53 protein-coding genes and 2 pseudogenes (1 of these 55 running past the window's edge) are annotated in these 56,078 nt (G+C 74.1%); 37 read left to right on the forward strand and 18 right to left on the reverse strand.

The window, feature by feature from the left end:
* The 5 genes and pseudogenes from ACWD4U_RS09600 to ACWD4U_RS09620 all read left to right on the forward strand — a co-directional run.
* Positions 1-195 (forward strand): annotated as a pseudogene (locus tag ACWD4U_RS09600) (amino acid permease); the annotation flags it as partial.
* A 92-nt stretch (positions 196-287) separates the two neighbouring features.
* Positions 288-1,382, forward strand: coding sequence for an ROK family protein (locus ACWD4U_RS09605; protein ID WP_363450694.1), 1,095 nt, complete (start codon positions 288-290; stop codon positions 1,380-1,382).
* Between the two features lie 8 nt (positions 1,383-1,390).
* Complete coding sequence (locus tag ACWD4U_RS09610) at positions 1,391-2,071, forward strand: hypothetical protein (protein ID WP_363450692.1); 681 nt, start codon at positions 1,391-1,393, stop codon at positions 2,069-2,071.
* A 707-nt stretch (positions 2,072-2,778) separates the two neighbouring features.
* Entirely contained in the window at positions 2,779-4,302 is a 1,524-nt protein-coding gene (locus ACWD4U_RS09615) for an arabinofuranosidase catalytic domain-containing protein (protein WP_363450690.1), read from the forward strand.
* 129 nt (positions 4,303-4,431) lie between these two features.
* Entirely contained in the window at positions 4,432-6,837 is a 2,406-nt protein-coding gene (locus tag ACWD4U_RS09620) for a ricin-type beta-trefoil lectin domain protein (RefSeq protein WP_363450688.1), read from the forward strand.
* A 104-nt stretch (positions 6,838-6,941) separates the two neighbouring features.
* On the opposite strand, the gene ACWD4U_RS09625 is transcribed toward ACWD4U_RS09620, so the two are convergent.
* Positions 6,942-8,294 carry a ricin-type beta-trefoil lectin domain protein gene (locus tag ACWD4U_RS09625; RefSeq protein WP_363450686.1) on the reverse strand — a complete coding sequence of 451 codons (1,353 nt, stop codon included), beginning with the start codon at positions 8,292-8,294 and terminating at the stop codon, positions 6,942-6,944.
* A gap of 710 nt (positions 8,295-9,004) precedes the next feature.
* Here ACWD4U_RS09625 and ACWD4U_RS09630 point away from each other — a divergent pair.
* From ACWD4U_RS09630 to ACWD4U_RS09660, 7 genes are all read left to right on the forward strand, one after another.
* Positions 9,005-9,364 (forward strand): hypothetical protein, encoded by a 360-nt coding sequence (locus tag ACWD4U_RS09630; RefSeq protein WP_363450684.1) that lies wholly within the window; start codon positions 9,005-9,007, stop codon positions 9,362-9,364.
* A gap of 264 nt (positions 9,365-9,628) precedes the next feature.
* A complete protein-coding gene (locus tag ACWD4U_RS09635; RefSeq protein WP_363450682.1) occupies positions 9,629-11,389 on the forward strand; it encodes a hypothetical protein in 1,761 nt (586 codons plus the stop codon).
* A gap of 183 nt (positions 11,390-11,572) precedes the next feature.
* Entirely contained in the window at positions 11,573-14,386 is a 2,814-nt protein-coding gene (locus tag ACWD4U_RS09640) for an AfsR/SARP family transcriptional regulator (protein WP_363450680.1), read from the forward strand.
* A 118-nt stretch (positions 14,387-14,504) separates the two neighbouring features.
* Positions 14,505-16,196: a hydrogenase maturation protein gene (locus tag ACWD4U_RS09645; protein ID WP_363450677.1), complete on the forward strand. Its 1,692-nt coding sequence runs from the start codon at positions 14,505-14,507 to the stop codon at positions 16,194-16,196.
* Between the two features lie 135 nt (positions 16,197-16,331).
* Positions 16,332-17,321, forward strand: coding sequence for a terpene synthase family protein (locus tag ACWD4U_RS09650; RefSeq protein WP_363450675.1), 990 nt, complete (start codon positions 16,332-16,334; stop codon positions 17,319-17,321).
* The gene (locus tag ACWD4U_RS09655; RefSeq protein WP_363450673.1) at positions 17,318-18,679 is read left to right on the forward strand and encodes a cytochrome P450; all 1,362 of its coding nucleotides are present in this window, start codon (positions 17,318-17,320) and stop codon (positions 18,677-18,679) included. Before ACWD4U_RS09650 ends, ACWD4U_RS09655 begins: the two co-directional genes overlap by 4 nt.
* Positions 18,680-18,812: 133 nt before the next feature.
* The gene (locus tag ACWD4U_RS09660) at positions 18,813-19,535 is read left to right on the forward strand and encodes a carbon-nitrogen hydrolase family protein (protein ID WP_363450704.1); all 723 of its coding nucleotides are present in this window, start codon (positions 18,813-18,815) and stop codon (positions 19,533-19,535) included.
* A gap of 8 nt (positions 19,536-19,543) precedes the next feature.
* Here ACWD4U_RS09660 and ACWD4U_RS09665 read toward each other — a convergent pair whose 3' ends face one another.
* A complete protein-coding gene (locus tag ACWD4U_RS09665) occupies positions 19,544-20,038 on the reverse strand; it encodes a DUF5709 domain-containing protein (RefSeq protein WP_363450671.1) in 495 nt (164 codons plus the stop codon).
* A 173-nt stretch (positions 20,039-20,211) separates the two neighbouring features.
* Between ACWD4U_RS09665 and ACWD4U_RS09670 the strand changes: the two genes are divergently transcribed.
* Positions 20,212-21,084: an HAD family hydrolase gene (locus ACWD4U_RS09670; RefSeq protein WP_363450669.1), complete on the forward strand. Its 873-nt coding sequence runs from the start codon at positions 20,212-20,214 to the stop codon at positions 21,082-21,084.
* A 10-nt stretch (positions 21,085-21,094) separates the two neighbouring features.
* Here ACWD4U_RS09670 and ACWD4U_RS09675 read toward each other — a convergent pair whose 3' ends face one another.
* Positions 21,095-21,715 carry a DUF5701 family protein gene (locus ACWD4U_RS09675; protein WP_363450667.1) on the reverse strand — a complete coding sequence of 207 codons (621 nt, stop codon included), beginning with the start codon at positions 21,713-21,715 and terminating at the stop codon, positions 21,095-21,097.
* A 201-nt stretch (positions 21,716-21,916) separates the two neighbouring features.
* Between ACWD4U_RS09675 and ACWD4U_RS09680 the strand changes: the two genes are divergently transcribed.
* On the forward strand, positions 21,917-24,742 hold the full coding sequence (locus tag ACWD4U_RS09680; RefSeq protein ID WP_363450665.1) for an AAA family ATPase: 2,826 nt from the start codon (positions 21,917-21,919) through the stop codon (positions 24,740-24,742).
* 234 nt (positions 24,743-24,976) lie between these two features.
* On the opposite strand, the gene ACWD4U_RS09685 is transcribed toward ACWD4U_RS09680, so the two are convergent.
* Positions 24,977-25,219 carry a hypothetical protein gene (locus tag ACWD4U_RS09685; protein ID WP_363450663.1) on the reverse strand — a complete coding sequence of 81 codons (243 nt, stop codon included), beginning with the start codon at positions 25,217-25,219 and terminating at the stop codon, positions 24,977-24,979.
* 245 nt (positions 25,220-25,464) lie between these two features.
* Here ACWD4U_RS09685 and ACWD4U_RS09690 point away from each other — a divergent pair, with 245 nt between their 5' ends.
* Together ACWD4U_RS09690 and ACWD4U_RS09695 are read left to right on the forward strand one after the other, a co-directional pair.
* Entirely contained in the window at positions 25,465-25,659 is a 195-nt protein-coding gene (locus ACWD4U_RS09690; protein ID WP_363450661.1) for a hypothetical protein, read from the forward strand.
* Positions 25,660-25,767: 108 nt separating this feature from the next.
* Positions 25,768-25,932 (forward strand): annotated as a pseudogene (locus tag ACWD4U_RS09695) (DUF6210 family protein); the annotation flags it as partial.
* Positions 25,933-25,956: 24 nt separating this feature from the next.
* Here ACWD4U_RS09695 and ACWD4U_RS09700 read toward each other — a convergent pair.
* The 5 genes from ACWD4U_RS09700 to ACWD4U_RS09720 form a co-directional block, all read right to left on the reverse strand.
* Positions 25,957-26,364, reverse strand: coding sequence for an Imm7 family immunity protein (locus ACWD4U_RS09700; RefSeq protein ID WP_363450659.1), 408 nt, complete (start codon positions 26,362-26,364; stop codon positions 25,957-25,959).
* Positions 26,365-26,495: 131 nt separating this feature from the next.
* The gene (locus tag ACWD4U_RS09705) at positions 26,496-27,632 is read right to left on the reverse strand and encodes a hypothetical protein (RefSeq protein ID WP_363450657.1); all 1,137 of its coding nucleotides are present in this window, start codon (positions 27,630-27,632) and stop codon (positions 26,496-26,498) included.
* Complete coding sequence (locus tag ACWD4U_RS09710; RefSeq protein WP_363450655.1) at positions 27,629-28,117, reverse strand: hypothetical protein; 489 nt, start codon at positions 28,115-28,117, stop codon at positions 27,629-27,631. Before ACWD4U_RS09710 ends, ACWD4U_RS09705 begins: the two co-directional genes overlap by 4 nt.
* A gap of 80 nt (positions 28,118-28,197) precedes the next feature.
* The gene (locus ACWD4U_RS09715; protein WP_363450653.1) at positions 28,198-28,323 is read right to left on the reverse strand and encodes a hypothetical protein; all 126 of its coding nucleotides are present in this window, start codon (positions 28,321-28,323) and stop codon (positions 28,198-28,200) included.
* Positions 28,324-28,530: 207 nt separating this feature from the next.
* The gene (locus ACWD4U_RS09720) at positions 28,531-29,415 is read right to left on the reverse strand and encodes a LysR family transcriptional regulator (protein ID WP_363450651.1); all 885 of its coding nucleotides are present in this window, start codon (positions 29,413-29,415) and stop codon (positions 28,531-28,533) included.
* Between the two features lie 80 nt (positions 29,416-29,495).
* Here ACWD4U_RS09720 and ACWD4U_RS09725 point away from each other — a divergent pair, with 80 nt between their 5' ends.
* The 10 genes from ACWD4U_RS09725 to ACWD4U_RS09770 all read left to right on the forward strand — a co-directional run bounded on the left by ACWD4U_RS09725 (position 29,496) and on the right by ACWD4U_RS09770 (position 38,698).
* Positions 29,496-30,467, forward strand: coding sequence for an EamA family transporter (locus tag ACWD4U_RS09725; RefSeq protein ID WP_363450649.1), 972 nt, complete (start codon positions 29,496-29,498; stop codon positions 30,465-30,467).
* Between the two features lie 83 nt (positions 30,468-30,550).
* Positions 30,551-31,330, forward strand: coding sequence for a GNAT family N-acetyltransferase (locus ACWD4U_RS09730; protein ID WP_363450647.1), 780 nt, complete (start codon positions 30,551-30,553; stop codon positions 31,328-31,330).
* 134 nt (positions 31,331-31,464) lie between these two features.
* Positions 31,465-32,316 carry a DUF4253 domain-containing protein gene (locus ACWD4U_RS09735; RefSeq protein WP_363450645.1) on the forward strand — a complete coding sequence of 284 codons (852 nt, stop codon included), beginning with the start codon at positions 31,465-31,467 and terminating at the stop codon, positions 32,314-32,316.
* A gap of 184 nt (positions 32,317-32,500) precedes the next feature.
* On the forward strand, positions 32,501-33,907 hold the full coding sequence (locus tag ACWD4U_RS09740; RefSeq protein ID WP_363450643.1) for an EF-hand domain-containing protein: 1,407 nt from the start codon (positions 32,501-32,503) through the stop codon (positions 33,905-33,907).
* A 157-nt stretch (positions 33,908-34,064) separates the two neighbouring features.
* Positions 34,065-34,466, forward strand: a complete 402-nt coding sequence (locus ACWD4U_RS09745; RefSeq protein WP_363450641.1) for an SsgA family sporulation/cell division regulator — start codon at positions 34,065-34,067, stop codon at positions 34,464-34,466.
* Between the two features lie 186 nt (positions 34,467-34,652).
* Entirely contained in the window at positions 34,653-35,423 is a 771-nt protein-coding gene (locus ACWD4U_RS09750; RefSeq protein ID WP_363450639.1) for a hypothetical protein, read from the forward strand.
* Positions 35,424-35,489: 66 nt separating this feature from the next.
* Entirely contained in the window at positions 35,490-36,491 is a 1,002-nt protein-coding gene (locus tag ACWD4U_RS09755) for a TIGR01777 family oxidoreductase (protein WP_363450637.1), read from the forward strand.
* Between the two features lie 113 nt (positions 36,492-36,604).
* Positions 36,605-37,222 (forward strand): TOPRIM nucleotidyl transferase/hydrolase domain-containing protein, encoded by a 618-nt coding sequence (locus ACWD4U_RS09760; protein WP_363450635.1) that lies wholly within the window; start codon positions 36,605-36,607, stop codon positions 37,220-37,222.
* Between the two features lie 84 nt (positions 37,223-37,306).
* Positions 37,307-38,053 (forward strand): phosphotransferase family protein, encoded by a 747-nt coding sequence (locus tag ACWD4U_RS09765; protein ID WP_363450633.1) that lies wholly within the window; start codon positions 37,307-37,309, stop codon positions 38,051-38,053.
* 189 nt (positions 38,054-38,242) lie between these two features.
* Positions 38,243-38,698, forward strand: a complete 456-nt coding sequence (locus tag ACWD4U_RS09770) for a hypothetical protein (RefSeq protein WP_363450631.1) — start codon at positions 38,243-38,245, stop codon at positions 38,696-38,698.
* A 25-nt stretch (positions 38,699-38,723) separates the two neighbouring features.
* Here the strand turns inward: ACWD4U_RS09770 and ACWD4U_RS09775 are convergent, their stop codons facing one another.
* From ACWD4U_RS09775 to ACWD4U_RS09785, 3 genes are all read right to left on the reverse strand, one after another.
* Positions 38,724-39,716 (reverse strand): SCO2583/SCO2584 N-terminal domain-containing protein, encoded by a 993-nt coding sequence (locus tag ACWD4U_RS09775; RefSeq protein WP_363450629.1) that lies wholly within the window; start codon positions 39,714-39,716, stop codon positions 38,724-38,726.
* Positions 39,717-39,774: 58 nt separating this feature from the next.
* The gene (locus ACWD4U_RS09780) at positions 39,775-40,422 is read right to left on the reverse strand and encodes a hypothetical protein (RefSeq protein WP_363450627.1); all 648 of its coding nucleotides are present in this window, start codon (positions 40,420-40,422) and stop codon (positions 39,775-39,777) included.
* Between the two features lie 103 nt (positions 40,423-40,525).
* Complete coding sequence (locus ACWD4U_RS09785) at positions 40,526-42,070, reverse strand: FAD-dependent monooxygenase (protein WP_363450625.1); 1,545 nt, start codon at positions 42,068-42,070, stop codon at positions 40,526-40,528.
* A 95-nt stretch (positions 42,071-42,165) separates the two neighbouring features.
* On the opposite strand from ACWD4U_RS09785, the gene ACWD4U_RS09790 reads away from it, so the two are divergent.
* The 3 genes from ACWD4U_RS09790 to tpg all read left to right on the forward strand — a co-directional run bounded on the left by ACWD4U_RS09790 (position 42,166) and on the right by tpg (position 46,036).
* A complete protein-coding gene (locus ACWD4U_RS09790; RefSeq protein WP_363450622.1) occupies positions 42,166-42,810 on the forward strand; it encodes a TetR/AcrR family transcriptional regulator in 645 nt (214 codons plus the stop codon).
* 165 nt (positions 42,811-42,975) lie between these two features.
* On the forward strand, positions 42,976-45,444 hold the full coding sequence (gene tap / locus ACWD4U_RS09795; RefSeq protein ID WP_363450619.1) for a telomere-associated protein Tap: 2,469 nt from the start codon (positions 42,976-42,978) through the stop codon (positions 45,442-45,444).
* Between the two features lie 49 nt (positions 45,445-45,493).
* Positions 45,494-46,036: a telomere-protecting terminal protein Tpg gene (gene tpg, locus ACWD4U_RS09800; protein ID WP_363450617.1), complete on the forward strand. Its 543-nt coding sequence runs from the start codon at positions 45,494-45,496 to the stop codon at positions 46,034-46,036.
* 71 nt (positions 46,037-46,107) lie between these two features.
* On the opposite strand, the gene ACWD4U_RS09805 is transcribed toward tpg, so the two are convergent.
* Positions 46,108-46,779, reverse strand: coding sequence for a VC0807 family protein (locus ACWD4U_RS09805; protein WP_363450615.1), 672 nt, complete (start codon positions 46,777-46,779; stop codon positions 46,108-46,110).
* A 111-nt stretch (positions 46,780-46,890) separates the two neighbouring features.
* Between ACWD4U_RS09805 and ACWD4U_RS09810 the strand changes: the two genes are divergently transcribed.
* Positions 46,891-47,415, forward strand: a complete 525-nt coding sequence (locus ACWD4U_RS09810) for a hypothetical protein (RefSeq protein WP_363450613.1) — start codon at positions 46,891-46,893, stop codon at positions 47,413-47,415.
* Here the strand turns inward: ACWD4U_RS09810 and ACWD4U_RS09815 are convergent.
* On the reverse strand, positions 47,405-47,578 hold the full coding sequence (locus ACWD4U_RS09815) for a hypothetical protein (protein ID WP_363450611.1): 174 nt from the start codon (positions 47,576-47,578) through the stop codon (positions 47,405-47,407). The genes ACWD4U_RS09810 and ACWD4U_RS09815 overlap by 11 nt on opposite strands.
* A 102-nt stretch (positions 47,579-47,680) precedes the next feature.
* Here ACWD4U_RS09815 and ACWD4U_RS09820 point away from each other — a divergent pair, with 102 nt between their 5' ends.
* From ACWD4U_RS09820 to ACWD4U_RS09830, 3 genes are all read left to right on the forward strand, one after another.
* Entirely contained in the window at positions 47,681-48,421 is a 741-nt protein-coding gene (locus ACWD4U_RS09820; RefSeq protein WP_363450609.1) for a VOC family protein, read from the forward strand.
* A gap of 206 nt (positions 48,422-48,627) precedes the next feature.
* Positions 48,628-49,002 (forward strand): VOC family protein, encoded by a 375-nt coding sequence (locus ACWD4U_RS09825; RefSeq protein WP_363450607.1) that lies wholly within the window; start codon positions 48,628-48,630, stop codon positions 49,000-49,002.
* 29 nt (positions 49,003-49,031) lie between these two features.
* Positions 49,032-49,601 (forward strand): DinB family protein, encoded by a 570-nt coding sequence (locus tag ACWD4U_RS09830; protein ID WP_363450605.1) that lies wholly within the window; start codon positions 49,032-49,034, stop codon positions 49,599-49,601.
* A gap of 28 nt (positions 49,602-49,629) precedes the next feature.
* Here the strand turns inward: ACWD4U_RS09830 and ACWD4U_RS09835 are convergent, their stop codons facing one another.
* Positions 49,630-50,910 (reverse strand): YhgE/Pip domain-containing protein, encoded by a 1,281-nt coding sequence (locus ACWD4U_RS09835; RefSeq protein ID WP_363450603.1) that lies wholly within the window; start codon positions 50,908-50,910, stop codon positions 49,630-49,632.
* Between the two features lie 220 nt (positions 50,911-51,130).
* Between ACWD4U_RS09835 and ACWD4U_RS09840 the strand changes: the two genes are divergently transcribed.
* Together ACWD4U_RS09840 and msrA are read left to right on the forward strand one after the other, a co-directional pair.
* The gene (locus ACWD4U_RS09840) at positions 51,131-51,691 is read left to right on the forward strand and encodes a YbaK/EbsC family protein (protein ID WP_363450601.1); all 561 of its coding nucleotides are present in this window, start codon (positions 51,131-51,133) and stop codon (positions 51,689-51,691) included.
* Positions 51,692-51,813: 122 nt separating this feature from the next.
* Positions 51,814-52,320: a peptide-methionine (S)-S-oxide reductase MsrA gene (gene msrA / locus ACWD4U_RS09845; protein WP_363450599.1), complete on the forward strand. Its 507-nt coding sequence runs from the start codon at positions 51,814-51,816 to the stop codon at positions 52,318-52,320.
* A gap of 122 nt (positions 52,321-52,442) precedes the next feature.
* On the opposite strand, the gene ACWD4U_RS09850 is transcribed toward msrA, so the two are convergent.
* Positions 52,443-53,231 (reverse strand): SDR family NAD(P)-dependent oxidoreductase, encoded by a 789-nt coding sequence (locus ACWD4U_RS09850; protein WP_363450597.1) that lies wholly within the window; start codon positions 53,229-53,231, stop codon positions 52,443-52,445.
* A gap of 102 nt (positions 53,232-53,333) precedes the next feature.
* Here ACWD4U_RS09850 and ACWD4U_RS09855 point away from each other — a divergent pair, with 102 nt between their 5' ends.
* Positions 53,334-53,969, forward strand: coding sequence for a TetR/AcrR family transcriptional regulator (locus tag ACWD4U_RS09855; RefSeq protein ID WP_363450595.1), 636 nt, complete (start codon positions 53,334-53,336; stop codon positions 53,967-53,969).
* 37 nt (positions 53,970-54,006) lie between these two features.
* Here the strand turns inward: ACWD4U_RS09855 and ACWD4U_RS09860 are convergent, their stop codons facing one another.
* Positions 54,007-54,576: a TetR/AcrR family transcriptional regulator gene (locus tag ACWD4U_RS09860; protein ID WP_363450593.1), complete on the reverse strand. Its 570-nt coding sequence runs from the start codon at positions 54,574-54,576 to the stop codon at positions 54,007-54,009.
* Between the two features lie 82 nt (positions 54,577-54,658).
* Between ACWD4U_RS09860 and ACWD4U_RS09865 the strand changes: the two genes are divergently transcribed.
* Positions 54,659-55,156, forward strand: coding sequence for an FBP domain-containing protein (locus ACWD4U_RS09865; protein ID WP_363450591.1), 498 nt, complete (start codon positions 54,659-54,661; stop codon positions 55,154-55,156).
* A 49-nt stretch (positions 55,157-55,205) separates the two neighbouring features.
* Here the strand turns inward: ACWD4U_RS09865 and ACWD4U_RS09870 are convergent, their stop codons facing one another.
* Positions 55,206-56,078 carry the 3' portion of a helix-turn-helix transcriptional regulator gene (locus tag ACWD4U_RS09870; RefSeq protein ID WP_363450589.1) on the reverse strand. The gene runs 129 nt beyond the window's last position, so the window shows 873 of its 1,002 coding nt (coding positions 130-1,002); its start codon lies off the right edge, out of view — the gene reads right to left on this strand; the stop codon is at positions 55,206-55,208.

A 56,078-nucleotide genomic window follows, 5' to 3' on the forward strand; every position in this document is an offset into this window, starting at 1 on the left:
GACAAGGCGAATCCGGGGGTGCATCCGATCGAGTGGTCGCTGGTGTGGGTGGCGCTCGGGGTGGGGGCGTACCTGGTCTGGTCGCGGCTCGAGGGTGCCTGGCCGTTCGGCCCGAAGGAGATCCGCGAGGAGTACCTGACCGCCCAACAGGACGGCACCGACATCGATGCCGTCCCCGCTGAGCCGGCCGCGTAGGGCCGGCTCACCCCCCAACCACCGGTCGGTGGACGGCGCGGCGCCGCACCGCCGTGCTGTCCGCCGGCCGGTCACCACGTGAGGAACCTGTCTTGACCACCGAGACCGCCACGATCGCTTCGACCGCCGCGATCGTTTCTTCCGCCGCGACCGCCAACGGCGCCGCGATGGCGAACGGCGCCGCGACCGCCGTACCGGCCGGAACCGCCGAACTCACCGACGCCGCAGGGACGGACGAGACCGCGGAGAACCGTCCGCGTTCCCACACCGACCACGCCGTGATCGGCATCGACTTCGGTGGCACCAAGACCGAGATCGCGCTCGCCGACGCCGCCGGCACGCCGCTGCGGCGGATCCGGCTGGCCACCCGCGCCGCCGAGGGACCGGACCAGATCCTCGCCCGGACCGCCGACGCGGTCCGCGAACTCGCCGAGCACGCACGGACGGTGTACTCCGCGGAGGTCGCCGGGTACGCGGCCGTCAGCCCCGGGGTGATCCAGAGCGACCGGATCCTGCTCACCCCCAACCTGCCCGGCTGGGAACGCCTCGCCCTCGCCGACCGGCTGCGCCGCGAACTGGACGTACCCGCCGTCGCGATCGCCAACGACGTCCGGGCCGGCGCCCTGGTCGAACTGCGACGCGGCGCGCTGCGCGGCGCCGAGCCCGGCGTCTACCTCAGCCTGGGCACCGGCATCGCCGCCGCCGTCACCCTCGGCGGCCGGGTCCTGACCGGGGCGCACCACGCCGCCGGGGAGATCGGCTACCTCGACCCCGGCCACGGCGACGGCCTGTACATCGACGGCCGCGCCCCGCTGGAGGACCTCGTCGGCGGCAACGCCATCGCCGCCCGCACCGCCGCCGAACTCGGCGAAGCCCTGACCGCCGAGCAGCTGTTCACCCGCACCGACCCCGCCGCCGACCGCCTCGCCCGCCAGGTCCTCGGCGTCCTGGCCACCGCGATCGCCAACATCGCCGTCCTCCTCGACCCCGAACGCCTCGTCATCGGCGGCGGCATGATGGCCGCCCGCACCACCCTGCTCCCCGCCCTCACCGCCCACCTCGCCCGCGCCGTCCCCTTCCCACCCACCGTCCTCCCCGCCCGCTTCACCGCGGACGCCTCCCTGCACGGCGCCATCACCCTGGCCCTCGACCAGGTGGCGGCGGGGGTGTCAGGGACGTCCGGTTGAATGATCCGGTGACTGTGTACGACGTGGCCCGCCGACTTCCCGCCGTTGCCGACCTGCGCGATCTGTGTCGCGCGGTGGCGATGCTCGACGCGATCCTCAGCCCGGACTGGGAGGGGCGGTACCACTCCTTCGACGCCGGGTGGGGCGAGGGGGAGGAGGTCGCTTCGATGCGCAACGGCTCGGGGGACGAGTACTCCATCGTGTTCTCGGCGGCCGGGGCGTACGTCAGGGGCTTCGACCACGAGTCGCCGATGAGCCCGTACGGGCGGGGCCGCGACGAGGACGGCGAGCCGTGGCCGGGCGTGCTCGATGACGTTCCGGAGGTGTTCCGGCCCTTCGTCGAGGAGCCGGCGTTCTCCGACGAGGACGGTGTGCCGGTCGTGACGGCCTGCCTGTGGCGGGAGACGGGGGACGACCGGTGGCGGCACGGGACGATCGAGTTCCCGGCGGGTGGTGATGATCCTGACGGTGCGTCGGGGCTGTTCGCGCTGCTGGTCGACGCGTCGCCGGAGGCGTTCCAGCGGTTCGCCGAGGAGTACTACGAGGTTCCCGTGGACCTGGCGGCGGTGCGCGAGGTCTACGCCCTGCGGCCGCTGGGTCCGGACCTCGTCGCCGCGCTGAACTCCGAGGTGACGCCGGCGGAGTTGGCCGCGGACATCGCCGAGATCGGCTACCCGCAGCAGGGCTGAGCCGTCAGGCGCCGACCGGTCCCGGGGAGGGGTCCGGCTCGGGTGCCGGCGGCTCCGGCGCGGGCGGTGCGGGCGTCGGTGGCCCGGGGTCCGGCGGGGCGGGTGGCGGGACCGGTGGGCTGATCGGCGGATCGGTGGGGCGCGGCGGGCTGTCCGGGGGGTCCGGCGGGCGGACGTCGGGGTCGGAGGGGATCGGGATGGTCACGGTGCTCACCGTCCGAGGGCGTGGGCGTTGATGTTTCGACGCATACCCGGAGAAGAACGGATGAACCGGTCCGATGGCCCCGGCCCGGACGCGTGATCGCCGTCCGTCTGGAGCGCGATCCGCGGAGCCTCCGTCATCGACGAAGGCTTGTGTTGCATACCTCTTGAGTTGCAGCCGACATATGTGTCAGTCTCATTTCGCCCCGCCGGGCCCCCCGGTAGCGGGCAGTGCGTACCGCTTTCCGCCTCCATTCATTGTGAGCGCTCACAATGAATGAGACGCCGCAACTCTCCTCGCGAGAGTGTCTTGTGCTCCGATGGGCGGCTCCGAACTGGCTGAATGACCCGCTCCACCCTGCCGGGACCGGGAAGTCCGTACGTCCTTCCGCGCTGCACCCGGCGGTATTCGAGCGGTTGTCGCCGTGCAGATGAGTCCTATCCATCGGGCCGAGAGTGTCGTACCAATTGTTCCGCACTCATGTCCTTACTCGAGGGAGGCTCCGATGCACCACCGCACGTCCTCCGTTTCCACCGGCTTACGCCCGCTCAGGCCGGCCGCCGTCCTGTTCCTGGTCCTCGCGATGGCGATGGCCGTCCTCGGTGGCCGGGCCGCCGCGAGCGGTCCCGCCCCGGGCGCGGAGCGCGCTGCCGCTGCTCTCCCCGCAGCGGCAGCGGCGCTGCCCTGCGACCTGTACGCGGCAGGGAGCGCACCCTGCATCGCGGCCCACGCGACGACCCGGGCGCTGTTCGCGGCGTACAACGGGCCGCTCTACCAGGTCCAGCGCGCGTCCGACCACACCACCCGCGACGTCGGCCTGCTCTCCGTCGGCGGGTACGCCGACGCGTCGGCGCAGACGTCGTTCTGCGCCGGAACGTCGTGCATCATCACCAAGATCTACGACCAGACCAGCCGCCACAACGACCTGCCCATCTCGTCGGGCGGCTACTGGAAGGGCCCGGGACCGAACGGCGCCGACATCGGCGCCGACGCCGCGGCGCTGCCCGTCATGGCGGGCGGTCACCAGGTCTTCGGCGTCAAGGTCACCCAGGGCGTGGGCTACCGCGTCGACCACGCCAACGGGGCTCCCACCGGCTCCCAGCCCGAGGGCATCTACATGGTGACCTCGTCCGACTTCACCAACCAATGGTGCTGCTTCGACTACGGAAGCGGCGAGAACAGCCACACCGACACCGGCAACGCCACCATGAACGCCATCTACTGGGGCAACGCTTGCTGGTTCGGCGGCTGCACCGGCACCGGCCCCTGGGTCGAGGCCGACCTGGAGAACGGGATGTTCCACACCAACACCGGCTCCAACAAGGACCCCAACAACCAGGGCGTGCACTACCCCTTCGTCACCGCCCTGGAGAAGAACAACGGGACCAGCAACTTCACCCTGAAGTACGGGAACGCGGCGAGCGGCGGGCTCACCACCACCTACTCCGGTGCGCTGCCGGGCGGCTACTCGCCGATGAAGACCGACAGCTCCCTGCTGCTCGGGACCGGCGGCGACAACAGCGTCTCCGGCCAGGGCGAGTTCTTCGAGGGCGCCATCACCGCGGGCTTCCCGACCGACGCCACCGAGAACTCGGTGCAGACGAGCGTCAACGCCGCGGGCTACGGGACCAGCGGCGGTGGCGCGGCCGCCCCGCTGCGCAGCACCAGCGCCAACCGCTGCCTGGACGTCCCGAACAGCAGTCAGACCAACGGCACGCAGACCCAGTTGTGGGACTGCCACGGCGGCACGAACCAGCAGTGGACGCCGACCGCCGCGAAGGAACTGCGGGTCTTCGGCGGCAAGTGCCTGGATGCCGAGGCCAAGGGCACCGCGAACGGCACCAAGGCGATCATCTGGGACTGCAACGGCCAGACCAACCAGCAGTGGAACCTCAACGCCGACGGCACCGTCACCGGCGTCCAGTCCGGCCTGTGCCTGGACGTCAGCGCCTACGGCACCGCGAACGGCACCCTGATCCAGTTGTGGCAGTGCACCGGTGCCAGCAACCAGAAATGGGCCCGCAGTTGAGCTGAGGCGCCCACCCGCGCGCACGAACCCGTCCCCGGCCGGCACCGGCCGGGGACGCTCCATGAGGGCGGCGCTCCAGCCGCCCCGCCCTGCCCCGCCACACCACCCATGCGAGGAGAGAGCGACCCCATGAAGCCCACCCAACGCAGGATTCCGGCGTCTCGCCGCACGAGAGGGTCCGTCGCCGCGGCCCTGACGGTCGCCGCCGCCGTGATCGCGCCCGCCGCGGTCTCGCAGGCGGCGACGGCGACCACCCTGTACGTGTCGCCGACCGGAAGCGGTACCGCCTGCTCCGCCGCGGCGCCCTGCTCCCTGACCCAGGCGAAGACCTCCGTGGAGGCCGTCAACGGGAACATGTCCGGCGACATCGTGGTGCAGCTCGCGGGCGGCACCTACCGGCTGTCCGCGCCGCTCACGCTCGGCAGCGCCGACTCGGGCAGCAACGGCCACCGGGTGATCTGGCAGGCCGCCCCCGGCGCGAGTCCGGTGTTGTCGGGCGGGCAGCAGGTGACCGGCTGGACCCTGAAGGACTCCGCGAACAACATCTACGCGGCGTCGGTCCCGACCGGAGCCGACTCCCGGCAGCTGTACGTCGACGGGATGCTGGCGCCGCGGGCGGCGATCCCGATCTCGCGCAGCGACGTGAACATCACCGCGAGCGGGATGACCATCACCAACCCGGCGCTGAACTACCTGGCTTCGCTGCCGCAGCAGAGCCGGATCGAGCTGGAGAGCCAGAACTCCTTCACCGACCGCTTCGCCCCGGTGCAGTCCATCAGCGGGACCACCGTGACCATGCAGCAGCCGGCGTGGAACAACAACAACTGGGGCTACGACACCCTGGCCAAGCCCTTCGCCGGCGGGTCGCTGCAGTTGGAGAACTCCTACGCGTTCCTGAAGACCGCCGGGCAGTGGTTCCTGGACCCGCAGGCGGGCCAGCTGTACTACAAGGCCCCCGCGGGCTGGTCCGCCACCGCGCACGACATCGAACTGCCGCGGCTGACCTCCCTGTTGCAGATCGGCGGCAGCTACACCAACCCCGCGCACGACCTCACCTTCCAGGGCATCGGCTTCGCGCACACCACCTGGCTGCAGCCCAGCACCTCCGTCGGTTACGCGGACCAGCAGAGCGGGGCGTTCCTGGGGAGCGCCGTCACCCAGCCCGCGGACTTCATGACCTCCTGCCAGTCGGGATGCCAGCTGTTCGAGGCCGCGCGCAACAGCTGGAGCCAGGTGCCCGCGGCCGTGCAGGTCTCGGCGGCCTCCTCCGTCACCTTCTCCGGGAACACGTTCGCCCACCTGGGCCAGGTGGGTCTCGGCATCGGCAACGACGCCAACGCCCACGCCTCCGGCGTCGGCCTGGGAGCCTCGGGCATCACGGTCTCGGGCAACACCTTCACCGACGACTCCGGGGCGGGCATCGTGGTCGGCGGCGTGCAGCCCGACGCCCACCACCCGTCCAACGCGGCGATGACGAACCAGAACATCACCATCCAGGACAACCAGATCAGCGACGTCGCCAAGGACTACAAGGACATGGCCGGGATCCTCTCGACCTACGTCACGCACGCCGTCATCACCCACAACGAGGTCTCGAACCTCGCCTACGACGGCATCGACGTCGGCTGGGGCTGGGGCGCCAACGACATCGGCGGCAGCCAGGACTACCGCAACCGCGGCCTCTACAACTACCAGCCCGTCTACACCACGGCGACGACCCTGAAGAACACCGTGGTCAGCTACAACAAGGTGCACGGCACCAAGAAGGTGTTCCACGACGGCGGCAGCATCTACAGCCTGTCCGCGAACCCCGGCACGAGCATCGACCACAACTACGTCTACGACAACAAGAACACCGTCGGCCTCTACCTCGACGAGGGCTCCCGCTCCGAGACCCTGAGCAGCAACGTGGTCCAGGACTCCGGCGTGTGGGCCTTCACCAACGCGAGCGGCAGCAACAACACCAACGACAACACCTTCTCCGGCAACTGGTACAACGGCGGCGCCACCCAGGTCGCCACCGGCGCCCCGCACAACAACGTCCTCACCGGCAACGTCCAGGTCAGCGGCACCAACTGGCCGTCCGGGGCGCAGCAGGTGATCGCCCAGGCGGGCGTGACGAGCGGCGGCAGCGGCAGCACCACCGGAGCGCTGCACGCCGTGGGCGCGGGCAAGTGCCTGGACATCCCGAACGGGTCGACCACCCTGGGCACCCAGACCGAGATCTGGGACTGCAACGGCCAGGCCAACCAGACCTTCACCCGCACCGCGAACGGCGAGTTGACGGTCTACAGCGGCTCCGGCCAGCTCTGCCTGGACGCCTACGGCAAGGGCACCACCAACGGCACCAAGGTCGCGATCTGGACCTGCAACGGGCAGACCAACCAGCAGTGGACCTTCAACGCCAACGGCACCGTCACCGGAGTCCAGTCCGGACTCTGCCTGGACGTGACCGGCGTCTCCACCAGCAACGGCGCACTGGTGCAACTGTGGGCCTGCAGCGGCCAGTCCAACCAGCAGTGGACCCTCTCCTGACGATGCGTCAGGTGAGCGCCGTCGGCTGAACTCAGGCGCGGGCGACGGCAGACGGCGTCGGGGCCGGTCCCACCGCGGGGTGGGACCGGCCCCGACGTACTGGTTCAGCTGCGCAGACTCCACTGCTGGTTGCCCGCGCCGGAGCAGGCCCACAGCTGGATCTTCGTCCCGTTCGCGGTGCCCGTGCCGGTCGCGTCCAGACAGAGGCCGGACTGCACTCCGGTGATCGAGCCGTCGGAGTTGACGTTCCACTGCTGGTTGGTCTGCCCGTTGCAGTCCCAGATCACCACGGCGGTGCCGTTGCTGGTCCCCTTGGCCGAGGCGTCCAGGCACTTGTTGCCGTAGACCATGAGCTGCTTGCCCGCCGTGTAGGTCCAGCGCTGGTTGGTCCCGCCGTGGCAGTCCCACAGCTGGGTCTGCGTGCCGTTGGTCGTCGAGGCGCCGCCGACGTCCACGCAACGGCCCGACGCCTGGCCCACGATCTCCTGGTTGCTGCCGGGCGGCGGGGGAGGAGTGGTGCCGGAGCCGAACTGGCTGAAGAACTTCCACACCTCGCCGGACGTCCAGGTGTGCCAGCCGTCGCAGGTGCACCCGTCGATGGGGCCGGGGTCGTGGCCCGCGCCGTCGAACGCGGCCCAGACGACCGGATACCCGGACTTGCACCCGGAGTACGCGGTGACGACGTGCGTCAGGCTGCCGGACGCGGGCTCCGGCGGGTTCTGCGGGGTACAGCCGTTGTTCCGGACGAACTGGTCACGCAGCGCCCGTCCCCCGGAGATGGGCAGGACGTTGTCCCGGAGGCCGTGGAGCCCCATGTACGCGATCGGCTGGGTGCCGCCGCTGCAGCCGCTGAGGTTCGCCCCGGAGTAGACCGCGACCGCGCGGAAGACCGTCGGCCGGGCGCACGCGAGCGCGTAGGTCATCGAGCCGCCGTAGCTGAAACCGGTCGAGTACAGCTGGGTGGTGTCGATGCACAGGCCGGCTTCGAGCTGCCTGGTCATGTCGTCGACGAAGGTGAGGTCCTGGCCGTTGGAGTTGCCCCAGCCGTTGTTGATGCCCTGCGGCGCGACGAAGACGGTGCCGTTGTTGTCGTTGTCCGCCAGGCGCCGCAGCCCGTAGTAGGACCAGTTGTACCCGTCGGTGCCGCCGGAGTCGACGTCGTTGGCGGTGCCGCCCACCCAGTGGAAGCCGAAGACCAGCCGGTAGGAACGGTTCTGGTCGTAGTTGGCCGGGACCCGCAGGATGTACGTGCGGTTCTGGCCGCTGCTGGAGATCGTGTGGGTGCCGCTCGCCAGCGCGGGCGCCTTGCCACAGCCGGCGCTACCCGCAGCGGTGACGGCGGCGGCCCTGACCGGAGCGGCGGTCGCACTGGCGCCGGAGCCCAGCGTCATGCTGATCGCGGCCAGCATCACGACCAGCGAGGCCAGCACGGGTGTGAACAGGGATCTGCGTTTCATGGCTCTTCCTTCGCTGTGGGTGGACAGGAGCTCAGGGCGCTGGCAGGCGGATCTTCCGTCGTCCAGCTGAAACGGTCCGATGACGCGCGGTCGGACCCGCGGTGCTGCGCGCGGGTGGGGCACCGCCTGAGGCGCACTGTGGTGCGGGGCTCGCCGAATGTGAGCGCTCACATTCGGGTGAAGGTCTGCTCCTCGAAGGCACGTGCAGAGTGTTGTGAGGGCGACGGCGGCAGCGTGCATCGCTCGGCGCACGCAGTCAACTCCGGCGCGGGCGGGCCGGCTTCGAGGTCGGTGGCGCGACGATTGCGGGTGCCGGCCGCCGTCGCGCGCGACGTGCCAGCTCAGGGCCGGGGGCGCCGGTTCGACCGGCGGTGCGGTGGTGACGCTTCGTCGGGTGCGGCGGCTGCCGTCCGTGCTGCGGGGCGAGTGAAAGTTTCTCGTCGGCCCGCGAAATCCGGGGCGGCGCAACGGCGGGTCGGCGGTCGATGGGTGCGGCGTTCGATCGCGTCGCGGGACTGGCCGCACTGTCGCCACGCGCAGGTCGCCGGTCCGCGACGACGGTCGCGGCGGGTGCGGAGCCTGGCGGTGCGGTGGCGGCTGATGTCCGCGAATCGTCCGACTCGGTCCGGATTTATCCGTGAATTCCGCCCCCATTCCGGAACCCCGCCCGGGTGTCCGTGCCTGCCGCGGGAAATCGGGTGCGGAATCCTGTGAACATCGATTTCGGTGCCGAACCGCTCTTCTCCTGGTATGTCGTGCTGCTGCTCATCAGCGGCGTGGCGATGGTCGGGATCGGCCTGCTCAACAACTCCGGCCTGAGCAACGGCTGGCGCATCTTCAATGCGGTTGCCGGTGTCGGCTTCGTCGGTTACGGCTTTTACCTCGGATTCCTCTTCGAGGGCGGCACGTACATGATTTTCTTCAAGGCGTTCATTCTGCCGGTCGTGATGGTCGTCAACTTCGTCCGGTCGCTGGCGAACCGCACCCGGGCCACCGCCTCCGTGCCCGCGCAGCCGCAGCCGCAGGCCCCGCAGCAGCCCGAGTTGACCGACACCAACCAGGCCGGCTGACTCGGGCGTCGGACATTGCACTGACGCCCGCTGGGCAAGGGAAGCCGTTCGGAACGCCGTCGTGGTGACGGTGATCCGGACGGCTTCTGTGCTGGGGCCGTCGGGCGGTCGAGCGCCCGCGGTGGTGCGGGTGGCGGCGGTCGGGCCGCGGGCGGGCGGGGTGTGAACCGCGAAGGGGGGCCGCACGTCGAGGGGGGTGCGTGCCGCCTTCGCCGTCGCGGCGAGTCGCGCGTGCGAGGTCCGAGACCGAGGACGGAGAGTGCGATGGGACTGGCCGAGGCCCTGTGGAGCGCCGAGAGCGCGGGACTGGCGACGGGGGGCGTGGCCGGGCTGGGTACTGCCGCGCCCCGGCGGGCCGAGGCCGGTGCGGTGGTGACCGCCATGGTCCGCCCGCCCGACTACCGGCCGTACCGGTCGACGCGGATCCCGTGCGACCCGGAGGGGCTCGCGGCCGCCCGGGAGGCCCTGGTCGCGGCCCGGTCGCCGGGCCTGCGGGACGCCCTGCTCGCCGGGCCGGTCGGCGACACGTTGCGCAGGGTCGCCGGGCGGCACGCCGCGACCCTCTGGGACCAGGGCGGCGGCCGGACCGCCCGGGGCCTGGCCGGGCTGGCCGCCGTCTCACCCAGCAAGGGCGGCGAGGCGAACCGGCTGTGGACGGAGTACCGGCGGCGCAACCCCGGTTCGGTCGACCAGGTGATGACCATGCGGGACTACCTCGGTGCGGTCTACTCGTGGACCTTCCCGCGGGCCGGCCTCGACCAGCTCGACCTGTTCGCCTCCATGCTGTGCTTCACCCTGGCCGCCGACTTCGTCGGTGCCGCTGACGGCTCCGGCGTCGACTCCGCCGAACCGTACCTGCGCGCCGCCGGCGAGGGGTACGCCCGCCTGACCGGCAGCGCACCGGACCTGATGGCCCGTGAGATGGCCCTGGGCGCGGCCCTCACCTACCTCAAGGACGAACTCCAGGAAGACGCCGCGAAGGGCACGCTCTCCCTCGACCGCGACGAACCGGCCGCGACCCCGGAGGACTGTGTGGTCTCCCGCTGGTGGGAGGGCTTCTACCCGCCGCTGGTCCGGGTGGTCGCCGGATCGGCCGGCTACCGCCACCTGGCCGGCCTCGACGGGACCTTCCGCCCCGCCGTCTCCTGCCCTTCCACCGCCCGCGTGCTGACCAGCGTGCTGCGCTACGACGACGTCATCGACGCGGTGCCGGACGCCCTGAACCACGAGACCGGCAACGAGTTCCTCAGTGCCCTCGCCCACCACGGACCCGAGGCCACCGCCGACTACGGGCACGCCCTCGCCGCGTCCACCGACGCCGCCCTGGCCTGCGACTGCGGCGTGCCCGGACACGACGAGGCGGCCGAACACGCCATGGGATTCAGCGTGTTCTACCCGCTGATCCCGCGCTACAACGTGCGCCGCCAACTCCTCGCCTACCAGCGCACCGGCGGTGACACCGCCCGCGCCGCCGCCCCGCCCGCGCCCGGCACCAGGCTGCGCACCGTCCGGCCCGCGCCCGGCACCGCCCTGCACACGCCCGACTGGGCCGCTGCCTGGCAGCCCCACCGGCGTACCGTCGAGGAGACCGCCCACCTGGTGACCCGCCGCATGCTCGCCGGCACCGCCGCACCCGCCGGCTGCATCGCTGCCGCGGCGAGCGTGCTGGCCCGCTGCGACCAGGCCGACGACCTCGACGCCTACCGTCAACTCGCGGGCGGATGGCAGCAGTCGTTCGACACGGCGCTGGCCGCCAACGGGCTGTACGGGATTGCTCCCGCAGCCGCGCTGCGGGAGGCGATCGGTGCGATCTGGGGCCACATCGCGCTCGCGGCGGCCGCCGACCGGGACGCCGCCCTCTTCATCGACACCGACCTCGCCGTCCGCGCCACCTACCGCCTCGCCCCCGCCGACGGGCACCGGCTGCGCCGGGCGTTCTTCGGGGTGGTCTCCAGTTCCCTCGAGCTCTCCGGGTTCAACCCGTACCAGCGCCTCGCCCACACCGTCAGCGCCGCCTGCCGCTGACGGCCGGCCCGGGGGGGGCCGGGGCCTCGGTCCCATCGGTCCCCTCGATGTCGAGATCACCCGAACCCGGTCGCCGCAGAACGGGATCAAAGACCTGCGAAGGGCGGGTCTAGACTCCGGGCAGGGCATCCGGCGCCGTGGGGCGTCGGAGCGCCTCGGCCGGTCGGCGAGAAGCGAGGTGTCGTGCAGGTTCTGCTGCTGGGGCCGGTGGAACTCCGGGACGTGGACGGCTCGGTGGTGCGCATCGGCGGTGCCCGCCGACGGGCGGTGCTGGCCGTGCTCGCGCTGAACGCCAATCGGGAGGTGACGGTCGACCGGCTGCTCGAACTGGTGTGGGGAGAGGACCATCCCCCGACCGCGAAGGCCGCCCTGCAGGGCCACGTGTCCCAGCTCCGCGCCCTGCTCGACGACAGCCTGCGCCTGGAGACCACCGCCTCCGGCTACCAGTTGCGCACCGAGCCCGGTCACACCGACGTCCAGCGGATGGAGCGGCTGCTCGCCGACGCGGGCACCGCCGGTGGGCCGGCCGCGGTACCGCTGCTGCGGGAGGCGCTCGGTCTGTGGCGCGGGCGGGTCCTCACGGACTGCGACTCGCCGAAGCTGCGGGAGACCGAAGGAGCCAGGCTCGAGGACGTCCGACTGCGGGCCACCGAGGCGCTCGCCGAGCACGTGCTGGCGGACGGTCAGGGGCCGTCCGTGACCGACGAGTTGACGGACCGGCTGGCGGAGAACCCGCTGCGCGAGTCGCTGGTACGGCTGGTGATGCTCTGCCTGGCGCAGGAAGGCCGGCCGGCCGAGGCGATCGCCGTGTACGAGGAGGCCCGGGCCCGACTGCTGGACGAACTCGGCCTGACGCCCGGCAGCGCACTGCAGGAGGCGCTCGTCCAGGTGTCGGCGGCCCCGCCCACCACGACCGCGGCCGCCCCCGCTGCCGCATCGGATCGCCCTGCCGCCCCCACCGGCGAGCCACTGCGGACACTCCTCGCCCCGACCGTGGTCGACCTGCTCCCGCGCGAGCCGCGCGGTTTCACCGGCCGCGATCGGGAACTCGCCCGGCTCGGCGAACTCGCCCGACCGGGCGGCGACGGGGCGGTCCTGGTCGCCGGGCCGCCCGGTGTCGGCAAGAGCGCCCTGGTCGTGCACTGGGCACGGCGCAACGCCGAACGGTTCCCGGACGGACGAATCCTGGTCAACCTGCGCGGCTTCGACGAGACCGAACCGCTGCGCGCCGAGGAGGCCCTGGCGATCGTGCTGCGGGCGCTCGGCGTGGACAGCCGGGAGGTGCCGACCGGCCTGGACGAGGCCGCCGCCCGCTACCGGGCCGAACTCGCTGGCCGGCGCGTCCTGTTGGTACTCGACAACGCCCGCAGCGGGGCCCAGGTGCTGCCGCTGCTGCCCGACGAATCGGGCTGTGTCGCGGTGGTCACCAGCCGCCACCGGCTGATGGACCTGGAAGCCGGGCACGGGGTGCCGATCGTGGCGCTGGAGGCGCTGGAGCACGCCGCCGCGCGCGATGTGCTCGCGGGACTGGTCGGCCCGGCCCGGATGGCGGCCGAACCGGCGGCGGCGCAGCGGGTGGTGGAGTTGTGCGACGGGCTGCCGCTGGCGATCCGGATCGCCGGCGCCCGGCTCGCGGTCCGCCCGGACTGGCCGCTCAGCGCCCTGGTCGGCGAACTCGCCGACGAGCGCTCCCGGCTGGCCACCCTCGCCACCACGGGCACCCTGAGCATCGAGGCGGCCCTGGAACTGACGGTCCGTACGCTGCCCGCCGGGGCCGCCGAGCTCTTCCGGCTGCTCGGGGTCCACCCCGCGCAGCAGGTCGGCATCCAGGCGGCCGCCGCGCTCGCCGACACCGACCGGCGCGCCGCGCGCCAGGCACTCGACGTGCTGCACCTGGCCCACCTGGTCCAGGAGACCGCGCCCGGGCGGTTCGCCCGGCACGACCTGGTCCGGATCTACGCCCGGCAACTCGCCGAGCAGCTCCCCGCGAGCGAGCGCGACGCCGCGCTGGCCCGGTTGGTCGACCACTACCTGGCCACCGCCGCGGCAGCCGTCGCACCGTCCCGGCCCGACGCCCGCCGCCACGTCCCCGCGCCGCGGCCCGGCGACCAGCCCCCGGCCTTCGGCGGCGCCGCCGGGGCACTCACCTGGTTCCGCACCGAGGAACCCGCGATCCGCGACCTGGTCACCCTGACCTGCGACTGGCGGCGCCCCGCGTTCGCGGGCCGACTGGTGGAGAACGCCGGATACCTCTACAACGACGCCGGACTGTTCCGCGAATGGGAGCAGGTCGCGTCCCGGGCGCTCGCCGCGCTCACCGCCGAGGCCGAGGACCACAACTGGCCGCACCTGTATTCCAACCACAGCCTGTCGCTGGGCTGGCTGGGACGCCACGAGGAGGCGCTGCAGCGCTCCGAGCGGGCCGCGGAGCTCGCCGAGGGCGACGACCGGCCGCTGTTGCGGCACCGGTTCCTGGCCATGAAGGCCAGCTTCCTGCCGGACGCCGACGCTGAGGCCGACGCGGTCGAACACATCAAGGCGGCCATCGAGGGCTGCCGGCAGCTGGGCGACGGTCGGCTGCTGTCCCAGGCGCTGAACAACCTGGCCGACTCCCTGGTGGTGCTCGGTCGGCCCGAGGACGCCCTGGAGCCGGTCGAGGAGGCGCTGCACCTGCTGGCCGGACGGGAGTTCGACCCGTTCACGGTCGTCACCACCAAGACCTACGCCCAGGTCCTGCACGCACTCGGCCGCACCCCGGAGGCGCTGGTCCAGATCGAGCGCATGCGGGAACTCGGCCGGGCCCAGGGCAGCGACGCCCACGCCGAGTTCGACTACGCCCACTTCATGGGCCAGGTCCACTACGACGCGGGCCGCACCGTCGAGGCCCACGAGCAGTGGGAGCGGGCCCTGCGCCTCGCCCGCGAACAGGGTCGCAGCACCGGACCGGTCAAGGCGGTCGAAGACCTCCTGGCCAGGGCCCGCACCGCCGAAGCCTGACGCCTGGCCCGGTACGGGCCAGGGGGTGAACCCGGCGGCCCGGACGGCCCGTTGTCCTGGCCGTCCGCACCTTTCGCATCGTCCTGCGGACATCCCGACACCCCGTCCGGAGGGCACCGTGCGCGTCCTGCTCGTAGCCAGTGCGTTCAACAGTCTCACCCAGCGCATCCACACCGAACTCCGCGCCCTCGGGCACACCGTGAGCGTGGAACTCGCGTTGGGCGACGAGCCGGTCCGGGCCGCCGTGGCCCGGTTCGGACCCGACCTGATCCTCTGTCCGATGCTCACGCGGGCGATCCCGGAGGACGTCTGGAAGGCGCATCCGGTGCTGATCGTCCATCCCGGGCCGATGGGCGACCGCGGGCCGTCCTCGCTGGACTGGGCGATCACCGAAGGCGCCGCCGAGTGGGGCGTCACCGTGCTGCAGGCGATCGCCGAGATGGACGCCGGACCGATCTGGGCGTCCGTGCCGTTCACCGTCCAGCCGTGCGGCAAGAGCGAGTTGTACCGCACCGAGGCCGCCGACGCCGCCGTGCAGGCCGCGCTGCTCGCGGTCGAGCGGTTCGCCTCCGGCACCTTCACCCCGGAGGCGCTCGACTACACCCGTCCCGACGTCACCGGGCGGCTGCGGCCCTGGCACACCCAGCAGGACCGCCGGATCGACTGGGCCGCCGACGACACCGCCACCGTGGTGCGCAAGCTGCGCGCCGCCGACTCCCAGCCGGGCGTGCTCGACGAGCTGTACGGCCGCGAGTACTTCCTGCACGGCGGCCACCCCGAGGAGCGGCTGCGCGGCGAGCCCGGCGCGGTGATCGCCACCCGGGACGGCGCGATCTGCCGGGCCACCGTCGACGGTGCGGTGTGGATCCCGCAGCTGCGCCCACGCCGCACCCCCGGCGGCCCGGTCACCTTCAAGCTGCCCGCCCAGCTCGCCCTCGGCGACCTGGTGAAGGCGGTGCCCGAATGGTCCGCCACGCCGGCCAGGGCCGGCGTCGAAGAGACCTGGGCGGAGCTGCGCTACCGCGAGGAGGGAGCCGTCGGATACCTCGAATTCGCCTTCCCCAGCGGCGCGATGAGCACCGATCAGTGCCGTCGGCTGCTCGCCGCCTACCGCGCGGCCAAGGCCCGGCCGACCAGCGTGCTGGTGCTCGGCCCGGTGCGCGACTTCTACTCCAACGGCATCCACCTGAACGTCATCGAGGCCGCCGCGGACCCCGCCGAGGAGTCCTGGCGCAACATCAACGCGATGGACGACCTGGTCGAGGCGATCCTCACCACCACCGACAAGCTCACCGTCTCCGCGCTGCCCGGAAACGCCGCAGCCGGCGGCGTCATGCTCGCCATCGCCGCCGACGAGGTCTGGTGCCGCGACGCCGCCGTGCTCAACCCGCACTACCGGCTGATGGGCCTGTACGGCTCCGAGTACTGGACCTACAGCCTGCCCCGCCGGGTCGGCGCCGAGGAAGCCGAGCGGCTCACCACCGCGGCCCTGCCGGTCGGCGCCGCCGAGGCCGCCGCGCTCGGCCTGGTCGACCGGGTACAGCCCGGCACCGCCGAGGAGTTCCGCACCTGGGTGCGCCGCCGGGCCGCCGAACTTGCCGGGGCGCCCGACCTCACCGAACGGCTGCTGGAGAAGAAGCGCACGCGGGCGGCCGACGAGGCGGTCAAGCCGCTGGCCGCCTACCGGGCTGAGGAACTCGCCCGGATGCGGCGGAACTTCACCGACCCCGACGAGCCCTACCACGGGCTGCGGCGGGCCTTCGTCCACAAGGTCTGTCCCACCGACACGCCCGCTCACCTCCGCGGCTGACGGGAAGCAGGAAACCCGGACGGTTGCGCGGGCCAACTTTTCGAACCGGCCCGCGCAGCCGTCCGTGGAACTGTTCGAGCCGACAATCGGAGCAGCCCGCTCCCCTTTGCGGACCGAACCACTGGAGGTGCGTCCGTGGCCCACACCACCGAGCCGGCGCTGCCCTTCGAGAGACGCCGCAGCCCGGACGAGGACGCGGCCCGCCGTGCCAACACCGCCTGGCTGAGCAGGCAGCGGCTGATCCCCGACGACGCGGCGATGGACCGCTACCTGGGCTGGAACCTCGCCGAACTCGCCGCACGCAGCTATCCGGACGCGCGCGGCGACGACCTCACCCTCGGCCTCGACGTGCTCAGCCTGTTCTTCCTGTTCGACGATCAGTTCGACAGCCCGCTCGGTGCCGACCCGGGCGCCACGGCACGGATCTGCCGCACCCTGACCGGGGTCCTCGACGCCGACCGGGCCGCCGCCGACGCGGCGCCGATGGTGCACGCCTTCGCCGACCTCTGGCAGCGCAGCCGCCGCGGCATGACCGCCGACTGGCAGCGCCGCGCCGCCGACCACTGGCGGAGCTACTTCCTCTCGCACGTCGTCGAGGCGGACAACCGCCGCACCGGCGGCCCGCTCACCGTCGACCGCTACCTGGAACTGCGCCGCGACACCGTCGGCATCCTGCCGTGCGTCGACCTCGGCGAGCGGATCCAGCACTACCGGATGCCCGAACGCGCCTACCGCGCCGCCGAGTTCAGCGCGTTGCTGGGGCTCGCCACGGAGCTCGTCGGGATCGCCAACGACGTCTTCTCGGTTGGCAAGGAGGCCGCCCTCGGCGACCCGCACAACCTGGTGCTCGTCCTGGAACGTGCCGACGGCCTGCCCCGGCCCGACGCCCTCGCCGCGGCCGCCGGCCTCGCCCACCGGAAGGCCGCCCGGTTCGCGGCCCTCGCCGCCGACCTGCCCGCAGTCCACCGCCGGCTCGCCCTCGACCCGGCGGAGCAGGACGCCGCCGACCGCTTCGTCCAGAGCCTGCGCGACTGGATAGCCGCCAACGAGGCCTGGGCAGCCCGCTCCGCCCGCTACCAGGCCACCTCCGCACCGGAGTTGACCGCGATCGGAGCCCGGCCGTGACCGCCGTCCGCCGCACCGCCCCGGCTGCCCGCACCACCCGCTACACCTGGGCCACCGCCCCCGGAGCCCTGCCGCTGGCCGGCCACCTGCTGCCCTGGCTGCGCGACCCGCACGCCTTCCTGCGCGGCCTGCCCGCCCACGGCGATCTGGTCGCCATCCGGCTCGGCCCGGTCCGCGCGCTGGTGGTCTGCCACCCCGACCTGGTCCACCGGATGCTGGTCGACGACCGCACCTTCGACAAGGGCGGGGCGTTCTTCGACCGCGGCCGCGAGTTCGCGGGCAACGGCCTGGTCACCTGCCCCTACCGCGACCACCGACGCCAGCGCCGACTCCTCCAACCCGCCTTCCACCGCTCCCGGTTGCCCGGCTACGCCGCCCTGATGACCGATCAGATCGACCGGACCACCGCCGCCTGGCGGGACGGCGAGACGCTCGACGTCGGCGCCGCCACCCACGAACTCACCTCCCGGATCGCCGGCGCCACCATGTTCGCGGTCACCGCGGAACGCGCCGAGCACCGCGAACTCGTCGACACCATGCGGGAAGTGCTCGGCGGCATGTACCGGCGGATGCTCACCCCCGCCCCGTTCGACCGGCTGCCCACCCCCGCCAAGACCCGCTACGACCGGGCCAACGCCCGACTGCGCGACTACGCCCACCGCTACATTCGCGACTACCGGCAGGCCGGCGTCGACCACGGCGACCTGCTGTCCCTGCTGCTGCACGCCGAGGACGGCGAGCGGCCGCTCGATCAGGACGAGATCTACGACCAGGTGGTCAACATGCTGGTCGCCTCCGTGGAGACCATGGGCTCGCTGCTCGCCACCACCCTGCGCACGCTCGCCCGCCACCCCGAGGTCGAACAGCGCCTGCATGCCGAATGCGACCGGGTCCTGGCCGGCCGACCCGCGACCTTCGACGACCTGCCCCAGCTCCCGTACACCCGCCAGGTCGTCGAGGAGACCCTGCGGCGCTACTCCCCGGCCTGGTTGCTCAGCCGGCGCCCGCCCGCCGACGCCGAACTCGGCGGGCACCCCGTCCCGGCCGGCACCAACCTGTTCTACAGCCCCTACCAGGTGCACGGCCGCGCCGAGCTCTACCCCGACCCCGACCGGTACGACCCGGACCGGTGGGCCGGACAACGCGAATCCCGCCCGCCCACCGGCGAGTTCCTGCCGTTCGGCGAAGGCGCCCGCAAGTGCATCGGCGACGGCTTCGCGATGACCGAGGCCGTGCTCGCCCTCGCCTCCATCGCCGCCCGCTGGCGGCTGCGCCCGGTCCTCGGCCGGCGCGACGCCTGGACCAAGGGCGCCACCCTCGCGCCCAGGGGCCTGCGGATGACCGTCCACGCCCGCTGACAGCTCGTCGGCGACCGGCTCCGTTCCCTCCGGCTCCACCCGGCGGGAACGGGGCCGACGCCACCTCCGAACTGACGTGCGCGCCGGGGATACCCTTCGGTGGGTCGGTTCTCGGGAGGATGTGGTCGTGGTGGTGCGGGTGGCGGCGGGGCAGTTCAGCTGTGTGCCGGGGGAGGTGGCGGCGAACGTCCGGCAGATCGCCGCCTTGGCCGGGCAGGCGCGTGACGCGGGCGCGGCGGTGCTGGTCACGGCCGAGCTGGCGCTGACGGGGTACGCGCTCGAGGAGATCGCCGCGGACCGGGGGTTGTGGGCGGGGCCGGAGGATCCGCGCCTGGACCCGGTGCGGGTATCGGGGGTGGCGGTGGTGGTCAACGGGGCCGCGCCGGGGCCGGACGGGCGGCCGCAGATCGTGAGCACGGTGTACGGGCCGGACGGCGCGGTGCTGACGACGTACGCCAAGGAGCACCTGTACGAGCAGGAGCAGGGGGTGTTCGCGCCGGGCGAGGGCGGCGGACGGTTCTCGCTGGACGGGGTGGGGTACTCGCTGGCGACCTGCTACGACAACCACTTCCCGGAGGTCAGCGCGCGGAACGCCGCCGCGGGGTGCCGGGTGCACCTGGCGAGTTCGCTGTACGGCACCGGGGGCGGGCGGGAGGAGCGGCGCACCGTGCACCCGGCGATCGCGAAGGCGACCGGGATGTACGTGGTGCTGGCGAACCACGTCGGCCCCGCCGGGCCGTGGACGGGCTGCGGGGGCAGCGCCGTGTGGGCACCGGACGGGGCCGTGCTGGCGGAGGCGGACGAGAGCGGGCCGCGACTGCTGGTGGCGGAGCTGGACCTGCCGCCGGCGGGCTGAGGGGGCGGTCAGCGGTAGTCGTCGTCCGGGACGCGGTCGGCGAGATCGTCCAGGACGGTGAAGCGGACCGCCTCGCGCAGGGTCTCCTCGGGGACGGCGTCGTCGAACTCGGCCTCCGCGTCGTCGTCCGGGTAGACCACGTGGACGGCGGCCTCCTCGGCGCTCGCGGCGTATCCGTCGCGGCCGACGTCGGTGCCCTCGGTGTCGATGCCGTCCTCCATAAGGCGGCCGGCCCGCGGGGACGGGCCCTCGGCCCAGCGGTCGTCGACCGTCTCCGGGAGCTCGTCCGGCTCCTCCTCGGCGAGCAGCTGCTCCAGGGACTCGCCGCGCTCGGCCTCGGACGGGGTGGTGCCGTACGCGGTCGCCCCGTGGTAGCCGTCCGCGGGGATCAGGCCGGTGTCCAGCGGGTCGTCCTCGAGCCGGTCCGTCAGCAGCGAATCGGCCGGTTCGAGAACGCCGTCGTCCTCGGCGGGTTCCGGGTCCTGGGCGTCCCAGTCGGTCATGTCAGCACCTGTCCTCGTCACTCGGGGTGAGGTCCAGCCCGCTTTCATGCTCGCCAGGGAGCGACCCGCCCCGCAACACGGGGCGGTGGGAGGGAGCGCGTCTTGACGCCGGGGGCGGGTGGGGCGAGGATCGCCGCGAGGTGTGTTAGGAAAGTTTACTAATTGGGGTTGCGGTGCGAGCGGACGGCTTCGGGCGCGGCGGTGGCGGGACGGTGCGGCTGGTCGCCACCGACCTCGACGGGACGATCGTCCGCAGTGACGGCACCGTCTCGGCGCGGACCGTCGCGGCGCTCAACCGGGCGGAGCGGGCCGGGGCGCGGGTCGTCCTGGTCACCGGACGGCCACCGCGGCTGATGGCCCCGATCGCCGCCGCGTTCGGTCACCGCGGCACCGCGATCTGCTCCAACGGCGCCTTCCGGTACGACCTGCGCACCGGCGCGGTCACCGCCGAACGGGCCATCCCCGCGGACGTCCTCGCCGAGGCGGCGACCCGCCTGCGCGCGGCCGTGCCCGGGATCGGACTGGCGGTGGAGTACGCGCACGGGCTGGCCGCCGACCCCTGGTACGAGGCGGGCGAGTGGGACGCCGACACCGTCGTCGACCGGGTCGGCGACGGAGAGCTGTTCGGGCGGGCCGCGCCGAAACTGCTCGGGCGGCACGCGACGCTCGGCGCCGACGAACTGCTCGCGCGGGCCCGCCCGGCCCTGGACGGCCTGGTCACCGCGTACCACTCCAACGGCGAGCGGCTGGTCGAGGCGATCGGCTTGAAGGTCAGCAAGGCCGAGGCCCTGGCCGAACTGGCCGCCGAGCACGGCATCGGCCCCGCGGAGACCGTCGCCTTCGGCGACATGCCCAACGACCTTCCGATGCTGGCCTGGGCCGGGCGGTCCTACGCGGTGGCGGGAGCGCACCCGGAGGTGCTGGCGGCGGCGGACGAGGTGGTCGGGGGGAACGACGCGGACGGGGTGGCGGAGGTGCTGGAAGGGCTGTTCGGAGGCGGGGAGCAGGGCGCCGGGCCCGGCGCATCCGGCGGTGGTGGGGCGTAGCGGCGGCGGGTCAGGTGGTGCGGTGGGCGGCGGAGGCGAAGCCGAGCCAGGTGTGGCGGTTGCCGGCCCAGCACCAGCCGACCTTGGGGGCGTCGCGGCGGGAGCGGCCGTCGCGGCCGGTGCCGTTGCTGATCCAGATCGCCGGGGTGCGGGCGTCCAGGGAGCGGCCGTCGGGCTTGGGGCGGCGGGAGCCGATGGTCATGAAGCAGCGGCCCCGTTCGAGCGCCTCGGGCTGCTGGAGCAGCCAGAGCAGGCCCTCGGTGAGCAGCAGCGGGGTGCGGTCGGCCGCGTGGAGGGCGGGGAGGGCCTCGTCGGGGCTCCAGTTGGCGAGGTCGTCGCCGCGCCGGACGTCCTCCAGCAGGTACGCGGGGGCGGCCGGGACGTCGAGGTCGGCGCGCGGGGCGAACTCGTCGACATCGGTCATGTCCTCGACCACGAAGCCCGGCAGGCCGGGGTGGGCGACCAGCGGCGCGAGGCGGGAGGCCGGGGCGGCGGCCGGGGGGAGGGCGAGCAGGCCGGGGCGGTCGGGGAGGACGGCGACGGCGGTGTGGAGCTCCGCGGTGGCCAGGCCGAGGGAGATCAGGCGGTCGGCCTGGGCGGGGAGGGAGGGAAAGGTGGGGGTGAAGGGCATGCCGCTCCTCGGGCCGGGGTGGGTGACGGGGGGTCAACGGGTTGTCGCGGTGCGGTGTTCCCCGCAGGGCTGACGGAGTGTCGGACGGCGTGGGGGGTGGGCCGGGCGCGGGCTTCGGCGGCGGTGGCGCGATGATGGGGGGATGGGAGTCAGCCAGGCTTGCTGCGGGGTGCCGTCCGCCCGGACCGGCGGGTGGGGTGGGTGGACGTGACGCGGGCCGGTCGGTGGGGGTTCGTCGGTCGGGAGCGCGAGCTGGAGCGGCTGCGCGCGGAGTTCGGCGCGGCGCCCGCGGTGGTGCTGGTGGAGGGCCCGGCCGGGGTGGGGAAGTCGCGGCTGCTGGCGGAGGCGCTGGCGGGCGAGCGGGCGCTGACCGGGTACTGCCACCCGGTGGCGCAGCCGACCGCGTACGGGCCGGTGCTGGACGCGTTGCGGCAGTGCGGTCCGCTGCTGCCGCCGGTGGCGCAGCTGCCGCCGAGCGCCGGGGCGCTGGCCGGATGGCTGCCGGACCTCGCCGGGCGGCTGCCCGAGCCGGTCGACGGCGGGGACGAGGCGTACCGGCTGGTGCAGGGCGTGCGGGCGCTGCTCGGCGCGCTCGGCCCGGTGGTGCTGGTGGTGGAGGACGCGCACTGGGCCGACCGGGCGACCCGCGAGCTGCTGCTGGTGCTGGCCCGCGACCCGCTGCCGCAGCTGACGCTGGTGGTGAGCTACCGGGGCGAGGAGCTGCCCGAGGGCGCGTCCGTGCTCGGGGCGGCGTACCGGCGTCCGCCCGGGGTGGCCGGCGGGGTGCTGCGGGTGGAGCCGCTGGACGAGGCGGCGGTGCTGGAGCTGGCCCGGGCGGCGCTCGGCGCGGCGGCCGGACCGGCGCTGGCGCGGGCGCTGTACGAGCGCGGCGGCGGCCTGCCGACGGCCGTCGAGGAGGACCTGGCGGCGCTGCGCGAGGGTGGCCCGCACCCCGACCCCGTCGCTGAGCTGACGGAACGTCAACTGCCGCTCGCAGTACGGGAGTCGGTCGCTGAGCGGCTCGCCGGTCTGGGGGAGTCCGCGCGGCGGGCGGTCGAGGCGGTGGCGGTGCTCGGCGAGCCCGCGACGGAGGAACTGGTCGCCGAGGTGGCCGACCTGCCGGCGCAGGCGGCGTCGGCGGGACTGGTGGAGGCGCTGCGGGCGGGCGTGCTGGCCGAACCGTCCGCCGCCCGGTACGCGTTCCGCTGGGAGCCCGCCCGGCAGGTCGCGTACCGGGCGGTGCCCGGGCCGGTGCGGGCCGCGCTGCACCGGCGGGCGATCGGGGCGCTGAACGGGGCGCAGCCGCGTCCGCTCGGCCGGATCGCCGCGCACACCAGGGCGCTCGGCGACCGGGAGGCCTGGTGGCAGGCGGCCGAGGCCGCCGCCGGACAGGCCGCCCAGCGCGGCGACACCACGCTGGCCGGTCCGCTGCTGCGCGAGCTGCTCGCCGACGCCGAACTGGGACCCGAGCGGCGCGGCCGGGCCGCCCGCGCGCTGTCCGCGATCGCCGCCAACGCGGCCGACGACACCGCCAGCACCCAGGCGCTGGCCGGGATCATCGCCGACCCCCGGCTGCCGGTCGCCGACCGCGGCGAGATCCGGCTCACCCTCGGCCTGCGGCTCGCCGTCCAGGGCGGCGACCGGGCCGGGTTCGCGCAGATCGAGCAGGCCGCCGACGAACTGGCCGAACGCCCGGCCAGGGCCGCCCGCGCGCTGGTCGCACTCGCCATGGACGAACGCGGCGGCGGAGGCAGCACCGCCGCATGGGAGCGGATGGCGAAGGCCGCCGCCGCACTCGAAGCCGAACCCGACGAGGAGGTCGCCGCCGCCTACCGGGCCACCCGGCTGACCTTCCAGGCCCGCGAGGGCGACCCCGCGCTGTGGCCGGAGCTCGACCGGCTGCCCCGCGACTCCACCAACCCCGAGGTCGTCCGGCAGACCACCCGGGCGCTGTACAACGTCGGCGACATCTCCCTGGACACCGGCCACGACCAGCGCGCCGGCCGCCTGCTCGCCGAATCCCGGGCGCTCGCCCGGCAGGCCGCCATCTCCTACCTGGAGTGCTACAGCCGGATCGCCCTGCTGCGCCTGGACGGGCACGCCGGGCGGTGGCAGGGCCTGGAGGAGCGGTTCGCCGCACTCGGCACCGAGTTCCCGGACGTCGCCATGGCCGGCGCCGAACGCGCCATGCTGCTCGGCCGGATGGCCGCCGCCCGCGGCATGCTCTCGGTCGCCCGCGCCGAGTTCACCGCCGCCGCCCGCTACGGCGAACGCGAGTCGCAGGTCACCGCGGGGCTGCGGTCCGCCGCCGGACTCGGCGCCCTCGACCTCGCCGAAGGCGACACCGCGGCCGCCGCCAAGGTGCTCGCCCCCGCCGTCGCCACCCTGCGGCAGGCCGGCGCCTGGGCGCGCTGCGCCGAACTGCTGCCGGTCGCCGTCGAGGCGTCCCTGGCGGTCGGCGACGAGGGCGCGGCCCGGCACCTCACCGAGGAGGCCGCCGAGGCCCTGCACGGCATCGACGCCCCCGCCGCGCTGGCCGCCCTCGACCTGGCCCGCGGCGTCCTGCTCGACGGCACCGACCCCGGAGGCGCCATCGAGGCCTTCCGGCGGGCCCGGGACGCCTGGCGGGCCGTCGGCCGCCCCTACGAGGCCGCCCGCGCCGAGGAACGCCTCGCCCGCGCCCTCGCCGAACGCGACCCGCAGACCGCCGCCGAACGCCTGGCCGCCGCGGAAGCCGCCTACACCACCCTCGGCGCCGCCTCCGACGCCGCGCGCTGCCAGCACATCCGGCGCGACCTCGGCCTCGGCCGCACCGCGTCGCCCGGCCGCCGCGGTTACGGCGAGGCGCTGTCGCCGCGCGAGCGGCAGGTCGCCGAACTGGTCGGGCAGGGCGCCAGCAACCAGGACGTGGCCCAGGCGCTGTTCCTGTCGCCGCGGACCGTCGAGCACCACGTGGCCAACGTGCTGCGCAAACTCGGCGTCGGTCGCAAGGAGGTGGCGGAGGCCCTGGCGGAGACCGAGAGCTGAGGGCCGTCGGGCTCTCGGGTGGCGGTGCTGACGAGGCGTCGGGGGTTTCGGGTGGCGGTGCTGACGAGGCGTCGGGGGTTTCGGGTGGCGGTGCTGAGGGGCCGTCGGGCTCTCGGGTGGCGGTGCTGACGAGGCGTCGGGGGTTTCGGGTGGCGGTGCTGAGGGGCCGTCGGGGGGTTCGGGTGGCGGTGCTGACGAGGTGGCGGGGGTTTCGGGTGCGGGCCTGACGGTGTGTCAGCGCAGGCGGACGGCCGTGGCGGCGGTGAGGTCGATGCCCGCGCCGCGGCGGTGGCGCAGGGCCGGGTGGGCCTGCGCGGTGGCCGCGGCCTCGGCGAGGGCCGCGGGGTGGGAGGCGGCGCGCACCGCGAAGGTCTGCTCGCCGCGGCCGCCGTCCGGCCCGCTGGTGGGCATGGTGACCAGCCAGAGCGGGAGTTCGGGTGACGGCAGCGGGCGGGGTACGGCGACGGCGAGGGTCATCGGAGGCTCCCTGGGGGAGGAGGCGCGGGGGAATGCTGCCAAGCAAAGCGCGGGGGCCCGGCGTGATCAATGCGTAGCGGTACCCAACCCGGGGCAGGAAGGGTGGGTAGGCGGGGCCCCGGCGTGCCGGTACCCAGTGTTCGGCGCGGACGATGGGTAGCGGCTACGCATTGATCGGGCCCGGCCGCAGCCGGTTTGCTTGGCGGTGTTCCGATTAGGCCCCCCGAACCGCCACGGAGGTCCCGATGACCCGCCGCGAACGCTTCCGCCTCTACGCCGAAGCGCACTTCACCGTCACCGACGAGCCGCCCGCCCGCTCCCGCTGCCGCGGCACCGTCGAGCGGCAGACCCGCCAGGCCCGCCTGGCCTCCCTCGCCCGCCTCACCCCGGCCCGTCCGGCCCGCACCCCGCACGTCCAGGACCCCTCTTACGGATCATGACGTGGTAGTCGGCTGGCCTGTGCTCGGCTCCTGGTCGTGGCTGACGCAGACGGCGACAGGAGGTACATCGAGCTCGACCCTGACGGCAGTTGGTCCGGTCGAGGCTGGATGTTCGTCATCGTGGCCGCGCCGACCGGCGTGATCTACCAGAACCAGGGCGGAGGATCCGATTGCATCCCGTACGAGCAGGAGGGCTATCTGATCCCCCTGCTCGGGCGGGACCTGGACCACGACTTGAAGGAGATCTTCGTCAAGGAGCTGAAGGGTTGGGGGAGCAGGGACGCCCGGTCAGGGGTGTCAGCTGATCCAGGGATCCTCCAGGACCGGGATGCAGGGGGAGAGCAGGGCGTCCCGGTGTTCGGTCACCTCGCCTCGGACGAGGCGGAGCACGCGGAACTCGTTGCTGTGCACCGGGTGTTCGTCGTCGTGGATGTACAGCACACCGAACGAGCCGGGGGCGAGGCGGCCGACCTCGCGGAAGAGGGCGGGGATCTCCGGATCGGCGTGGTTGCGGAAGCCCCCGAGATGAAGGAAGAGTTCACCGTTCATCCGCCGCAGCTGCAGCAGATCCGGGCTGTCGAGTGCGCGGATGCGCTCCTCCACCCGCGCGGCGGTCTCCGGCAGGATCAGGTCGTCCCACTCGTCGTCCTCGTCCGAACCGCCTGCGCTCATCCGCAGCGTGATCCACCCGTGGTATTCGAACATGCCGGGAGAATAGCCGGGATCGGCCGGGCGGTGACCGGCGCCCTCGGATCCGCTACGGACCACCTCGGCCTTCGGCGGCCCGTCCGGTACCCGGTGCGACGGGGTCCGGAACGGGGCGAACGGGAACGGCCCTACCGGGCGGCACGCGGCCCCGACCGGACCCTGCCGAGCAGTGCCACCGCCGGCTGGAGCAACGGGGCAGCCACGGGCACGGACAGCACCAGGGCGATCGTGGTCGCGCCGACGCCGTGCCACCACAGCGCTCCGACGACGGTGCCGGCCGAGGACCACCAGGCCCAGGCGGCGGCCGCGCCGAACCCGACGCCCACGACCAGGCTCGCCACCGCGTAGAGCGCGAGCCCCCGGTCCTGCCGGACGCCCTGCCTGCGCAGCACATCGCGCAGCGCGGCCATCGAGCGACCGAAGAGGTCACGGACGCCGAGGAGGTCGCACAGCAGCCAGTAGCCGTCCAGTTCGAGGACCGGCGCAAGATTGACCGCCACGGTACTCAGGCACAGGGCGCTTCCCCAGGTGCCGACGGCCACCCACACGGGCTCCGGGAACCAGTGGGTGGAGAGCACGAGCAGCCCGCCCAGTACCGCATCCGCGACCGACCCCGCGGCGGCCTGCGCGATTCGTGCTCGGCGGGGAAGCAGCAGGACGGCCGAGGCGTCCACGTAGAAGCAGGGCGCCCCCCAGTAGAGACCGACACCGACCACGCCGATGTCCCGTCCGTGGTGTGCCAGCACGAGGGCGTGCGCGATCTCGTGGATCACGATCAGGCCGAACGCGACTGCCAGGAGCACGAGTCCGGCCGGTAGCGGATCGAGCGCGGACACCGGCGCCGGGCCGGCGGTGTGCACGGCCGCGAGCACCAGGGACGGGCCGGTCAAGGCCAGCGCGCTCCACCCGACAGCGACCCGTACCCGCCTCGGGAGCAGGTCGGTCAGCCGGCGGACGATGCGGTGGGCGCCCATCACCTCGAGGCCGTCGGAGGTCAGGGCGACTCGCCGGACCCGAACAGGGGGTGAGTCGGCGAGGAATCCGTGGCCGCGAAGGCCGGTGATGACCTCCACCGCCTCCGGGCCGAACCGGCCGGAGAGTTCGTCAGCGGTGCGAGTGCCGTCGAGGGCGTCCAGCAACGGGAGCAGCCGGACGGGCAGCTCGCTGTAGGAACGGCCCGCCGGCGCGGCCAGCACCACGATGCCGTCCCGGTCACGCCGTTCGACACCGTCGGCCAGCCGGACGGTGGGCGGCGGAGCCGTCATCCCCCGGACACCGCGGGCGCCGCGGACACCGCGGACGCATTGGGCACCCCGGACGCGTCGGGCACGTCGGAAGCGTCGGGTGCCGGGGCCGGTCGCATCGCCTCCAACTGCTGCTCCATCGCCTCCACTCGACCGAGCAGGGCCTGCACGCAGGCCATCAGGACGCCGTTGGCGTCGACCATGTCGATCTCACGATCCGAGTGCCCGAGTCCGAACGCGCGAGCGAAATCCTGCGCCATCGGCCCCATGTGCCGCACCGAGTCGTGGTCGAAGCCGTACGTCCAGACGCTCAACGGCAGTTCGGCCAGCCGGGCCAGCACCTCCGCCGTGCTCTGCGGGGGCTCCACGAGTCTGCTGTTGCCACGCCGCCGGGCCAGCCGGGACCGGAACACCGACCAGGAATGGCGCAGCACGCTGGTGCGGACCGCCTCCGGCCGCGATCCGTCGGTGCGAACCCAGTCGTCCATCCGAGGTGCTGTTGTCATGTCGGCCACTCCAACGGGTCGGGCTCCCCAGCCGCCGGACCGCCGACGCGGTGGCCGAACGGCGGCTGGGGAGAGTGGGGTTACTTCGAGAGCGGCCGCACGTCGTGCTTGATGGCCACGTCGCTCTTGCCGCGGGTCTTGCGGGTCACGCCGAACACCGCGCGAGACCGCTCCGAACCACCGAAGAGACGCTGGAAGAGACGCATGACTTCCTCCTCACAACCACTGACCGGACGGCGCTCACCGCGCCGTCGGCGCTACCAACAGGCACGCGTACCAAGGGAAACGGCACCTACTTCGCGGCGGTTCAACCGGGGCCCAAACCGGATGGCGAGAGCGACCGGTGACCCGCTGCCGGGTCCGGCCGAGATCGCCCAGGTGTGGTCCAAGGGCAGGTGCGGGTTGACGGATCGTCAGGCATCGGTGTTGGTCGGGATGTGGAGGAGGTCGAGGAAGGCGTTGGCGGCGGGGGTGGGGCCGGTGAGGTTCCAGACCGCGGTTTCGACGCGGGCGGGGGCGTCGGTGACGGTGATGGTGGTGACGCCGGGGAGCTGGGGGGCGTAAGCGGCGGGGAGCATGGCGACGGCCAGCCCGGGGGCGACCAGGCGGGAGAGGTAGGCGGCGTCGGTGACCTCGAAGGCCACGTCGCGGGTGAGGCCGGCCGCGGCGAAGGCCTGGTCGGACTGGGCGCGGCCGGCGGAGCCGGCGGGGAGGTCGACGAAGGTCTCGGTGGCGAGGGTGCGCAGGTCGACGGTCGGACGGCCGGCCAGCGGGTGGTCGGGGGCGACGACGGCGACCAGGTGGCCGCGGGCGAGTTCGTGGACGGCGACGCCCGGCGGACGGGCGGTCGGGGGCAGGCCGAGGAAGGCGACGTCCAGCGCGCCCTGGCGGACCAGCTCGGCGAGTTCGTCGCTGGCGCCGACCCTCAGACTGATCCGCACCTGCGGGTACCGGGAGCGGAACTCGCGCAGACCCAGTGGGATGTCCACCGCGGTCACGGTCGGGATCAGGCCGACGGCGAGCCGCCCGCGGACCTCGCCGACCGCCGCGGCGACCTCGGCGGCCGCCCGTTCGGCCGCGTCCAGGCACTGCCGGGCGTGCGGCAGGAAGGCCTCGCCGGCCGGCGTCAGCCGGACCTTGCGGCTGGTGCGCTCGAACAGCCGGGCGCCCAGCTCCTGTTCGAGGCGGGCGATCTGGTGGCTGAGCGCGGACTGGACCACCAGGCAGCGCTCGGCGGCCCGGGTGAAGTTCCGGGTGTCGGCGACGGCGAGGACGTAGCGCAGCTGCTGGAGTTCCATGGATCCATCATGAACCACGATCGATGCGGTGAAAAACATGTGTTGGACTCATCGATCCGGTCGGGACCAGACTTCTCGACATGACAAGCCGACTCCCCGCCCCGGCCGCCCCGTCCGGCCGCCTCGGCACCCTGCCGCGCACCGCGATCACCGCGCTCGCCCCCGCCGTGTGGGGCACCACCTACCTGGTCACCACCCAGCTGCTGCCGCCCGGGCACCCGATGTTCGCCGGCCTGCTGCGCGCCCTGCCCGCCGGACTGATCGCACTCGCCGTCACCCGCGTCCTCCCGCGCGGCAGTTGGTGGGGCAAGGCGGCACTGCTCGGCATCCTGAACATCGGCCTGTTCCTGCCGCTGCTGTTCACCGCCGCCGAACGCCTCCCCGGTGGCGTCGCCGCCACGCTCGGTGCCGTGCAGCCGATGGTCGTCGCGCTGCTCGCCGTCGCCGTCCTGCGCCAGCGCCTGTCCGGACGCCGGCTGCTCTGGGGACTGGTCGGCGTGGTCGGCGTCGGACTGGTGGTGATCGGCCCGAGCGCCGGCCTCGACGCGGTCGGCGTCGCCGCCGGCCTCGGTGGCGCGGCCACCATGGCACTGGGCACCACCCTCACCAAGCGCTGGGGCCGCCCCGAGGGCGTCAGTCCACTCGCCTTCACCGGCTGGCAGCTCACCGCCGGCGGCCTGTTCCTCGCCCCGCTCGCCTTCCTGGTCGAGGGCGCGCCGCCCGCGATCGACGGTCGCGCAGCCCTCGGCTACCTCTGGCTCGGCCTGATCGGCGGCCTGCTCACCTACGCGCTCTGGTTCCAGGGCATCGCCGCCCTGCCGGTCACCTCGGTCGCCGTCCTCGGCCTGCTCTCCCCGCTGGTCGCCGCCGTCCTCGGCGCGGCGGTGCTCGACCAGACCCTCGGCCCGGTGCAACTGCTCGGCTTCGCGCTGGCGCTCGCATCGATCGTCGCCGGACAGCTGCCGGAACGGGCACGGACGGCGCGGGCGGAAGCGGTGCCGGTGCCGGTCGAGGCACCGACTCCGGTGGGGGAGACGGCAGTTCCCCGGTGAGGTCGGCGTGCGGGAGGCCGGGTGGCACCGGCCTCCGGAGCCCGGTGACCGGCCGCGACGGGTCGGCAGGCAGAATGCGGGACGTGCTCGAACTGACCTGCGACGACGAACTCCGTGCCGCCTCCGGCGACGACACCCTGCTGATGTGGGCCGCCCAGGGCTTCACCACCGGCGCCCGGGCCTGGGGCCACGGCCGCGCGGTGGCCGTGGCCTCGCCCGCCGTCTCCGGGCGGGACCGGATCGCGGTCCGGGGACCGGTCGAGGAGCTGGCACCGCTGCTGCGTGAGGTACTGCCGCAGACCGGTCCCGACTACCGACCGCTCGGCGACGCCGCCCTGATCGGCGAACTGTGCGCCGAGATGCGCGAGTTGGAGTGGCTCGGCACCTTCGGGTGGATGGACGCGGCGGGCGGCCCCGTCCAGGGCGCTCTCGGGCAGGCGGCGGCAGCCGGTGGCGCGCCGGCCGCGGAGGCGGAATCGGGGGCCTCCTGGCTGCGGGCCGAGGAGCTCGACGAGGCGGCCGAGTTGATCGACCGGCACTTCCCGTCCTCGTACGCCCACCCGCACCGCCCCGGCGCACGTGCCTGGGCCGGGGTGCGCGACGGGGCCGGACGGCTCACCGCGCTCGCGGCGGACGCCTGGGGCGCGCCCACGGTCGGGCTGCTGGCCGGGGTGGTCACCGACCCGGAGCACGGTCGGGGACGCGGCCACGGCGCCGCCGCCTGCGGACTGGTCGTCGGCGAGCTGTTGGAACGGACCGGGCGGGCCGCGCTGATGGTGGAGGCGGGGAACGACCCGGCGATCCGGCTCTACCGCCGGCTCGGCCTCGAGTGGCGCGAGCTCGCGGCGGCCCGGCAGCGCTGAGCGGGCCGGCGCTCCGCCGCCGCTGACGGCCGTGCACCGCCGAACGGCGCGGCACCGTACGCGGGCCGGGCGGCGAAGCCCGCGCCGCGAAGCCCGCGGCCGGCAGTGTCGGCGGCCGTCGCTACGTTGGCCGCATGAGTGAAGCCCTCAACGACCTGCGCCGGCTGCTGCCCTACGGTGAACTCGCCGCGGTGGCCGCCCTGTTGCCGCCCGGGCGGCTGGTCCACCCGGAGGACGAGCGCGACGCGGCCCCCGTGCTGTGGATGAGCGACGGCCCCGCCCCCGCCGGTCTCTGGGAGCGGCTCCACGAGGCGCACCCGGACAGCGGACTGTGGCCGCTGCTGCTCTGCCCGTTGCAGCGCCGGGAGGACGAGTTCCGGCCCTGGGACTCCGGCGAGTTGAACCCCAAGTGGGCCAGCGAGGTGGACCTGTACGACCCGGCCGCGCTGCTGCGCAGCGGCTGGGAGGGCGTCAGCACCCTCGGCGGCGACCCCGACGAGCAGCCCGACCCGGAGGAGAGCGCCGAACTGGCCGAGACCATCAGCCCGTTCACCGACGGCTGGCCCGGCCCGGCCGCCGCTCCCGCCCGGGTCGCGGACCCCGACCTGACGGCCCGTGCGCTCGCCGCCCGGCTGCTGGCCGGCGCTCCGTGGCTGCGGATCGGCCTGGTCCCGGCCGCCACCGGAGCGGAGGCGCTCACCGCCCTCGGCTGGACGGGGCCGATCAACCACGAGAGCGACGTCGCCAAGATCTCCGCGGTGCTGCTGGACTGGGAGCGCCGCTTCGGCACCCGGCTGGTCCAGGTCGGTTTCGCCGACCTGGAGTTGAGCGTCGCCGCGCCGCCCGCCGACCCGGACCACGCGCTGCACGTCGCCGCCGAGCACCTGGCGTTCTGCCCCGACAACATCCACCAGGGCGCCGGGTCGCTGGAGGAGTACGCCCCCGAGCTGATCGACGGCGACCACTGGACCTTCTGGTGGGACTGAGCCCGGCACTTCCCAAGGGCCTGACGGGCCGTCAATGACCAGGTAGGCCAGAACACCCGTGCGGGTGGAGATCGGCGGCCGGATTCACCACGCCGGGTGGTTTGGCCGCCGCCGGGCCGCGATCACGTCCCGGCGGCCCCCTACGGTGACGGGCGGAAACGCCAAGCCGAGGGGAACACCACAGATGACCGACACCACGACGTCGCCGGGAGCCGGCTCCCTGCTGCGCCGGACCCTCGGCGAGCAGCGGATCGCACTGGTGGCCTGGCGGCTGCTGGTGCTCCAGAACGCGCACCCCGCCGTCGCCGGCGGCGTCGGGCAGCAGTCCACGTACCGCAGCCACCCGTGGCGGCGGATCGAGCACACCATGGACAGCGGCCGTCGCCTGTTCTTCTCCGACCAGGAGGCCCTGCACCGGGAGATCCAGCGCCTCGAACGCAGCCATCGCCGGATCGTCGGCACCGACGAGCAGGGCCGCGACTACACCGCGCTCGACCCGGCCGTCCGGGTCTGGGTGCTGGTCACCCTGTACGAGGCGATGACCGCGCTGCACGAGCTCGCGGGCTCGCCGCTGCGACCGGCCGAACTCGACGTGCTGTACCGGGAGTTCCGCACCGTGTGTGCGGCCTTCGAGCTGCCCGACGAGCTGTTCCCGCCGACCGCGGCCGACGTCCCCCGGTACATCGAGCGCACCATCCGCGAGCAGTTGGAGTTCACCGGGGTGGCGCGGGACATGCTGTACACCGTGCTCACCCGGGCGCCCGCCCCGCGCCGCCTCGGCCGGCTGCGGGCCGCCTGGCCGGTGCTGCGAATCGTGGTGGCGCGCCTCCTCACCGCGCTCACCCTCGCCGACCTGCCGCCCGCCTTCCGGGCGAAGTTCGGCCTGCCGCGCACGCGTTCCGCGGCCGCGCTGTCCTGGACGGTGCACCACGGTGCCCGCCTCCTCGCCGCCCGGCTGCCCGACCGGCTGCGCTACCGCACCACCCCCGACGGCGTCCGCACCCGGGAGTCCGCCGGCGCCCGGGTGCCCCGACCCGCCCGGGCGCCGCGGTACGACACCCGGCAGGCCCGGATCGCCGCCTTCTTCCACCAGGTGATGGACCAGACCGGCGACGGCCGGCTCACCGCCGCCGACTTCCAGGCGATGGCCCACAACGTGTGCTGGCCGCTGGAACTCGACGACACCGCCGAGGCCGCCGTCCACACCGCCTTCGAGACCTGGTGGCACCACCTGCTCGCCACCACCGACGAGAACGGCGACGGCGAGATCTCCTGCGAGGAGTTCACCGCCGCCATGCTCCGCGGCATCGACCACGACCCCGACCACCTCCGCGACGGCCTGCACGTCGCCGTCCGGGCCATGTTCCACGCCGCCGACGTCGACCACAGCGGCATCCTGGACGCCGAGGAGTACCGCACGCTGTTCGGCGGCTCCCGCGTCCACCCCGCCGAACTCACGCACGGCTTCCGGCAGCTGGACGCCGACGGCGACGGCGGCATCACCGAGGAGGAGTTCGTCCGCGGCTTCACCGAGTTCTTCACCGCCCGCACCGACACCGTCTCCGGCACCCAGCTCCTCGGCCGCCCGTGAGCGCAGGTGCGGCAGCCCCGCTCGCGCCGTCCGGGGATTCCGGGGCGCACAGTGCGAGGTATCCGTGAAGATTTCGGGTCCACGCGTGGTGCGGGGCGTCCGGCGGGTAGCCGAGCGCTGTCATGCTCCATCGTCGAGCCCGAAAGGCTTCTGCCGGATGCGCGTTGCCACCAGCTGGTCCACCTCCGTCACCCTCCCCGAGAGCCCCCACCCGAGCGTCGCGATCGAAGCCGCGCTGCGCTACGACTCGGCCCTGCCCCACGCGGTGCGGCTGGCCTTCCCGCCGATGGCAGACCGCCCCGAACAGGAGTGGGTGTTCGGCCGCGACCTGCTGGACGAGGGCCGTCACCGGCCCGCCGGCGAGGGGGACGTCACGGTCGCCCCGGGCGCCCACGACGACATCCTGCTGACCCTGCGCGGCATCGGTTCCCGGGCCGTGATCAGGCTGCCCGCGGACGTGGTGACCGCGTTCCTGCGCGACTCCTTCGCCCTCGTCCCGGCCGGCCGCGAGCACGAGCACCTCGACCTCGACGACCTGCTCGACCGGCTGCTGCGCTGAGCCCGGCAGCCCGATGGCGACCGCCGTTCTCCGGCAGGGCTTGGAGGCGTGGCTGTTCGACCTGAAGGCCGTTGCGGAAGTGCCGTCCACCGGGTAATCCCGTTGATCACCCGTCGGCCGGCCGGGAGACTGTGCGCCGACTGACGAATGGCGTCCGCTCGAGGGCGCCCGGTTGACGGGAGAACGATGACGAAGTTCCGGCTGACGGTGACGCTTCCGGCCGCCGCGCAGGAGGACGTGGTGGCGGCCATCGGGGCGGCGCTGCGGCCGTTCGACATCAACGACGGGCCGGACGGCTACAACCCGGACGGCGAGTGGGACTGGTGGGCGATCTCCGGTGAACCCAACCTGGTCGCCCGGCCCGAGTGCGCCGCCGACCCGCGGCTGATCCGTCAGGACGCGCCGTCCGGGGGCGAGTCGGGGCCGCGGTGCGACGGCGGGCCGCGCGGCCTGCTCGACCTGGACGCGATGCGCGCGCTGCACGCCGCGTCGGCCGCCGCCACCTGGGCGGTGTGGGCACGGTTCGCCGCCGAACACCCGCCCGCGGAGCCGCTGTCGGCGATCCTGGCCCGCCACGGCGTGACCAGCTGGGGCGCCTCGCCGGAGCGGGAGGCGGCCCGCCGCGAACACCTCGCGCAGCCCCTGGTGCAGGCACTGGCCCAGTACGCCGTCACCGGCGGGGACCCGCACTACCCGAACAGCCTGGTGACCCAGGACCCGGTCGCGCTCTTCGCCGGCGAGGAACGGGAGTTCGTGGACCGGCAGGCCGCCGTCGCCGTCCCCACCTACGCCCTGCTCACCCTCGACGGCCAGTGGGCCGACCCCGCCAACCCCGCACCACTCGGCCCCGTCCTGCCCGGCGAGTCCGAGGCGGCCGCCTACTGGCGGCTGGCCGACGCGTACCTGCGCGGCCTGCCCGAGGACGTGCTGCTGGTGCAGGTGCTCTGCCACTGCTGACGGTCCGTCGGCACGTCCCGCGCGGTGGAATTGAACGCGTTCAGTACGGGGGTGTACGTTCGAACCGTGAAGTTCGTGATTCTCGGGGGGACCGGGCAGGTCGGAACGATGCTGGAGCGGGCGCTGCGGGCGGACGGCCACCAGGTGGTGATCCTCACCCGGACGCCGACCGCGCCGCACCACGTGGCGTGGGACGGCCGGACGCCCGGGCGCTGGGTCGACCAGCTGGACGGCGCCGACGTGGTCGTCAACCTGGCCGGGCGGACGGTGAGTTGCCGCTACACCCCGGAGAACCTGCGGCAGATGATGGACTCCCGGGTGGAGTCGGCGCGGGTGGTGGGCGAGGCGATCGGGGCCGCCGCCCGGCCGCCGCGGGTGTGGCTGCAGATGAGCACCGCCACCGTCTACGCGCACCGCTTCGACGCCGCGAACGACGAGGCGACCGGGATCATCGGCGGCGCCGAGGCGGGCGTGCCCGACTACTGGGAGTACAGCGTCCGGATCGCCCGGAACTGGGAGGCCGCGCAGGCCGAAGCGCCCACCCCGGCGACCCGGAAGGTCGCGCTGCGGGCGGCGATGGTGCTCAGCCCCGACCGCGGCGGCGTGTTCGACGTGCTGTCCCGGCTGGCCAGGCTCGGCCTGGGCGGCCCCGTCGCGGGCGGCCGCCAGTACGTGTCCTGGATCCACGAACGGGACTTCGTCCGGGCCGTGGACTTCCTGGTCGCCCGCGAGGACCTCGACGGGCCGGTCAACCTCGCCGCACCGAACCCGCTCCCGCAGCGCGAGTTGATGCGGGAGCTGCGCCGCACGCACGGGGTGCCGGTGGGCCTCCCGGCGACCCGGTGGATGGCGGAGGTCGGCGCGTTCGCCCTGCGGACGGACACCGAACTGCTGCTGAAGAGCCGCCGGGTGGTGCCGGGGCGCCTGCTGGACGCCGGGTTCGCCTTCGACCACCCGCACTTCGGCGCGGCGGCCCGCGAACTGGTCGGACGCCGGCGCGCGGTCGCCGCGGCGGGCAGAGCCGAGCCCACCGGGGCGGGCCGAGCCGAGCCCTCGGGGGCGGGCTGAACCGCGGTCGCCGTGGTGGGCTCAGCCGCGCTCTCCGGGGCGGGCTGAACCGCGTGTGCCGGGGCGGCGAAAAGGCGGTGCCGGGGTGGAGCGGGCCGGGGCAGAATCGGCGTATGGCGGACATGGGGACGTTCCGGGACGCGGTCGTCGGCTGGGCGGCGGGTGAACCCGGCGGAGCGGCCGAGGAGTTGGCCCGGCGGCTGCGGGTCCGCACGGCGGTGCTGCTGGAAGGGCCGAGCGACCGCGCGGCCGTCGAGACGCTGGCCGCGCGCCACGGCCGGGACCTCGCGGCCGAGGGGGTGTGCATCGTCCCGATGGGCGGGGCGATGACCGTCGGCCGGTTCGCCGCCCTGCTCGGGCCGCCCGGGCTGGGCCTGCGGCTGGTCGGGCTGTGCGACGAGAACGAACAGGGCTTCTACCAGCGCGGCCTGGAGCGGGCCGGGGCGCCCGGCGACGGGTTCTTCGTCTGCGCGGCGGACCTGGAGGACGAGCTGGTCCGCGCGCTGGGCGTACCGCGGGTGGAGGACATCGTCCGCGCCGAGGGCGACCTCGCGGCCTGGCAGACCTTCGGACGTCAGCCCGCCCAGCAGGACCGGCCGCCGGAGCGGCGGATGCGGCGCTTCCTCGGCACCAAGGCGGGCCGCAAGATCCGCTACGGCAGCCTGCTGACTGAGGCCCTCGAACCCGACCAGGTCCCGGCGCCGCTGCGGGGCCTGTTCCGGCACCTGTGACGGGCAGCGGGATGCGGGCGGCCGCGTGGGTGTACGCGACAAATCCGGCGACGTCGGCGGTCATTGCCCGGATACTGGTCGCCCATGGATGAGGTCGAAGTCGTCGTCGCCCATTCCGAGCGCGCGACCCTGCGCGTCGGCGACGTGTTCCTGAAGGTGGACGCCGATCAGGCGCGGATCGACGTCGAGGTCGAGGCGATGGCCCTCGTGCCGGTCCCGACCCCGAGGGTCCTGTGGCGCAAGCCGCCCGTGCTCGCGATCTCCGCGCTCCCGGGGGCGCCGCTCGGGCGTCTCGGCGGCCCGTCGACCGGGTCGCCGGCGGCGTGGGCCGCGGCGGGCGTCGCCATCCGGAAGCTGCACGACGCACCGCTGCCGCCCTGGCCGGGCAGGGCCGGGCGGAGCATCGCCGCGCTGGCGGCGGAACTCGACGACGAGTGCGAGGCACTCGTGGCGAACGGCGTCCTGCCCGCCGACCTGGTCGCCCGCAACCGCCAGGTCGCCGAGGCCGCGCTCCGGCCGTGGACCCCGGCGTTCACACACGGCGACCTGCAGATCGCGCACGTCTTCCTCGGCGGCGAGGAGGTCACCGGCATCATCGACTGGTCCGAGGCGGGCCAGGGTGACGCCCTGTACGACCTCGCCACCTTCACGCTCGGACACGAGGAGCACCTCGAGGACGTCATCGCCGGCTACGGCGCCGACATCGACCTCGACGTGATCCATGCGTGGTGGTCGTTGCGGAGCCTGCTGGCCGTTCGCTGGCTGATCGAGCACGGCTTCGACGCCTTCGCGCCGGGCTGTGAGGTCGACGTGCTGAGATCCCGGATGTGAGGCGGCGCGGCGGCCGACCGTGGATCGGTGGGGCGCGGGGGCGAGTGTACGGCAGCGCGTGTGGCGGCCGCGGGGGCGCTGCCGGGTGGTGATAGGAAGGTGGAGCGGGGCGTCGGCCGGTGGTTCGGGCGGGGCATCGTGGATCGGTGTGACGGCAGGCCGGTGGGTCGTGGCGGCGGGAGGAACGCGGTGGTGCTGAGGGCCGAGCTGTTGCCGCCCGCGGTGGACCGGCGGCGGCTGGACGAGACGGAGCGGGAGATCGGCCGGATCGAGGAGCTGGTGCGCAAGGACGACGCGTCGGCGCCCGCCGAGATCGCCGCGTTCAACGCGCGGACCGGACACACCTACCTGGCCGTCGACTTCGCCGCGTACGAGGGGAGCCGAAGCCTCGCGGCGTTCGCGCTGGAGGCCGCCCGCCCGGCCCGGCCGCGGGTCGCGGGGGTGACCAGGCCGGAACTGGTCGAACTGGTCCGCCTGGTGCAGGCCGCCGGGCCGGAGAGCGCGTGGTACCTGCGGGCGCTGCAGGCGAACGTGTCGCACCCCCGGGTCGCCGACCTGCTCTTCCACCCGCCGCTGCGGCTGCGCCACGCCTCGCCCGAGCGGATCGTCGAGGAACTGCTGCGCTACCGCTCCCTCGCGTTCTGACGGGCCGTCCGCCCGGGCGGCCGGCTCACACCGGCCGGGCGCCCTGCGGAGCCAACTGGTTGGTGGTGCTCAGGACCTGGCCCTGCGTCTTCGCCCCCGTCGAGCGGCGCAGCTCGCCCACCGCCGGATCGGCCAGCGACACCGTGAGGGTGTACGGCGCCGGGCCGCTGACGGTGTTGTGCGCGTCGACCGGGAACGCCAGCCCGTTGCTGAGCGCCTCCGCGTCGATGCCGGGGCAGAGCGCCGCGGCCGGGAGGACGAGGCGCGCCGCGGTGCCCGCGTCCGTCACCCGCACCTGGCCCTGCGGGGTGCGGACGGTGTCCTGACCGAGCGTCACCGGCAGGCCGTACGCGGCCGCGACCAGCCCGTCCGGGCCCTCGATCTCCACCGCCACGCCCTCCTTGCCGAGCGGCGCGGCCAGGTCCAGCGGCTGCGCGCCGCCCGCGGTGATGACCAGGTCGAAGGTGAACTCCGCCGGGGCGCCGCTGCTCGCCCGGTAGCCGTACGAGGAGAAGACCAGGCCGGGCCCGGGCGCCCCTTGCACGGTGACCGAGGCCGCGGCGTCCGCGAAGTGGTGGTAGCCGTGCTCCCCGCACTTGCTGCCGACGAAGGTCCCACCGTCGGGCAGGGCCGCGTCCGAGGCCTTGCCGGGCTTGCCCGGCAGCGCGGTCGAGTGGGTGCCGATCACCGGAGCGCCGGCCCGCGACGGTCCGAATATCAGACCGCCGACCACCGCGCCGACGATCAGCAGCGCCAGCAGCATCGTCCAGCGCTCGCCCCGGCTCAGCTGCCGCAGCCTGGTGAACCGTCCGCCGGAGCGGCGCTTCGCCGGACCGTCCGACGCCCAACGCCGCCCGCCCGGGTCGACCGGGGCCTCCCGGCGCCAGCGGGCGGTGAGCATCCGGGTGCGCGCGGACGGCTCCGTCACCGTGGCGGAGCGGACGAAGTCCTCGTCCAGGACCAGACCCTCGAACGGGTCCGGGTGCTCGGACGCGTCCGGCGCGCGATCATCAGACATTGCGCCAGTATGCCCGGCGCAGGTGTCCGGGCGGTTGAGTTTTCCTGCTGACGGAACGTCAGCGCGGGTCGGGGCCGTTGGCCGGGTCGGGGCCGACTGCCGGGGTGGAGCCGTTCGCCGGGGTGGAGCCGGCGAGCTCGCGCCGCGCGACCTCGCGGTCGACCTGGCGGCGGTGGCGCTCCCACAGCGGGCCCGGGCCGCTGCCGGCCAGGCGCAGTTCGCGGCGCAGGGCCGCGTCGTCGAGCTCGCGCAGGCGGCGGCCGCGCAGCGGGACCTCGCGGGCCAGGGCGTGGTCCGTCCAACGGGCCAGGGCGTGCAGGCAGTCGAAGGCGACCCGCTGGCCGCGGGCGGTGCGCGGCGGCAGCCGGAACGCCCAGAGCGGCGTGGAGCGCAGCCGCCCGCCGCGGTCGAACCGCAGGACGGTGCCGAAGCCGTGACCGGCCAGGTCCGCGAGGGCGATCCGGCGGCTCCACAGCAGCCCGCGCACCAGCACCCCGTCCGGCCCGCACAGTACCGCCTGCCGCACCGCCCGCACCCCCAGCCACCCGCCCGCGAGCACACCCAGCACGACCACCGGCCACAGCCCCGTCGACACCGTCACCGCCAGGGCCAGCACCGCCAACACCACGCCGGAGCCATAGCGCCGCCACGGCTCGTAGGCCAGCTGCAGCGTCTCGATCCCCGCCGTCTCGGCGACCTTCGCCAACGAACCGCCCCCGTTTCCCCGTTACCGGCTCCCGCGCAGAGCGGGTCCTTCATGATCCACCTGGGCGGCGGAGGGGGGAATGGGCCCAGGGGTAAAGGTCTGGTCATTCGGGGGTGGTGACGATCCGTCGGTCGGGGTGCGTGGCGAGCGTGGCGACGGCGGCGAGGAGCGTTTCCGTCGCGGTGGTCCCGGCTGTCGCCCAGGCGACGTAGCCGTCCGGGCGGATCAGCAGGGCGGTGGCGCCGAGGGGGGTCGTGGCGGTGGCTCGCACCAGGTTCACGTGCGGCGGCAGGTCGAGGCCCGGCGGGACGGCGTCCGCCAGGTCGAGCAGGACGGCGTGGCCCGACTTGAGCAGCGTCGAGAGGCGGGTGGGGGCGCCGTCCAGCGACAGGTCGGCGTCCGGGGCGCGGTGGCCGGTGAGCGGGTGGTCGCCCGGCAGCGGGTAGTGCAGGGCCAGGCCGGACATCAGGCCCGCGAGGTGCCGGTTGGCGTCGGGCAGGCGTAGCAGGTCCGTGACGATGTCGCGCAGCGCCGCGACGTCCGCGGGCGGGTTCGGGGCGGCCAGGACGCGTTGCGCCGAGGTGTGGTGCAGCACCTGCGCGCCCACCGGGTGCCGCTCCGCGTGGTAGCTGTCCAACAGGCCGTCAGGAGCCCGGTCCTGCACGGTCGCGGCCAGCTTCCAGCCCAGGTTGAACGCGTCCTGGAGGCCGAGGTTGATGCCCTGCCCGCCGATCGGCGGGTGCACGTGCGCGGCGTCCCCGGCGAACAGCACCCGGCCGACGCGGTAGTGCTCGACCTGTCGCGTCGCGTCGCCGAAGCGGGAGGAGTTGTCGACCGCGCCGAGCACGGTCTGCGGCCCGTACACCGCGTGCAGGGCGGCGGTGATCTCCTCGGGCGTCACCGGGCTGTCGCGCGCCGGCCCCGCCGAGCCGTCGGTGCGCCCGAAGGTGAGCCGGTAGCGGTCGTCGCCGAGCGGGACGAGCATCGCCCAGTAGCCGTCGGCGGCCCGCGTCAGGGTGCTGATGTGCCCGGCCCGGCGGGGCACCAGCGGTGACAGTGCGGCCAGCCGGACGTCCGCCAGCACGGCCTGCTGGGTGGCGGGACGTCCGGGGAACGGCACGTCGAGCAGCCGGCGCACGGTGCTGTGCGCGCCGTCGCAGGCGGCCAGGTAGCGGGCCCGGAGGCGCTGCCCGTCCGCGGTCGTGACGGTGACGCCGTGGTCGTCCTGCGCGGCGGCGGTGACGAGGCGGTCGCGCAGGACGCGGACCCCGGAGGCGGTCGCGCGCTCCTCCAGTACCTCCTCGATCTCCCACTGCGGCAGCCCGACGGGGTGCGGGTGCCGGGTGTCGAACGAGGTGCAGTCCAGCGGGACGGACAGCATCGCGAAGTGTCCGCCGAACGGCTCGCGGACCGCGGCGCGGGCCAGCAGCGGCGCCAGCAGCCCCCGCGACTCCAACAACTCGGCGGAGCGGGGCTGGATCCCGCCGCCCTTCACCTGCTCGATCCGCTTCGGCAGGCGCTCCAGCACCACCGTCCGCACGCCCGCCAGCGCGAGTTCGCAGGCCAGCAGCAGACCGGTCGGGCCGGCACCGACGATCACCACCTCGGTGTCGACGGCGTACGCGCCCGGGTCGGGGGACTCGGTCATCGGCAGTCAGCTCCTCGTCGAATTTCTCGCCCTGGAGCAAATGTATACCAGGTGCAGATATCTCCCGGGGAGAGCCACTTGCTACCGTGGCGGCCATGGACGGCACACCAGGCCTGCGGGAACGGAAGAAGCAGCGCACGCACGCCGCGATCTCCGACGCCGCGATCGCGCTCTTCCTCGAACACGGCTTCAACCAGGTCTCCGTGGCCCAGGTCGCGGAGGCCGCCGAAGTCTCCAAGCGCACCCTGTTCGCCTACTTCCCCAGCAAGGAAGACCTGGTCCTGCACCGCCTCGCCGACCACCAGACGGAAGCCGCCCGGGTCGTCCGCGACCGGGCGGACGGACTCGCCCCGCTGCCCGCGCTGCGCGCGCACTTCCTGCACGGCCTGGAGGCGCGCGACCCGATCAGCGGCCTCAACGACCACCCGCACGTGCTCCGGCTCACCCGGATGATCCTCGACGCCCCCTCGCTGGTGGCCCGGATGAACGGCTTCAAGGCCGACGCGGAAGCCGCCCTGGCCGCGGCCCTGCACGAGACCGCCGGGGCCGGCGAGCTGACCGCACGCCTGGCGGCCGTTCAGATCGTGGCGGTGCAGTGGGAGTTGGCCCAGGACAACGCCCGCCGGATGGCCCACGGCGAGAGCGCCGACGCCCGCCACCCGGGAGCCGTGGCCGACGCCGAGCACGCCTTCGACCTCCTCGCGTCCGGACTGGGGGAACTCGGCCGGGCCGCCGGATGACGCGTCCGCGCGGCTGCGTCGGCGGGCGCTCGCGGCTGACCCGCCGTCAGGGCGCGGCCCCGCGATGACCTGCGGGAAGCCCGGGCGGGGCGCTGCTTGTGACGTGCGGCCGAAGGTGTCTATGTTGGGCGGGAGCTCGACGGTTCAGGATGAGGGAGGCGTGCGGTGAGCGGGGTTCCTGGCGCACCCGGGACGTCCGAGGCGCCCGACGCGATCGGCGCGCTGCTGGGCGGCGGACCACGGCGAGCCGTCCCGCTGCCCGCACCCGCCGAGCGGGAGCGGCTGCGGGCCGAGTACGGGCTGAGCAAGGCCGAGACCGCCCAGGCGCTGGGCGTCAGCGCGAGCACCTTCACGGCGTGGGAACAGGGCCGCCGCGAACCGCAGGGCGAGGCCCGGGCCGCGTACGCGCGCCTGCTGGAGGGAATGGCCGGACAGCTCGCGGAGGACGAGGCCGTCGCGGGGGCGGGCGCGGGCGGGGCTGCGGCGGCTGCGCCGCGGGCGGGCGGGGAGCCTGATGCCGCGTCGGCCCAGGCCGGGCGGCCTGACGGTTCGTCGGCGGAGCCGGTCGGGGCGGCTGACGGCGTGCCGGCGGCCGCGCAGCCGGTGATGCTCGATCAGCGCCCCGACGGCTCGCTGGTGATGGCCGCCGCCGCGCCGTGCGTGCAGTGCGGGCAGCCGTCGGTGTACCGGGCGCAGGGGGTGCCGATGCACCTCGGCGGGTTCTGCCGGCCGGCGCCCGCGGGCGCGTCCGGCGCTGCCGCGCCGCACGGCGAGGCGGGCGTCGTCGCGGGCATCGCACAGTCCCCGGTCACTGCACAGCCCCCGGGTGCCCTGCAGTCCGCGGTCGCCGCACAGCGCAGCGTGCCGCGCAGCGCGCCGCGGTCCGCGGCTCGGAAGCCCGCCGCGCGGAAGGCGCCGGCGAAGAAGACCCCCGCCGTCGAGGACTGGCAGGAGGCCGCTGCCGCGCGGTTCCCCGCCGGGCCGCTGGCCGTGGTGGAGGTGGCGCAGAGCGGTCGCGGACTGGTCGCGTACGACGCCGACGGCGGCCTGCTCGCCGAGGCCGGGGCGGTCGGGCGGACGCTGCTCGACGTGCTGGAGTGGGCACTGGAGGCGGGGCTCGGGTCGGCGCGGCTGCACCGGTTCGGGAAGGACGGCGACCCGCTGGTGGTGCTCACCGAGGCGGCGGCGGAGGAACTCGGGCTGCCGCCGGCCGGGCGGGACGAGAAGAAGGAGTACGTGGCGCGGCTCGGCAGCCTGCCCGAGTCGCACCGGCAGGTGAAGGCGCTGACGAAGGCCGGCTGGCAGCTGACCCGGCGCGGACTCGGGCCGTGGGCACGGGTGTTCCGCGAGCCGGAGGGCGGGCGGCGGCAGTGCGTGCAGGTGTGCGTGCTGCCCTGGGGCGCGCTCGGCGGCGGCGGGTGGAAGGTCCCGGAGGACCTCGCCGCGCCCGAACTCGCCCGGCTGCTCGGCACGTACGCGCAGCGCGTGATCACCCCGCGCGGCTCCACCGCGGTCTCCGGACTGGAACTGGTCACCGCGCTGCGCCCGCCCACCAGGCCGGTGCGCACCGACGGCGGTTGGACGTCCGGCGTGGTCGAGGGCTCGCGGGCGCGGGTGTTCGACGCGGCGCCGCCCGAAGTCCCGGACGAGCACCCGCTGGCCGAGGGACGCGCGCCGGACGAGGTGCTGGTCACCGAGGCCTGGGACTGGCACCGGCCGCTCACCGAAGCGGAGCTCGCCGCCCCGTACGCGGTCGGACTCGACGTCAACATGGCCTTCCTGGCGGCCGCCGGCCGGCTCACCCTGCCGCTGTCCGAGCCCGTCCACGAGCTCAACCCGGTGTTCGACAAGCGGATCCCCGGCAGCTGGCGGGCCGACCTCAGCGGGCTCGCCCTCGACCCGCTGCTGCCGAGCCCGTTCACCGCCGACGGCAGCGCCCCCACCGGACCCGCCTGGTACACCACCGCCAAACTCGCCTACGCCGCCGAACTCGGCCACCCCGTCCGCCCCACCGAGGGCTGGCTGCGCCACGAGGCCGGGCCCTACCTCGACCCGTGGCACAAGCGGCTGCGGCAGGCGTACGTCGACACCATGGACGCGCTCGGCGTGCCGCTCGACCTCGCCGACCGCGACCCGCGGGCCTTCCTGGACGCGATGGCCCGGCTCGACCAGGGCGACCCCGCCGAACTCGCCGTGCTCGGCGCGATCAAGCAGACCGCCAAGGGCACCATCGGCAAGTTCCGGGAACGGCCCCGCGGCACCGGCTACCGTCCCGGCCAGCGCTGGGCCGCCCTCGAACGCCCCACCTGGGACCCGCTGATGCGCGCCCTGGTGATCGACACCGCCACCGTCAACCTGCACCGCAAACTCGCCAAGCTGCGCGCCGAACTCGGCAGCCCGCCGCTCGCCGTGCTCTCCGACTGCGCGGTCTTCGCCGCCGACGGACCGTCAGCCCTGCACGTGTTGGGGCGCAGTGACGGTACGTTGACGGGCACCCTGCGGCTCGGCGTCTCGCCCGGGCACGTGAAGTTCGAGGGCAGCCGGCCGATGGGCGAGATCCGCGACCTGCTCGCCGACGGGGCCAACCCGGCGCGGCACATCAAGACCGGCGGCTTGGTCTCCGCCGACGAGTGACCGGCCGCTCCCGTCCAACCACCCCGTACCGCAGAGGAAGTGACACCCCGTGGGGGAGATCGACGAGGGCCTGGAACGGGTCGGCCGCACCCGGCCGATCCCGCAGTCCGTCCCGGCCCGGATGCGGTACCTGCTGAAGCGCGCCAAGGGCTCCACCCGGCTGCTGGCCGGTGAACTCGGCGTCTCCCAGCGCACCGTGCAGCGCTGGCTCAAGGGCGTCAGCACGCCCAAGCCCGACGCCGCCCAGCGGATCGAACAGCGCGTCCGCGCCACCTGGCAGCCCGGTGTCCAGCGCCGGGTGCGCCGCCAGGCCGAGCAGCAGGGCTTCATGCTGCACGTCCAGGCCCGCTTCGGCTACACCTCCGCCGCCGGCTCCACCGACGACCCGCGCGAACGCCTGATCACCCAGCACCTCCCCGGCGACGTCGCCCGCGACCTCTACGCCGCCCGCGACGCCGGCGCCACCGAGGACGCCCAACGCCGCATCCTCGCGACCGCCCTCCAGGACCACTACTTCAAGGCCCGCGGCCGCCGTGCCGAGGGCCTCACCACCGAGATCAACGACCTCGCCTGGCTCGACCTCGAGGTCTGACCGCGCCGACGACGCGAGAGCACGGCACATTGACCCACGCGTGACGTGATCGGAGCACCGTGGGTCGGCGTTCAGCGATCGGCCGGGCGGGTGGTTGCGCCGGAGGTCAGCCGCCAGAGGCCGGCCACCTCGTAGTAGACGCCGTTCACCAGTTGCAGCAGCACCAGCGTGACCGGCCAGAGCAGTGCGCCGAGGCCGGGCACCACGTCGACCGGTAGGGAGTAGGCCATCACGATGCGCGCGGCGGCGTCGATCAGCATCGCCACACCCCAGATCGCGGTCGAGACCCGCCAGATCCGCCGGAACGCCGGCTCGCGGTCCCACAACACGTCCCAGGAGGTGCCGTCGGAGCGGAACCGTCCCTCCAGCAGGGGGCGGCCGCCGTGGAAGAGCAGCGGGCGCCTGGCCCTGATCGAGAGCAGGAACCAGAGCCCGGCCACGCCGGTCAGCCAACCGTCCTTGGCCAGCAGGAACCGGGGGCTGCCGCTGACCAGTGCGGCCGCGACGCCGAGCAGCATGGTCCCGGCGACGAAGCCCGCCATGCCCTCCAGGCTGCGGGTGCGCAACCACTGCACCGCCGTGGCGAGCGCCGGCACGACAGCGCCGGCGAGCAGCGCGACGAAGACGCTGACCCCGGCGGCCCGCAGGCCGTAGTAGAGCGCGATCGGGACCACGACGTCCCGGACGACGCCGAGCAGCAGTCGCCCACCGCTCGGTCGCGGCGGTGACCCGGGGGTCCGCACCGTCGCACCTCCGTGTTCACCTGCACCTGCTTCCGGCACGGGTACGTTCTTCCGCGCCGGGTGGGAGCCAAACCCGCACGGCTGTCGGGAGCGGACCCTACGCTGCGGGCCATGGAATCGTTGATCGCTGCCATTCGGGAGCACGAGGAGGCCGCGCGGTTTCTCGCCTGGCCGGGGGACTTCGACCTGGGGCGGGGGGAGCACGTCGAGGAGGTGCACCTGGCTTCGGGCGCCGCGCTCGAGGGGTTCGCCGGTGACGGGGCCGGTGGGACGTACTTCTTCTGCGGGGAGGGCGGCGAGGAACGTCCCGTGCTCTACGCGGACTCCGAGGGCGGGGCGGCCCTGATCGCCGTCGGGCTGCCCGAGTTGGTGCGGCTGCTGCTGGTCGTGCCGTGGTGGCGGGACTGCCAGGGGTTCACGGCCGAGGAGAGCCGCGAGCTGGAGGCCGAGTACCTCGAGGACATGCCCGACCTCGCGGCCCAGCGGGACCGCGCCGCCGCAGCCCTCCAGCTCCACCTCCCGGACCACCAGGACGTGCTGGCCCGCCTGCGGGAGGTGGCCACCCGGCTCGGGGAGGAGTTCGTGCTGGTCTTCACCCCGGAGGGCACCCCGTACGAGCCGCTCTTCACGGTCTGAGCCGGGCCGAGGACCTCTCGGGCGTCAGCTCGGCAGGACGACGGGTCCGGCGAGGACGGCCACGATGTCCGGCCAGCACCAGCACGCCCACGGCGCTGCCGCCGACCGGCTCCACCAGCACACCCTCGCCGGGCGCGCCGATCACGCGCTCGATGATCTCCACCGGACCCCCTCGTCCTGGACTCCCGTTCCACGATCCTCTCAAGTCCGTCAGGGTGACGGGGCATCAGCACTCCTCCCGCGGTGGGTGCGTAGGATGCCTGCCATGGCGCTGCGACCCGTTCATGTGATCATCAAGGCCGTCGACCCGGTGGCGGTCGGCGGGTTCTGGGCGGAGGCGCTCGGCTGGACCGCGTACAGCCCCGGGGTGACCACGTACGTGGGGCCCGTCGGTGGTCCCGAGTGGCCGCACCCGGTCATGGTCGGGATCGACGTGGTGCCCGTCCCGGAGGCCAAGACCCGGACGAAGAACCGGGTGCACCTCGACCTCGCCACCACCTCGGCCGCCCACCAGGCGGAGCTGGTCGCGCGGCTGCGCGGACTCGGGGCGGTGCCCGTGGACGTCGGGCAGGGCGAGGTGCCGTGGACGGTGCTCGCCGATCCGGAGGGCAACGAGTTCTGCGTGCTGGAGCCGCGGGAGGTGTACCGGGACACCGGGCCGATCGCCGCGGTGGTCATCGACTGCGCGGACCCGCGGGTGATGGCCCGGTTCTGGGGCGAGGCGATCGACTGGACCGTGCACGAGGTGGCCGACGACCACGCCACCCTGCGGTCCGCGAAGGGCGGCGGCCCGTACCTCGAGTTCCTCCGCACGCCGGACGAGCGGACCGTGCCGGACCGCGTCCACGTCGACCTGCTGCCCTACCCCGGTGACGACCAGGCGGCGGAGGTGGCCAGGCTGCGCGCGCTCGGCGCCACCGACCTCGACGTCGGCCAGGGCGTCGTCCCGTGGACCTGCCTGCTCGACCCGGAGGGCCACGAGTTCTGCGTCCTCGGCCTGCACTGACGCGGCGTCGGCGGCCGCTCCCGAAAGGCGTTGTGGCGCGGGCGGGCCAGGACGTACGGTGACGGGTGTGAACACCGGAACGGCGACGAGCCACGCACGGACGGGTGACCCGGTGGGCGGCTGAGCCCGGCGCGCGCGGCGCGCGGACCTCCGACTGCTCGGGCAGTACGAGAGTCCGTCAGTACGCCGAGCCGAAGAAGGGGTCCATGCCCGCCACGTTCAACCACACCATCATCGCCTCCACCGACCGCGAGGTCTCCGCGCGGTTCTTCCGCGACCTGCTGGAGGCCGAACAGGCCCCCTCCTGGGGGCCGTTCACCAACCTCACGCTCGCCGACGGGGTGCTGCTGCAGTTCGCCGAGCCGCCGGTGGAGATCCAGATGCAGCACTACGCCTTCCTGGTCGACGACGAGCTGTTCGACCGCGCCTACGGCCTGATCCGCGACCGCGGGATCGAGCACTGGGCCGATCCGCACATGCGCCGCCCGGGCGAGACCAACACCGAGCACGGCGGCCGCGGCGTGTACTTCAAGGACCCGTCCGGCCACGCGATCGAGCTGCTCACCCGGCCCTACCTGTAGGCGGTGGCGGCGGGTGCGAGGATGGCCTGATGGACCATCAGCAACTGGCTGCCGCCCTGGCGGAGACACAGGCCGTCCTCGCCCCGCACACCGCCGCCGACTGGGGCGTCCCGGCGGGTCCGCTGGAGTGGACCTGCCGGGAGACCCTGGTGCACATCGGCCACGACCTGCTGGGGTACGCCGGGCAGGTCGCGGGCCGTCCCACCGAGGGCTACCTGCCGTTCGACCTGACCGTCCGGGCGAGCGCCACCCCGGACGAGGTGCTGCGGGTCGCGATGGCCTGCGGACGGATGCTGGGCGCCGTGCTGGCCGGCGCCGACCCCGGGCTGCGGGCCTGGCACTGGGGGCCGTGCGACCCCGGCGGGTTCGCCGCCATGGGCGTCGCCGAAGTCCTGCTGCACACCCACGACATCACCCTCGGCCTCGGCGTCGACTGGACGCCGCCCGCCGCGCTGTGCGCCGCGGTCCTGGCCCGGCTGTTCCCCGACGCCCCGGCGGGCGAGCCGCTGCCCGTCCTGCTCTGGTGCACCGGGCGCGGCGAGCTGCGCGGACGGCCGCGGCGGGAGTCGTGGATCTGGCGGGCCGCGCTGGACGAGTGAGTCCGGGTCCGGCGGAGGTGACGGCCCGTCAGGACGGGGTGGGGACCATGCGGTGCAGGCCCTTGCGGTCGTAGTACCGAGCCATCGCGAAGCCGAACAGCAGCGCCCCCGCGAGGCCGACGGCGATCATCACCCAGGCGCGGGTCAGACCGGCGTCGGCGCGGGCGTCGAAGTACAGGATCGCGCGGACGCCGCCGACCAGTTGGCGCATCGGTTCGAAGGTGCCGAGGAAGCGGTAGAAGGACGGGGTGGCCTCCAGCGGGATGGTCGCGCCGGAGGACGGCAGGGCCAGTGCGATGAAGACGAACATCGAGACCAGCTGGCCGATGCTGCCGAACGCGGCGTTGATCGCCTGCACGCCGAGGCCGACCGCGAGGCAGGCGCAGCACGAGAAGAGCCACAGCAGCGGCAGGTGCGGGGCGTCCATGCCGAGGACGCCGACCGTGGCCAGCATGATCATCGTGGTGGTGACCACCGAGAGCCCCGCGGTCATGCCCATCTTCACCACCAGGGTCTGGGTGCGGTCGATCGGCACGGTCGGACGGCGGGTGTGCCAGGGGCCGATCTCACTGTCCGCGTAGCCGAGCGAGGTGTCCACGCCGTTGTGCACCAGGTTGGCGCTGAGGAACCCGGCCAGCACCAGCAGCAGCGTGTAGTAGAAGGCGGACAGCCCGAGCCCGGTGTGCCGGCCGATCGGATGGCCGGGCCGGACCCGCACGTCCACCGGGTCGGCGAGCAGCACCCGGGTGGTCGAGGTCGCGTCGGTGGCGGCCGCCGCCAGCTGCTTGCCGATCGCCGCGGACGAGGCGTGCGCCGCCTGCTGGGTGATCTGGCTCGCCAGCGAGGAGCCGAGCGAGCCCACGCCCGGGTTGGTGAGCACCTCCAGCACCGGGCGGGCGGTGGCCTGACCGGTCGTCAGGGCGGCGACGGAGCGGGTGAAGTCGGGCGGGACGACCAGCGCGCCGTAGACCTTGCCGGAGGCGAGCTGGTCCTGGGCCTGGGCCGCGGTGAGCTGCCGCCACTGGACCTGGCCCGGCGGGGTGCCGGCCACCACCGTGGTGGCCAGCTGGGCGCCGATCGGGGCGGACTGGCCGGGCAGCGGCGGGCCCGCGTCGGAGTCGACCAGGGCGATCGGCATCCGGTGCAGGTCGTCCGAGGGCGTCAGGATGCCGCCCATGTAGAGGAGCGAGAGGAACAGTGCGACCAGTGCGGACAGCACACCCGGCACCAGCCACAGCTGCCAGCGGCCCAGCACCCGTCCGGCGCGCGCCGCGGGGGCCTGCTGATGCGGAGGGTTCCCGGTCGCCATGGCGCTCCAGCCGCTCGTCACCGTCGGCCCCCACCGCCGCTGGGCCGGGGCCGGGGCCCCGGGCGGGGCGCATCCACGACCATAGGCGCGCCCGGGGGCCGCACCGGCGCGACACCGGCGGCGCTCACCCGAACGCCGCAGCCGCAGGCGGTGCGCGGGCTGGGCCGCGATGCCGCGCAGGTGGCACGGCGGGCCACGGCCCGTTCGCTAGAGTCGGCGCATGGACGAGCAGGTGAGGGCGCCGTTCGGGAACTTCCCCGACGTGCGCCGGGCGGTGGACGCCGTGGCGGAGCTGGCCGCGCCGGTGGCCGAGGCGCTGAAGAACTGGGACGCGGAGACCGCGCGGTCGGTGCTCTACGTGGACACCGACCCGGAACTGGCCGACACCGCGGTGTTCTGCGCCGCGTACGGGGTGCCGGCCGAGGCGTCGGCGAACTGCGTGGTGGTCGCGGCCAAGCGCGGCGGGGAGACCACGTTGGCCGCCGGCCTGGTGCTGGCCACCACCCGCCTGGACGTCAACAAGGCGGTGCGCGGCCACCTCGGCGCGCGGAAGGCGTCGTTCGCGCCGATCGACACCGCGGTCGGCGAGAGCGGCATGGAGTACGGCGGGATCACCCCGGTCGGCCTGCCCGCGCACTGGCCGCTGCTGGTCGACGCGTCGGTGGCCGCCGCCGGGTGGGTGCTGGTCGGCAGCGGACGGCGCCGCGGGAAGCTGATCCTGCCCGGCAGCGCCGTCGCCGCGCTCCCCGGGGCGCAGGTGCTGGACGGGCTGGCGGGCTGACCCGGAGGTGGGACGGTGTCGCCCGGGAACACCGGGGGGCTTGCGGAGGTTGGAGCAGATGGTCCTCCCGGGGTGGCAGCCGGGCGGACCGAGTCGAGTCCAACGCGAGGAGTGAGAACGAGATGACCACGGACCGGGCTGTCCTGGCCGGCGGCTGCTTCTGGGGGATGCAGGACCTGATCCGCAAGCTCCCCGGCGTCGAGTCGACCCGCACCGGCTACACCGGTGGCGAGGTGCCGAACGCGACCTACCGCCACCACCCCGGCCACGCCGAGGCGCTGGAGATCGTCTACGACCCGGAGCGGATCAGCTACCGCACGCTGCTGGAGTACTTCTTCCAGATCCACGACCCGAGCACGCTCAACCGCCAGGGCAACGACATCGGCAGCAGCTACCGCTCGGCGATCTTCTTCGCCGACGACGCGCAGAAGGCCACCGCGATCGACACCATCGCCGACGTCAACGCGAGCGGCCTGTGGCCGGGCGACGCGGTCACCGAGGTGACCCCGCTCGGCGACTTCTGGGAGGCCGAGCCGGAGCACCAGGACTACCTGGAGCGCTACCCGGACGGCTACACCTGCCACTTCCCGCGGCCGAACTGGAAGCTGCCGGTGCGCGACACCGCCTGACGGCGCTGCTGACGGCCAGTCGGTGACGGTGAGTCAGTGACGGTCGGTCGGTGACGGCGGGCCCTCGGGGATCTATGTGTCCCCGGGGGCCCGCCGTCGTGCGTCCGGCGGTCGACGGGGCGTCAGACGAGAGCGCTGGTGCGGGTGAAGCGGGCGGCGACGGCCGGGATCACCCGGCGGGGCAGCAGGCGCGGGCCGGCCGCGGTGAGGCGGTTGAGCAGGCCGTCCACCGCGCTCGACCGGCCCTTCGCCAGGGCGGCCAGCGCCGTCGCGACCACCTGCTCCGGGCGCCGCTTGCCGCCCGGGCCGGTCACCTCGTTGCCCATCACCTCGAAGAACGGGGTGTCCGTCGCGCCCGGGCAGATCGCCAGCGCCCGCACCCCAGTGCCCTTCAGCTCGTAGGCCAGTGCCTCGGTGAACGAGAGCACGTAGGCCTTGGTCGCCCCGTACACCGCCATGCCCGGGATCGGCTGGAAGGAGGCGGTGCTCGCCACGTTCAGCACCGCGCCGCGGCCGCGGGCCACCATGCCGGGCAGCAGACGGGTGGTGAGCTCGGTGAGGGTCAGGCAGTTCAGCTGCACCTGGGCGGCGATCCGGGACGGGTCGGCCGCGGCCAGCGGGCCGTGCATGCCGAAGCCCGCGTTGTTCACCAACACGTCCGGGACGATGTCCAGTTCGGCCAGACGCTGCTGGAGTTCGGCAGCCGCGCCCGGGCGGGCCAGGTCGAGTGCGAGCGGGCGGGCCGCGACGCCGTGCGCCGCGGACAGCTCCGCGGCGAGCGCCGTCAGCCGCTCCTCGGTGCGGGCGACCAGCACCAGGTCGGCGCCGCGGGCGGCGAGTTCGCGGGCGAAGGCGGCGCCGATGCCGGTGGAGGCACCGGTGATCAGGACGGTGCTGCGGGTGAAGTCCATCGGGGTTACCTCGGGCTCGTCGGAGATGTTGGCGGTGACAACACCCGAATGTAGTCGGTGTCAACAATGTGGTCAACGGCAACACTCGCCTATCATGAGCTCATGCGAACGGGCCGCTACCACCACGGAGACCTCCGCGCCGCCCTCCTGGACCAGGCCGAGCGGGCACTCCAGGAGCGCGGCGCCGACGCACTCTCGCTGCGCGAGCTCGCCCGCGCGCTCGACGTCAGCCACGCCGCGCCCAGCCGGCACTTCCGCGACAAGCAGGCCCTGCTGGACGCCCTCGCGCTGACCGGCATCGAACGGATCACCGCCGCCTCGCACGCCGGACTCGCCGAGGCCGGCGAGGAGTTCGACGCCCGGGTGCGCGCCTTCGCCCGCGCGTACGTCGACTTCGCCGCCGAGCGGCCCGCGCTGCTGGAACTCACCTTCAGCCGCAAGCACGACCCGGCGGTCGCCGACGAACTCCACCAGGCCTGGCTGCCCCTGGAGACCGAGGTGCACCGGGTGATCGCCCAGGGCCAGGCCGAGGGGCTGGTCCGGGACGGCAGCATCGAACGCGTCTTCGGCGTCCTGTTCACCGCCGTCCACGGCGTCGCCGCCCGGGCGGCCGGCGGGCAGATCGCCGGGCCGGCGCTGGACCAGGTGCTGGACGACGTGCTGGAACACGTGCTGCGCGGGCTCGCTCCCGCGCCGGGGGACCGTCCGCTGGAACCGCCGGTCGAGGAACTGTGCTGACGGGTGTCGTGCTGGTGGCGCGGGTGCTGACGGCGGGTCAGTGGCTCGCGCGGGCGGTGAGCAGGGCGTCCAGGGAGTCGACGATCCAGTCCCAGGACTGCTGAGGGTCGACCGGGGTGTGGGCGAAGCCGCCGCCGGACTCCAGGCTGATGTAGCCGTGGAAGACGCTGCCGAGCAGGCGTACCGCGTGCGTCTCGGCCGGCTCGGTGAGGTGGTAGCCGCGCAGGATCGCCCTGGTCAGCTGGGCGTGCCGGACGCCGGCGCTCGCCGCCGCGGTCTCCGGGTCCAGGCGCAGCCGGGCGGCGTCGTAGCGGCCGGGGTGTTCGCGGGCGTAGCCGCGGTAGGCCTCGGCGAAGGCGGCGAGGGCGTCGCGTCCGGCGCGGCCGGCCACCGCTTCGGCGGCGCGGTCGGCGAGTTCGGCGAGGGCGAGCAGGGCGATCCGGGTCTTCAGGTCCTGCGAGTTCCGCACGTGCGAGTACAGGCTGGCGACCTTCACGTCGAAGCGGCGGGCCAGCTCCGAGACGGTGACCTGCTCGAAGCCCACCTCGTCGGCGAGTTCCGCCCCTGCGCGGGTCAGCAGTTCGGGTGTCAGGCCGGCACGTGCCACGGCCGCCTCCTGTTCCTCGATCGTCGTCCTGCGTCGATTATGCGTTTGCCTAAAGGGCTTAGGCAAATTAGCGTGGCCTTTCGTGAGAGAACTGAACGACACCGAGATCCGCGCCGCCTTCCTGAACTGTTCCAAGGGCGAGGCGAAGCGCCTGAACCTGCCCCGGGAGCTGGCCGAACAGCCGTGGGACGACCTCGACTTCCTCGGCTGGCGCGACCCCCAGGCCCCCGACCGCGCCTACCTGGTCGCCGAGCTCGACGGCCGCCCGCAGGCCATCGTCCTGCGCACCTCCAGCCCGTCCTCCTGGCAGCCCCGCCGCAGCATCTGCTCCCTCTGCGTCACCACCCACACCGGCGGCGTCTCGCTCCTGGTCGCCCCGCTGGCCGGGCCCGCCGGCCGCCAGGGCAACTCCGTCGGCGCCTACATGTGCGCCGACCTCGCCTGCCCGCTCTACGTCCGCGGCCTCCGCGAGACCGGCACCAAGATCCACGAGTCCCTCACCACCGAGCAGCGGATCGACCGCATGGTGGGCAACGTGGCGGCGTTCCTCGCGAAGGTGCGCGGCGAAGCGGCGAAGTGACACCGCGTCGGGTCCGGTGCCGCGCTCGGGGCCGCGGGAGACGGCGGCGTCAGGCTCGGCGGGCGGAGGCGGTGAGCCGGTCGGCGAGCGCGATGACGAGGTCGCGGAGCTCGTCCGGCCGCTCGATGACGAACGGCCGGTCGAGCGAGGCGAGGACGGGAGGCAGCCAGTCGAGCCGCTCCGCGCGCAGTTCGACGTGGAGCCACCGCTCGGCGTGCGGATCCGCTCCCTCCTCGGGCGCGGGCTCCGCCACGCTCGCGACACTGGCGGGGAGCCGGGTGCGGACCTGATCGACCGTCCCGTGGATCCGCAGGGTCACCTCGTGCCGGTACGCGGCCTCGGCGAGCCCCGACAGGACGCGCTGAGCCGGGTCGAGTCCGGCGGGCGGCTCGAACGAGCCCGGCAGCGTCCGCGCGTCCGCGATGCGGTCGAGCCGGAACGTCCGGTCCTGGCCGATCCCGGGATCGGTGCCCGTGACGTACCACCGGCCGGCATGGGTGACGATCCCGTACGGGTGCAGCGTGCGTTCGCTTCGCCGGCCGTCCCGGCCGGTGTACCTGATCGAGACCGGGCGGCGATGTCGCACCGCATCGGCGACGGCGAGCAGGACCCCGGTCTCCGGGGTGGCCGACTCACCCGGCGGAGCCGTGAAGGCGAGCGATTCCATGACGGCGTCGAGCCGACGGGCCAGGCGCTCGGGCAGCGCCCGGCGGATCTTGGCCGCTGCCGTCTCGCCCGCGGTCCCGGGTGCCGTCTCGGGAGCTGTCAGCAACCCCGTCCTGCGGCCGGCGACCAGGCCGAGCAGCACGGCGAGCGCCTCGTCGTCGTTGAGCATCAGCGGAGGCATCCGGTACCCCGGGGCGAGCCGGTACCCGCCGTAGCGGCCACGGACCGCCTCGACGGGGATGTCGAGGTCGACCAG

The organism is Kitasatospora sp. NPDC002522 (assembly GCF_053595195.1).

Coding starts and splice junctions, on each gene's coding strand:
- ACWD4U_RS09615 (WP_363450690.1), top strand. CDS start 2,779: ATGCACCACCGCACGTCCTCCGTTTCCACCGGCTTACGCCCGCTCAGG.
- ACWD4U_RS09620 (WP_363450688.1), top strand. CDS start 4,432: ATGAAGCCCACCCAACGCAGGATTCCGGCGTCTCGCCGCACGAGAGGG.
- ACWD4U_RS09625 (WP_363450686.1), bottom strand. CDS start 8,294: ATGAAACGCAGATCCCTGTTCACACCCGTGCTGGCCTCGCTGGTCGTG.
- ACWD4U_RS09635 (WP_363450682.1), top strand. CDS start 9,629: ATGGGACTGGCCGAGGCCCTGTGGAGCGCCGAGAGCGCGGGACTGGCG.
- ACWD4U_RS09665 (WP_363450671.1), bottom strand. CDS start 20,038: ATGACCGACTGGGACGCCCAGGACCCGGAACCCGCCGAGGACGACGGC.
- ACWD4U_RS09675 (WP_363450667.1), bottom strand. CDS start 21,715: ATGCCCTTCACCCCCACCTTTCCCTCCCTCCCCGCCCAGGCCGACCGC.
- ACWD4U_RS09685 (WP_363450663.1), bottom strand. CDS start 25,219: ATGACCCTCGCCGTCGCCGTACCCCGCCCGCTGCCGTCACCCGAACTC.
- ACWD4U_RS09690 (WP_363450661.1), top strand. CDS start 25,465: ATGACCCGCCGCGAACGCTTCCGCCTCTACGCCGAAGCGCACTTCACC.
- ACWD4U_RS09700 (WP_363450659.1), bottom strand. CDS start 26,364: ATGTTCGAATACCACGGGTGGATCACGCTGCGGATGAGCGCAGGCGGT.
- ACWD4U_RS09705 (WP_363450657.1), bottom strand. CDS start 27,632: ATGACGGCTCCGCCGCCCACCGTCCGGCTGGCCGACGGTGTCGAACGG.
- ACWD4U_RS09710 (WP_363450655.1), bottom strand. CDS start 28,117: ATGACAACAGCACCTCGGATGGACGACTGGGTTCGCACCGACGGATCG.
- ACWD4U_RS09715 (WP_363450653.1), bottom strand. CDS start 28,323: ATGCGTCTCTTCCAGCGTCTCTTCGGTGGTTCGGAGCGGTCTCGCGCG.
- ACWD4U_RS09720 (WP_363450651.1), bottom strand. CDS start 29,415: ATGGAACTCCAGCAGCTGCGCTACGTCCTCGCCGTCGCCGACACCCGG.
- ACWD4U_RS09725 (WP_363450649.1), top strand. CDS start 29,496: ATGACAAGCCGACTCCCCGCCCCGGCCGCCCCGTCCGGCCGCCTCGGC.
- ACWD4U_RS09735 (WP_363450645.1), top strand. CDS start 31,465: ATGAGTGAAGCCCTCAACGACCTGCGCCGGCTGCTGCCCTACGGTGAA.
- ACWD4U_RS09740 (WP_363450643.1), top strand. CDS start 32,501: ATGACCGACACCACGACGTCGCCGGGAGCCGGCTCCCTGCTGCGCCGG.
- ACWD4U_RS09745 (WP_363450641.1), top strand. CDS start 34,065: ATGCGCGTTGCCACCAGCTGGTCCACCTCCGTCACCCTCCCCGAGAGC.
- ACWD4U_RS09750 (WP_363450639.1), top strand. CDS start 34,653: ATGACGAAGTTCCGGCTGACGGTGACGCTTCCGGCCGCCGCGCAGGAG.
- ACWD4U_RS09760 (WP_363450635.1), top strand. CDS start 36,605: ATGGCGGACATGGGGACGTTCCGGGACGCGGTCGTCGGCTGGGCGGCG.
- ACWD4U_RS09765 (WP_363450633.1), top strand. CDS start 37,307: ATGGATGAGGTCGAAGTCGTCGTCGCCCATTCCGAGCGCGCGACCCTG.
- ACWD4U_RS09775 (WP_363450629.1), bottom strand. CDS start 39,716: ATGTCTGATGATCGCGCGCCGGACGCGTCCGAGCACCCGGACCCGTTC.
- ACWD4U_RS09785 (WP_363450625.1), bottom strand. CDS start 42,070: ATGACCGAGTCCCCCGACCCGGGCGCGTACGCCGTCGACACCGAGGTG.
- ACWD4U_RS09790 (WP_363450622.1), top strand. CDS start 42,166: ATGGACGGCACACCAGGCCTGCGGGAACGGAAGAAGCAGCGCACGCAC.
- ACWD4U_RS09810 (WP_363450613.1), top strand. CDS start 46,891: ATGGAATCGTTGATCGCTGCCATTCGGGAGCACGAGGAGGCCGCGCGG.
- ACWD4U_RS09820 (WP_363450609.1), top strand. CDS start 47,681: ATGGCGCTGCGACCCGTTCATGTGATCATCAAGGCCGTCGACCCGGTG.
- ACWD4U_RS09825 (WP_363450607.1), top strand. CDS start 48,628: ATGCCCGCCACGTTCAACCACACCATCATCGCCTCCACCGACCGCGAG.
- ACWD4U_RS09830 (WP_363450605.1), top strand. CDS start 49,032: ATGGACCATCAGCAACTGGCTGCCGCCCTGGCGGAGACACAGGCCGTC.
- ACWD4U_RS09835 (WP_363450603.1), bottom strand. CDS start 50,910: ATGGCGACCGGGAACCCTCCGCATCAGCAGGCCCCCGCGGCGCGCGCC.
- ACWD4U_RS09840 (WP_363450601.1), top strand. CDS start 51,131: ATGGACGAGCAGGTGAGGGCGCCGTTCGGGAACTTCCCCGACGTGCGC.
- msrA (WP_363450599.1), top strand. CDS start 51,814: ATGACCACGGACCGGGCTGTCCTGGCCGGCGGCTGCTTCTGGGGGATG.
- ACWD4U_RS09850 (WP_363450597.1), bottom strand. CDS start 53,231: ATGGACTTCACCCGCAGCACCGTCCTGATCACCGGTGCCTCCACCGGC.
- ACWD4U_RS09855 (WP_363450595.1), top strand. CDS start 53,334: ATGCGAACGGGCCGCTACCACCACGGAGACCTCCGCGCCGCCCTCCTG.